The 56,295-nt window shown below is 66.0% G+C and carries 49 protein-coding genes and 2 pseudogenes (2 of these 51 only partly in view); 22 read left to right on the forward strand and 29 right to left on the reverse strand.

The genetic code is table 11. From position 1 onward, the window contains the following. The 6 genes in view from IV113_RS03735 to IV113_RS03760 are tightly spaced (at most 13 nt apart) and all read right to left on the reverse strand, a layout consistent with a single transcriptional unit that may run on beyond the window. On the reverse strand, positions 1 to 246 hold the 5' portion of the coding sequence (locus tag IV113_RS03735) for an enoyl-CoA hydratase-related protein (RefSeq protein ID WP_291080926.1). 555 nt of this gene lie to the left of the window's left edge; only the first 246 of its 801 coding nucleotides appear in the window; the start codon lies at positions 244 to 246; its stop codon lies beyond the left edge, outside the window. 4 nt (positions 247 to 250) lie between these two features. Next, on the reverse strand, positions 251 to 1,273 hold the full coding sequence (locus tag IV113_RS03740; RefSeq protein ID WP_291080928.1) for a branched-chain amino acid ABC transporter permease: 1,023 nt from the start codon (positions 1,271 to 1,273) through the stop codon (positions 251 to 253). Positions 1,274 to 1,280: 7 nt separating this feature from the next. After that, positions 1,281 to 2,153 carry a branched-chain amino acid ABC transporter permease gene (locus IV113_RS03745; protein WP_291080930.1) on the reverse strand — a complete coding sequence of 291 codons (873 nt, stop codon included), beginning with the start codon at positions 2,151 to 2,153 and terminating at the stop codon, positions 1,281 to 1,283. Positions 2,154 to 2,165: 12 nt separating this feature from the next. Beyond that, positions 2,166 to 2,885, reverse strand: coding sequence for an ABC transporter ATP-binding protein (locus IV113_RS03750; RefSeq protein WP_291080932.1), 720 nt, complete (start codon positions 2,883 to 2,885; stop codon positions 2,166 to 2,168). Then, positions 2,882 to 3,706 carry an ABC transporter ATP-binding protein gene (locus IV113_RS03755; RefSeq protein ID WP_291080934.1) on the reverse strand — a complete coding sequence of 275 codons (825 nt, stop codon included), beginning with the start codon at positions 3,704 to 3,706 and terminating at the stop codon, positions 2,882 to 2,884. The genes IV113_RS03750 and IV113_RS03755 overlap by 4 nt, the downstream gene beginning before the upstream one ends. A gap of 13 nt (positions 3,707 to 3,719) precedes the next feature. Next, complete coding sequence (locus IV113_RS03760) at positions 3,720 to 4,898, reverse strand: acetyl-CoA C-acetyltransferase (RefSeq protein ID WP_291080936.1); 1,179 nt, start codon at positions 4,896 to 4,898, stop codon at positions 3,720 to 3,722. A gap of 142 nt (positions 4,899 to 5,040) precedes the next feature. Between IV113_RS03760 and IV113_RS03765 the strand changes: the two genes are divergently transcribed. From IV113_RS03765 to IV113_RS03775, 3 genes are all read left to right on the forward strand, one after another. After that, on the forward strand, positions 5,041 to 5,817 hold the full coding sequence (locus IV113_RS03765; RefSeq protein ID WP_291080938.1) for an enoyl-CoA hydratase: 777 nt from the start codon (positions 5,041 to 5,043) through the stop codon (positions 5,815 to 5,817). 71 nt (positions 5,818 to 5,888) lie between these two features. Then, the gene (locus tag IV113_RS03770) at positions 5,889 to 7,184 is read left to right on the forward strand and encodes an NAD(P)-binding domain-containing protein (RefSeq protein ID WP_291080940.1); all 1,296 of its coding nucleotides are present in this window, start codon (positions 5,889 to 5,891) and stop codon (positions 7,182 to 7,184) included. A gap of 31 nt (positions 7,185 to 7,215) precedes the next feature. Continuing rightward, the gene (locus tag IV113_RS03775; protein WP_291080942.1) at positions 7,216 to 7,998 is read left to right on the forward strand and encodes a gamma-glutamylcyclotransferase; all 783 of its coding nucleotides are present in this window, start codon (positions 7,216 to 7,218) and stop codon (positions 7,996 to 7,998) included. Here IV113_RS03775 and IV113_RS03780 read toward each other — a convergent pair. Beyond that, the gene (locus IV113_RS03780; RefSeq protein WP_291080944.1) at positions 7,922 to 8,401 is read right to left on the reverse strand and encodes a hypothetical protein; all 480 of its coding nucleotides are present in this window, start codon (positions 8,399 to 8,401) and stop codon (positions 7,922 to 7,924) included. The two genes, IV113_RS03775 and IV113_RS03780, sit on opposite strands and share 77 nt — an antisense overlap. A 420-nt stretch (positions 8,402 to 8,821) precedes the next feature. Between IV113_RS03780 and IV113_RS03785 the strand changes: the two genes are divergently transcribed. Next, positions 8,822 to 9,097: a DUF4242 domain-containing protein gene (locus tag IV113_RS03785; protein WP_291080947.1), complete on the forward strand. Its 276-nt coding sequence runs from the start codon at positions 8,822 to 8,824 to the stop codon at positions 9,095 to 9,097. Positions 9,098 to 9,142: 45 nt separating this feature from the next. Beyond that, on the forward strand, positions 9,143 to 10,936 hold the full coding sequence (locus IV113_RS03790; protein WP_291080951.1) for a BTAD domain-containing putative transcriptional regulator: 1,794 nt from the start codon (positions 9,143 to 9,145) through the stop codon (positions 10,934 to 10,936). Positions 10,937 to 11,121: 185 nt separating this feature from the next. On the opposite strand, the gene IV113_RS03795 is transcribed toward IV113_RS03790, so the two are convergent. Then, complete coding sequence (locus IV113_RS03795; RefSeq protein ID WP_291080954.1) at positions 11,122 to 11,496, reverse strand: group 1 truncated hemoglobin; 375 nt, start codon at positions 11,494 to 11,496, stop codon at positions 11,122 to 11,124. 49 nt (positions 11,497 to 11,545) lie between these two features. Continuing rightward, entirely contained in the window at positions 11,546 to 11,752 is a 207-nt protein-coding gene (locus tag IV113_RS03800; RefSeq protein ID WP_291080956.1) for a hypothetical protein, read from the reverse strand. A gap of 132 nt (positions 11,753 to 11,884) precedes the next feature. Here IV113_RS03800 and IV113_RS03805 point away from each other — a divergent pair, with 132 nt between their 5' ends. Continuing rightward, positions 11,885 to 15,076 (forward strand): AAA family ATPase, encoded by a 3,192-nt coding sequence (locus IV113_RS03805; RefSeq protein WP_291080958.1) that lies wholly within the window; start codon positions 11,885 to 11,887, stop codon positions 15,074 to 15,076. Positions 15,077 to 15,118: 42 nt separating this feature from the next. Here the strand turns inward: IV113_RS03805 and IV113_RS03810 are convergent. The 3 genes and pseudogenes from IV113_RS03810 to IV113_RS03820 form a co-directional block, all read right to left on the reverse strand. Further along, positions 15,119 to 15,641: pseudogene (locus tag IV113_RS03810) on the reverse strand (methyl-accepting chemotaxis protein); the annotation flags it as partial. A gap of 145 nt (positions 15,642 to 15,786) precedes the next feature. After that, complete coding sequence (locus IV113_RS03815; protein ID WP_291080960.1) at positions 15,787 to 16,116, reverse strand: hypothetical protein; 330 nt, start codon at positions 16,114 to 16,116, stop codon at positions 15,787 to 15,789. Positions 16,117 to 16,126: 10 nt separating this feature from the next. Continuing rightward, positions 16,127 to 17,791: a hypothetical protein gene (locus IV113_RS03820; protein WP_291080962.1), complete on the reverse strand. Its 1,665-nt coding sequence runs from the start codon at positions 17,789 to 17,791 to the stop codon at positions 16,127 to 16,129. A gap of 724 nt (positions 17,792 to 18,515) precedes the next feature. On the opposite strand from IV113_RS03820, the gene IV113_RS03825 reads away from it, so the two are divergent. Both IV113_RS03825 and IV113_RS03830 read left to right on the forward strand, forming a co-directional pair. Continuing rightward, positions 18,516 to 19,970, forward strand: a complete 1,455-nt coding sequence (locus tag IV113_RS03825) for a M28 family metallopeptidase (RefSeq protein WP_291080964.1) — start codon at positions 18,516 to 18,518, stop codon at positions 19,968 to 19,970. A 451-nt stretch (positions 19,971 to 20,421) separates the two neighbouring features. Beyond that, entirely contained in the window at positions 20,422 to 20,841 is a 420-nt protein-coding gene (locus IV113_RS03830; protein WP_291080966.1) for a PaaI family thioesterase, read from the forward strand. An 11-nt stretch (positions 20,842 to 20,852) separates the two neighbouring features. On the opposite strand, the gene IV113_RS03835 is transcribed toward IV113_RS03830, so the two are convergent. From IV113_RS03835 to fadB, 3 genes are all read right to left on the reverse strand, one after another. Beyond that, entirely contained in the window at positions 20,853 to 21,221 is a 369-nt protein-coding gene (locus IV113_RS03835) for a hypothetical protein (protein WP_291080968.1), read from the reverse strand. A 95-nt stretch (positions 21,222 to 21,316) separates the two neighbouring features. Then, complete coding sequence (locus IV113_RS03840; protein ID WP_291080970.1) at positions 21,317 to 22,099, reverse strand: SDR family NAD(P)-dependent oxidoreductase; 783 nt, start codon at positions 22,097 to 22,099, stop codon at positions 21,317 to 21,319. Positions 22,100 to 22,140: 41 nt separating this feature from the next. Then, positions 22,141 to 24,297, reverse strand: a complete 2,157-nt coding sequence (fadB, locus tag IV113_RS03845; protein WP_291080971.1) for a fatty acid oxidation complex subunit alpha FadB — start codon at positions 24,295 to 24,297, stop codon at positions 22,141 to 22,143. A 261-nt stretch (positions 24,298 to 24,558) separates the two neighbouring features. Between fadB and IV113_RS03850 the strand changes: the two genes are divergently transcribed. Beyond that, the gene (locus tag IV113_RS03850; protein WP_291080973.1) at positions 24,559 to 27,276 is read left to right on the forward strand and encodes a LuxR C-terminal-related transcriptional regulator; all 2,718 of its coding nucleotides are present in this window, start codon (positions 24,559 to 24,561) and stop codon (positions 27,274 to 27,276) included. Positions 27,277 to 27,282: 6 nt separating this feature from the next. On the opposite strand, the gene IV113_RS03855 is transcribed toward IV113_RS03850, so the two are convergent. From IV113_RS03855 to IV113_RS03875, 5 genes are read right to left on the reverse strand one after another with little or no spacing between them, the layout of a single operon-like run. Then, positions 27,283 to 28,110 carry a crotonase/enoyl-CoA hydratase family protein gene (locus tag IV113_RS03855; protein WP_291080975.1) on the reverse strand — a complete coding sequence of 276 codons (828 nt, stop codon included), beginning with the start codon at positions 28,108 to 28,110 and terminating at the stop codon, positions 27,283 to 27,285. Further along, positions 28,103 to 29,002 (reverse strand): SDR family oxidoreductase, encoded by a 900-nt coding sequence (locus IV113_RS03860; protein WP_291080977.1) that lies wholly within the window; start codon positions 29,000 to 29,002, stop codon positions 28,103 to 28,105. The genes IV113_RS03855 and IV113_RS03860 overlap by 8 nt, the downstream gene beginning before the upstream one ends. A gap of 25 nt (positions 29,003 to 29,027) precedes the next feature. Then, positions 29,028 to 29,825 (reverse strand): enoyl-CoA hydratase-related protein, encoded by a 798-nt coding sequence (locus IV113_RS03865; protein ID WP_291080979.1) that lies wholly within the window; start codon positions 29,823 to 29,825, stop codon positions 29,028 to 29,030. A gap of 20 nt (positions 29,826 to 29,845) precedes the next feature. Beyond that, positions 29,846 to 30,994: an acyl-CoA dehydrogenase family protein gene (locus IV113_RS03870; protein WP_291080981.1), complete on the reverse strand. Its 1,149-nt coding sequence runs from the start codon at positions 30,992 to 30,994 to the stop codon at positions 29,846 to 29,848. Positions 30,995 to 31,021: 27 nt separating this feature from the next. After that, positions 31,022 to 32,119, reverse strand: coding sequence for a CaiB/BaiF CoA-transferase family protein (locus tag IV113_RS03875; protein ID WP_291080983.1), 1,098 nt, complete (start codon positions 32,117 to 32,119; stop codon positions 31,022 to 31,024). Positions 32,120 to 32,290: 171 nt separating this feature from the next. Between IV113_RS03875 and mutS the strand changes: the two genes are divergently transcribed. From mutS to IV113_RS03895, 4 genes are all read left to right on the forward strand, one after another. After that, positions 32,291 to 34,939 carry a DNA mismatch repair protein MutS gene (gene mutS / locus IV113_RS03880; RefSeq protein ID WP_291080985.1) on the forward strand — a complete coding sequence of 883 codons (2,649 nt, stop codon included), beginning with the start codon at positions 32,291 to 32,293 and terminating at the stop codon, positions 34,937 to 34,939. Beyond that, entirely contained in the window at positions 34,936 to 35,763 is an 828-nt protein-coding gene (locus tag IV113_RS03885) for a proteasome-type protease (protein WP_291080987.1), read from the forward strand. Before mutS ends, IV113_RS03885 begins: the two co-directional genes overlap by 4 nt. A 108-nt stretch (positions 35,764 to 35,871) precedes the next feature. Further along, the gene (locus IV113_RS03890) at positions 35,872 to 36,726 is read left to right on the forward strand and encodes an alpha/beta hydrolase (protein ID WP_291080990.1); all 855 of its coding nucleotides are present in this window, start codon (positions 35,872 to 35,874) and stop codon (positions 36,724 to 36,726) included. 180 nt (positions 36,727 to 36,906) lie between these two features. Further along, the gene (locus IV113_RS03895) at positions 36,907 to 38,748 is read left to right on the forward strand and encodes a PAS domain S-box protein (RefSeq protein ID WP_291080992.1); all 1,842 of its coding nucleotides are present in this window, start codon (positions 36,907 to 36,909) and stop codon (positions 38,746 to 38,748) included. 39 nt (positions 38,749 to 38,787) lie between these two features. Here the strand turns inward: IV113_RS03895 and IV113_RS03900 are convergent, their stop codons facing one another. The 4 genes from IV113_RS03900 to IV113_RS03915 form a co-directional block, all read right to left on the reverse strand. After that, a complete protein-coding gene (locus IV113_RS03900; RefSeq protein ID WP_291080993.1) occupies positions 38,788 to 39,618 on the reverse strand; it encodes an undecaprenyl-diphosphate phosphatase in 831 nt (276 codons plus the stop codon). Between the two features lie 92 nt (positions 39,619 to 39,710). Next, the gene (locus tag IV113_RS03905) at positions 39,711 to 40,943 is read right to left on the reverse strand and encodes an ABC transporter permease (protein WP_291080995.1); all 1,233 of its coding nucleotides are present in this window, start codon (positions 40,941 to 40,943) and stop codon (positions 39,711 to 39,713) included. Further along, the gene (locus IV113_RS03910) at positions 40,940 to 41,665 is read right to left on the reverse strand and encodes an ABC transporter ATP-binding protein (RefSeq protein ID WP_363318575.1); all 726 of its coding nucleotides are present in this window, start codon (positions 41,663 to 41,665) and stop codon (positions 40,940 to 40,942) included. The genes IV113_RS03905 and IV113_RS03910 overlap by 4 nt, the downstream gene beginning before the upstream one ends. Positions 41,666 to 41,667: 2 nt before the next feature. Further along, positions 41,668 to 43,098: an efflux RND transporter periplasmic adaptor subunit gene (locus tag IV113_RS03915; RefSeq protein WP_291080997.1), complete on the reverse strand. Its 1,431-nt coding sequence runs from the start codon at positions 43,096 to 43,098 to the stop codon at positions 41,668 to 41,670. Positions 43,099 to 43,304: 206 nt separating this feature from the next. On the opposite strand from IV113_RS03915, the gene IV113_RS03920 reads away from it, so the two are divergent. The 5 genes from IV113_RS03920 to IV113_RS03940 are packed head-to-tail and all read left to right on the forward strand — an operon-like array spanning position 43,305 to position 47,062. Beyond that, positions 43,305 to 43,808, forward strand: a complete 504-nt coding sequence (locus IV113_RS03920) for a DUF2306 domain-containing protein (RefSeq protein ID WP_363318576.1) — start codon at positions 43,305 to 43,307, stop codon at positions 43,806 to 43,808. Positions 43,809 to 43,834: 26 nt separating this feature from the next. Further along, positions 43,835 to 44,881 (forward strand): dienelactone hydrolase, encoded by a 1,047-nt coding sequence (locus IV113_RS03925; protein ID WP_291080999.1) that lies wholly within the window; start codon positions 43,835 to 43,837, stop codon positions 44,879 to 44,881. Between the two features lie 32 nt (positions 44,882 to 44,913). Continuing rightward, entirely contained in the window at positions 44,914 to 45,210 is a 297-nt protein-coding gene (locus IV113_RS03930) for a 2TM domain-containing protein (protein ID WP_291081183.1), read from the forward strand. Positions 45,211 to 45,263: 53 nt separating this feature from the next. Next, on the forward strand, positions 45,264 to 46,271 hold the full coding sequence (locus IV113_RS03935; RefSeq protein ID WP_291081185.1) for a histidine kinase: 1,008 nt from the start codon (positions 45,264 to 45,266) through the stop codon (positions 46,269 to 46,271). Beyond that, positions 46,268 to 47,062: a LytTR family DNA-binding domain-containing protein gene (locus IV113_RS03940; RefSeq protein WP_291081001.1), complete on the forward strand. Its 795-nt coding sequence runs from the start codon at positions 46,268 to 46,270 to the stop codon at positions 47,060 to 47,062. Before IV113_RS03935 ends, IV113_RS03940 begins: the two co-directional genes overlap by 4 nt. A 6-nt stretch (positions 47,063 to 47,068) precedes the next feature. Here the strand turns inward: IV113_RS03940 and IV113_RS03945 are convergent, their stop codons facing one another. Further along, positions 47,069 to 47,521: a hypothetical protein gene (locus tag IV113_RS03945; protein WP_291081003.1), complete on the reverse strand. Its 453-nt coding sequence runs from the start codon at positions 47,519 to 47,521 to the stop codon at positions 47,069 to 47,071. Between the two features lie 124 nt (positions 47,522 to 47,645). On the opposite strand from IV113_RS03945, the gene IV113_RS03950 reads away from it, so the two are divergent. After that, complete coding sequence (locus IV113_RS03950) at positions 47,646 to 48,266, forward strand: DUF924 family protein (protein WP_291081005.1); 621 nt, start codon at positions 47,646 to 47,648, stop codon at positions 48,264 to 48,266. A gap of 119 nt (positions 48,267 to 48,385) precedes the next feature. Here IV113_RS03950 and IV113_RS03955 read toward each other — a convergent pair whose 3' ends face one another. Beyond that, positions 48,386 to 49,624, reverse strand: a complete 1,239-nt coding sequence (locus tag IV113_RS03955; protein WP_291081007.1) for a DUF2157 domain-containing protein — start codon at positions 49,622 to 49,624, stop codon at positions 48,386 to 48,388. 145 nt (positions 49,625 to 49,769) lie between these two features. Here IV113_RS03955 and IV113_RS03960 point away from each other — a divergent pair, with 145 nt between their 5' ends. Further along, a complete protein-coding gene (locus IV113_RS03960; protein WP_291081009.1) occupies positions 49,770 to 51,611 on the forward strand; it encodes a glutamine--tRNA ligase/YqeY domain fusion protein in 1,842 nt (613 codons plus the stop codon). 57 nt (positions 51,612 to 51,668) lie between these two features. Here IV113_RS03960 and IV113_RS26195 read toward each other — a convergent pair. The 3 genes and pseudogenes from IV113_RS26195 to IV113_RS03970 all read right to left on the reverse strand — a co-directional run bounded on the left by IV113_RS26195 (position 51,669) and on the right by IV113_RS03970 (position 55,570). Further along, positions 51,669 to 52,252: pseudogene (locus IV113_RS26195) on the reverse strand (RloB family protein). Then, complete coding sequence (locus IV113_RS03965) at positions 52,249 to 53,619, reverse strand: ATP-binding protein (RefSeq protein WP_291081011.1); 1,371 nt, start codon at positions 53,617 to 53,619, stop codon at positions 52,249 to 52,251. The pseudogene IV113_RS26195 and the gene IV113_RS03965 overlap by 4 nt, the downstream one beginning before the upstream one ends. A gap of 130 nt (positions 53,620 to 53,749) precedes the next feature. Further along, on the reverse strand, positions 53,750 to 55,570 hold the full coding sequence (locus tag IV113_RS03970; protein ID WP_291081013.1) for a 3'-5' exonuclease: 1,821 nt from the start codon (positions 55,568 to 55,570) through the stop codon (positions 53,750 to 53,752). 132 nt (positions 55,571 to 55,702) lie between these two features. Here IV113_RS03970 and IV113_RS03975 point away from each other — a divergent pair, with 132 nt between their 5' ends. Both IV113_RS03975 and IV113_RS03980 read left to right on the forward strand, forming a co-directional pair. Then, entirely contained in the window at positions 55,703 to 56,110 is a 408-nt protein-coding gene (locus tag IV113_RS03975) for a phage holin family protein (protein ID WP_291081015.1), read from the forward strand. 38 nt (positions 56,111 to 56,148) lie between these two features. After that, positions 56,149 to 56,295, forward strand: the start of a protein-coding gene (locus IV113_RS03980) for a hypothetical protein (protein WP_291081017.1). The gene runs 561 nt beyond the window's last position; only the first 147 of its 708 coding nucleotides appear in the window; the start codon lies at positions 56,149 to 56,151; its stop codon lies beyond the right edge, outside the window.

The raw sequence follows: 56,295 nt of genomic DNA on the forward strand, positions 1-56,295 counted from the left end.
CTGCGCACCCAGGCTGCCGTTGTCCGGTGTTGACATCGAGCCCAGGTCGGCGCCCACGCAGAAGGCCTTGCCGGTGCCGGTGAGCAGCAGCGCGCGCACCGTGCGGTCTTCACGCAGTTCGGCCAGCGCGTCGCGCAGCGCCTGCTGCAGCGGCATGGTGATCGGGTTCATGCGCGCCGGGATGTTCAGGCGCAGCAAGACCACGGCGCCATGGCGCTCGCTCACCAGGATGGGTTCTTCGCTCATGGCGTCATGGCGTTGGGCGGCGCTTCCAGCGTGCGCTTGCGCTGCGCAGCAGGCCAACCACGCCACCGGGCATGACAAACATGATGGCGATCAGCACCACGCCGTAGGCCGCCCAGGGCGCGGCCTTGGACACGCTCTCGGCCAGGCTGGGCACGAACATGATGAACAGCGCGCCGAAGAGCGCGCCCCAGAGCGTGCCGAGGCCGCCCACCACCACGCCGACCAGCAGCGAGATCGAGAGGAACAGCGTGAACGAGTCGGGCGAGACGAATTGCACCGCGATCGCCGACAGCGCGCCGCCCACGCCGGTGAAGGCGGCCGAGATGCCGAACGTCATGGACTTGTAGTGCGGGTTGTCCACGCCCATGGCCTCGGCGGCCAGCGCGTGGTCGCGGATCGCGCGCATCGCCCGGCCGCTGCCGCTGGAGAGCAGGTTGTGCCCGATCACGAACATCACCACCGTAACCAGCAGCGAGAACAGGAACAGCCACTGGTCCTGCGTGAGCGGCAGGCCGAAAGGCGCGTCGGGCTTCATGAGCACGATGCCGCCGACGCCACCGGTCCACTGCTCCAGGTGCTTGTATTTCAGCAGCTGCGGCATGGCCACGCCGAGCGCGAAGGTGGCGAGCGCGAGGTAGAGCCCTTCGAGCTTGAGCGCCGGCCGGCCGAACAGGTAGCCGATGAAGAGGCAGGCCAAGCCGGCCACCGGCACCGCGGCCCAGTACGGCAGGCCGCCGTGCTCCATGGCGATGGCGGCGGCGTAGGCGCCCAGCGCGAAGAAGGCGCCGTGGCCGAGCGAGATCTGGCCGTTGTAGCCGGTGAGGATGTTCAGGCCCAGCAGCGCGATGGCGTAGCACAGCACCATGGTGCCCTGGAACAGCTGGTAGCCCTTGAGCACCCAGGTGAGGCCGGCGGCCAGCAGCACGAGCAGCAAGACCCAGGGCCAGGTGCTGCGCGCAGGCGTGGCGCGGGAGGTCGCGGGCGCGGGGCGCGCCGCAGCGAGAGTGGCGGATGAGGTGGTGGACATGGGGGATTCAGACCCGGGTGACGATGGTCTTGCCGAGCAGACCGGAGGGTTTGACGATGAGCACGCCGATGATCAGCGCGAGTGCCACCGAGAGCTTGAGCTCGGTGCCCACCACGTAGGTGCCGATCAGGTTTTCCAGCACGCCGACGATGAAGCCGCCGAGCACCGCGCCGATCGGGTTGTCGATGCCGCCGATGAGGGCGCCAGCAAAGGCGTAGAGCAGCACGCCGGTCATCATGTGCGGGTCGAGGAAGACCACCGGCGCGACCATCATGCCGGCCACCGCGCCGATGGCGCCCGCCAGGCCCCAGCCCAGCATGAGCATGCGACCGACGTTGATGCCCACCAGCCGCGACGAGGCCGCGTTCTGCGCGGCCGCGCGCATGGCGAGGCCCAGCGGCGTGTAGCGCAGGAACATGAACAGCAGCGCCACCATGCCCAGCGCCACCACGATGGCGCCCACCTCGTGCGCCGACATCAGGCTGCCGCCATACCAGGCGTCGGCCGGGAACGGGCTCGGAAAGGGCTTGATGGTGTAGCCGAACAGGAAGCCAGCGAGGCTGTGGAAGATCACCAGCAGGCCGATGAAGACCACCACCACCGAGAGCACCGGCGCGTCGTGCATGGGCCGGATCACCGCGAACTCGATCGCCGCCGCGAGCACGAAGGACAGCACCACCGTGGTGGCGAAGGCGGCCCAGTACGGGAAGCCGGCCTGGATCAGCGTCCAGGCGATGAAGGTGGAGAACATCGCCATCTCGCCCTGGGCGAAATTGATGTGGTGCGTGGCCTGGTAGATCATCACGAGCGCGAGCGCCACGCTGGCGTAGATGCCGCCGGTGGCCAGGCCGGCGAGCAACTGGTGCAGGAATTCATTCATGGGGAAAAAGTCCTATTCACCGAGGTAGGCGCGGCGCACCGCGTCGTTCTGGCGCATGTCGGCCGACGGGCCGCTGAGCACCACGCGCCCCGTTTCCAGCAGGTAGGCCGTGTCGGCCAGCTCGAGCGCGAGCTTGGCGTTCTGCTCCACCAGCAGGATGGAGACCTTCTCTTCCTGGTTGATGCGCCGCATGATCGCGAAGATGTCCTTCACGATCAGCGGCGCGAGACCAAACGAGGGTTCGTCGAGCAGCAGCAGGCGCGGGCGGCCCATGAGCGCGCGGCCGATCGCCAGCATCTGCTGCTCGCCGCCCGAGAGCGTGCCGGCCTGCTGCGTGGCGCGCTCGCGCAGGCGCGGAAAGTAGCCGTAGATGCGCTCCATGTCGTCGGCCACACCGCTGCGCGTGCGGCGCGAGTAGGCACCGAGCTGCAGGTTTTCTTCGGTGCTCAGGCCCATGAAGGTGCCACGCCCGTCGGGCACATGGCCCACGCCGAGCTGGGCGATCTGTTCGGTCGAGCGGCCGTCGATGCGCTCGCCCGCCAGCGTCACCGAGCCGCTGGCCTGCACCATGAAGCGACAGAGCGCGCGCAGGGTGGTGGTCTTGCCGGCGCCGTTGGCGCCCAGCAGCGCGGTGACCTGGCCCTCGGCCACGTCGAGGTCCATGCCCTGCAGCACCTGGGTGGCGCCGTAGCGGGCGTGCAGGCCGCGCACTTCCAGCAGGTTGTTGCTCATGCCGTGGCGCCCTCTTCTTCGTCGGCGCCCAGGTAGGCGCGGATCACCTCGGGGTGGGCGCGCACCTCGGCCGGTGTGCCCTGCGCGATCTTCTTGCCGAAGTTCAGCGCCACCACGCGGTCGGAAATCTTCATCACCAGGCCCATGTGGTGCTCCACCAGCAACACCGTCACGCCCAGGCGGTCGCGGATGTCGCGGATGAGTGCGCCCAAGCCTTCCAGCTCTTCGTGGTTCAGGCCGCAGGCGGGTTCGTCGAGCAGCAGCAGCTGCGGCTCGCAGGCCAGCGCGCGCGCCAGCTCCACCCGCTTCTGCGTGCCGAACGGCAGGTCGGCCACCACACGCTCGGCCACGTCGCCAAGCTGCAGGAAGTGAATCAGCGATTCGGCGCGCGCCTGCGCCTCGGCCTCGATGCGCGCCGCACCCGGCAGCCGGAAGGCGTTGCGCAGCATGCCCGCGTGGTGCTTGCTGTGGCAGCCCACGCGCACGTTGTCGCGCACCGTCATCGTGCGAAACAGCGCCAGGTTCTGAAACGTGCGGCCGATGCCGATGCCCGCCATGCGGTGGCGCGGCAGGCGCGAGATGGTCTGGCCGTCAAACGCAATGCTGCCGGCGTTGCACTCGTACAGGCGCGAGAGGCAGTTGAACAGCGTGCTCTTGCCCGCGCCGTTGGGGCCGATCAGCGCGCAGATCTCGCCCCGGCGGATGTCGAACGACACCCCGTCGAGCGCCACGATGCCGCCGAAGCGCACCGTGACCCCCTGCACCTGCAGCAGGGGGGTGGCGTTTGTCGTGTCTCCGGAATCTCTTTTATGGGGGGTCATGGCAAGGCGGGCGTCACAAGCGTTCGATGACGGTGACGTTGGCCATGCCGCCGCCCTCGCACATGGTCTGCAGGCCGTAGCGCTTGCCGCGCGCGCCCAGCGCGTGCACCAGCGTCGTCATGAGCTTGGTGCCCGAGCCACCCAGCGGGTGGCCCAGCGCGATCGCGCCGCCGTTCACGTTCAGGCGGTCGGCGTCCGCGCCCAGCGCCTTGAGCCAGGCCAGCGGCACCGAGGCAAAAGCCTCGTTGACTTCGTAGAGGTCGATGTCGGCGATGTTCATGCCGGCTTTCTTCAGCGCGCGCTCGGTCGCGGGGATGGGTGCTTCCAGCATGATCACCGGGTCGTGGCCGATCACCGTCATGTGGTGGATGCGCGCCAGCGGCTTCACGCCCAGCGCCTTCAGGCCGCGCTCGTTGACCACCATCACGCCGGTGGCGCCGTCGCAGATCTGGCTGGCGTTGGCCGCGCTGATCACGCCACCCTCTTGCAGCAGCTTCACGCCCTGGATCGATTCCAGCGTGGCCTCGTAGCGGATGCCTTCGTCCTTCGTGTGCATGTCGGCGGTGTCCACGCCATTCGCGTCGCGCACCGGCAGCGGCAGAATCTCGGCGTCGAACGCGCCGGCCTGCGTGGCGGCGATGGCGCGCTGGTGGCTCAGCAGGGCGAAGCGGTCGAGGTCTTCGCGCACGAAGCCGTATTTGCTCGCCATCATCTCGGCGCCCACGAACTGGCTGAACACCACGTCGTTGTAGCGGCGGTTGATGGAAGGGCTCTGGTAGAAGCCCATGCCGGCCTTCTGCGCCAGCGACGAAGGGCTGAACATGGGCACGCGCGTCATGGACTCGACGCCCGCGGCAATCACCACGTCCATGCTGCCCGACATGACGGCCTGCGCCGCGAAGTGCACCGCCTGCTGCGAAGAGCCGCACTGGCGATCCAGCGAGGTACCGGGCACCGAGTCGGGCAGCGACGAGGCCATCACCGCGTTGCGCGCCACGTTGGTCGACTGCTCGCCCACCTGGCTCACGCAGCCCATGATCACGTCTTCCACCAGGGCCGGGTCGGCGCCGGTGCGGGCCACCAGCTCATCGAGCACGCGGGCGGCCATTTCCACGGGGTGCCAGCCGGCGAGGCGGCCGCCTCGGCGCCCCCCTGCGGTGCGGACGGCGGCGACGATATAGGCTTCAGACATGGGGATGCATCTCACGGGTTGATGGGGGTTGCGGCCATTCTGGGCGCCCCCCCCGGCAGGGGCGTCGTCGGAACGGACGATTTTTGAAACGCCCTGGGCGGCGCACACTGCGCGCACCCGTTTTCAAGAGGACGCCCCCGCCATGACCGACACCGCCACCCTGCTCGTCAGCCACCCCCTGCCCGGCTGCGCACTGCTCACGCTCAACCGCCCGCAGGCGCTCAACGCGCTCTCGGCCGCGCTGCGTGGTGCGCTGGTGCAGGCGCTGCACACCCTGGACGCCGACGACACCGTGCGCGCGGTGGTGCTCACCGGCGCCGGCAAGGCCTTCTGCGCCGGGCTGGACCTGCGCGAGCTCGGCAGCGAAGGCGTGCCCACGCTAGGAGGAGCCAACGACCCGGTGCGCGCGCTCACCGCGTTCGGCAAACCGGTGATCGCCGCCGTGAACGGCGCGGCCGTGACTGGCGGCTTTGAACTGGCCCTGGCCTGCGACATGCTGCTGGCCTCCACCGAAGCGCGCTTTGCAGACACGCACGCGCGCATCGGCGTCATCCCCGGCTGGGGCCTGTCACAAAAGTTGAGCCGCCTGATCGGCCTACCCCGCGCCAAGGAACTGGCCTTCAGCGGCAACTTCGTCAACGCCGACACCGCCGAGCGCTGGGGCCTGGTGAACCGCGTGCTCAGCCCCGACGCCCTGCTGCCCGCCGCCCTCGCCCTGGCCGCCGACATGGCCAGCGCCGAGCCCGGCATGCTGTGCGCCTACAAGCGGCTGATCGATGAGGGGTTTGACCTGCCCATGGGTGAGGCGATGGCGCTGGAGGCGCGGCGGTCCAGCGAATGGGCGGTGGCGCAGACGCCGGAGGCGCTGGCCCGGCGGCGCGACGCGGTGCAGCAGCGCGGGCGCGCGCAGACGGGCTGAGCGGGCTGCGTGTGGACACGCGCGGCCCGCATGGGCCATGATGCGGCCACACCCTCGCGCAGGAGCCCCCCATGGAAAGCACCGGCAAGCGATTCGACGTGGCCATCGTGGGCGGCGGCCTGGCCGGTGTCGTGGCCCTGGCCTACGCGCGCCGGGCCGGCCTGGCGGCCACCGTGCTGGAGCGCCAGGGCCGCGTGGGCGGGCTGTGGCGGGATCTCCCGGCGTGGCAGGACATCCAGATCAGCCCCGCCGACTGGCAGCTGGGCGAGCTGCCGCTGCAGGGCGCCACCCAGCCCCACATACTGGCCAACATCGAAGCCTGGGTCGACCACTTCGGCCTGGCCGGCGGCATCCAGCTGAACACGCCCGTGCAGTCCGCCCGCGAGGACGCAGCGGGCTGGGAACTGTCCACGCCCAGGGGCCTGGTGCACGCGCGGCACCTCGTGGCGGCCACCGGCGCGCACAACACGCCGGTGATTCCCGCGTTCCCGCGCACCGACAGCACGGTGCAGGAGTTCCACTCGAGCGCCCTGCGCGACCCGGGCGTGCTCGCGGGCCGCAGCGTGCTGGTGGTGGGCGGGGGTGCCTCCGCCTTCGACCTGCTGGACCTGTGTTTTCAGCAGGGCGCGCGGCGCGTGGTCTGGGCCTTTCGGGGCACGCGCTGGTTTGTGCCCACGCACAAGCCCAAGCACATTGCCGGCAGCGTGCGCGGCTTTGCCCGCCTGCAGGCCAGCGGCATGACGGCCGAACAGCAAAGCGCCACCATTGGCGCCGACATGCGCGCCCGCTATGAAAAGTTCGGCATCACCGACATCATGCCCACGCAGGCCTTCGACGTGCTGCGCGACCAGCTCATTCCCGGGCGCCCCGGCATGCTCGAACACTATGTGGAGATCGAACGGCACCGCGCCAGCGTGGAAGGCATTGCGGGCGACACGGTGGCGCTGTCGGACGGACAGCGTGTGAAAGCCGATGTGCTGCTCTGGGGCACCGGCTACGGCATCGACCTGTCGTACTTCGCGTCAGAAAAAATCGCCTCGATCCGCACGCTGGACGAGCTGGCCGCGCGCTGCGGCTGCATCTTTCGCAGCCTGGACGCCAGCAACCTGTATTTCCCCGGCGTCGGCCTGGACGGCATTGGCTCGGCCACCTGGTCGTACTCGCTGCTGTGCCGCACGATCATGTCGCACATACAGGGCACGGCGCGGCTGGACGAGGTGGCGATGGGCCACAAGCTCAACCACTTCGACATCGTCAGCCACCTGGCCCCGCGCGACCCGGCCAGCTACCCGCCCGACACCTGGCACGCGCACTACCGCAGCATCGCGCTCAACACCCCGGACGGGCAGCCCTACCCCATACCCTGAGGCGGTGCCTCGCATCGGAAGGAAAAACCCCATGAACCCCGAGCCGATTGCGCCGCCATCGCGTGTCGTGAAGTCACCGCGCCTGACACCGGAGCTGGTGGCGCTGATCGCGCGCAAGGTCGAGGACGAAGGACCGGCGCCCGGTGTCGTCGTCCACAACGACAGCGACTACGAGGCGTCGCTCCAGTCCTTGCTCGACAGGGGCGCCTGGGCTGGCGAGGACGTGTGGGTGTTTGCCTACGGCTCGCTGCTCTGGAATCCGGCCTTCGACGTGGCCGAACAGCGGGCCGCGGTGCTGCCGGGCTGGCACCGCGCGTTCTGCATCCGCCTCACGCGATTTCGGGGCAGCCCGGCCCAACCGGGGCTGATGATGTCGCTGGTGCCGGGCGGAAGCTGCCGCGGCGCGCTGCTCCGCATTCCAGGCCATGAAGCCATGGCCAGCCTGCGCAAGTTGTGGCGGCGCGAGATGACGGTGAAGCCGCCGAACACACCGCCGCGGTGGGTGGTCGCGCAGGCCGACGGCGTTGCCGTGCGCGCCATCACGTTTGCCGCCGATCGCAAGGGGCCCAACTTCGTCGCGGGCCTGACGAGCAACGAGATCGCGACCGTGCTGTGTTCGGCCGTCGGTCATTGGGGATCGGGTGCCGAATACCTCATGCAGACGGTGGATCAGATGGAGCGCTTGGGCATCCGGGACGCGAACCTGTGGCGCCTGCAGCGCGTGGTGGCCCGCCAGCTCAGCGCGCTTGGCGAAAGCCGCGCAGCGCCGCCCAGCCCAGCACCACGAACACCAGCAGCACCAGCCCCTGCGTGACGGCAAACGGCGGCTCGGCCTGGGTGGGCGCGAGCTGCGCCAGCGGCGGCGTCTTCACGAAGAGCTGCACCACCAGCACGAACACGTTGAGGTACACCGCCACCACCGCCGTCACCACATAGGTGCTGCGCCATGTGCCCGCCAGCTGCTTCACGTAGCGCGCGAGCAGGCAGACCGCCAGCACCACCAGCGAGATGGCACCCACCGCGTGCGCAGGCGTGACCTTGTCGGCCGGGAAGAAGAAGCCGGTGGCGCTGGTGAGGATGGTGGTGAGCAGGAAGAACGCCGTCCAGCCATCGAGCCGGGCGCCACCCATGAGGCCCCCGATGACCACGAGCCCGGCGACGATGCCGAGCACGCTGATGAGGACATGGATGAGGGTGAACATCGGGAGGTCGAACATCTTGGTGGTCCTTTCGGGTGGATGGTGGACGCGAATGCCGAAGGCACTCTAGCACCGGTGCTTGCAATAACCACGCCTGATTTGTGGGGTGCCGGATTGTTAGGTCCTGTCCAAACTGACCACCGCCGGCAAGGCGAGCACCGAGCCTGGCATGCTGCTCGCAGCTATGACTGGCCTGCGGATACAGCGTGGTGGCTGTCCCTTCAGACTGCGAGCAGTCGGTCACACCGGCCAGTGCGCGTGATGTCAACCAGTGGACACCGGTCTTTCAGAGATCGGGGCTGTGACTGGCTGCTGTAGGTCGCTCACCAGTCCCCAGATCGTGGCTGGCCCATTGCTTTTGGCCGCATGCTCAAACGCCCGCTCAAACGATCGACAGTCAAGCTGGAGACTCCTTCAACCCTCCAGGAGTTAACGACCATGCCCAAGTTTGTCATTGAACGCGTTATCCCCAATGTCGGCGCCACCAGCGCCGCTGATCTGCAGGCGATATCTCAGAAGTCTTGCGGTGTACTCAACGAGCTTGGTCCTGATGTGCAATGGGTTCACAGCTACGTGACCGGCGACAAAATCTACTGCGTGTACAACGCCACCAGCGAAGAGCTGATTCGAGAGCACGCTCGCCGCGGGGGATTCCCCGCAGACTGCGTGGCCCGCGTTGTCACGATGATCGATCCGACCACAGCCGAGGCCTGAGATCGTCGGCCCGTGGCCGAGTGGTGCCACACTCACACCATGGCCATGTTCATCCAGCTCTTGGGCGTGCCCCAGTTCATAGGGCGGGATGGCACGACCGTGGTGTTGCGCGGGCACAAGGCCTGGGGACTGCTGGCCTACTTGGTGACCCATGAGGGCGTAGCGAGCCGGCAGCATTTGGCGCGGCTGTTGTTCGAGGATGCTGAAAATCCGCTCGCGGCACTTCGGTGGAATCTCACCGAACTTCGTCGGGGTCTGGGCCCGGACTGCCTGCGCGGCGGGTCAGTCGTCTTGCGCCGAGATCCGGACCTGATCATCGACATTGATGTGCTGCGGCGCGGGAGCGCGGCCGAGGGCGTCCTATTGCCCGGCCTTGGTCGCGAGTTGCTTGAAGGGATGAGCTTCGCCAGCAGTCCATCGTTCGAGGTCTGGCTGGAGGCTGAACGACGACGCATGCATGCCACTGCTCAGGCCGTGTTGCACGAGGCAGCCCTGGCCCGCCTGACGGATGGCTCTATCGCCGAGGCGCTTGACCTGGCCAGTCGACTCCTGGCGCTGGATCCGCTCGAAGAAAATTCTCAGGTGCTGTTGGTGCGCTGCCTCTCGAGCGCTGGCGATGGCATCGGCGCTGCGCGCCAGGCGGCGGCGTGCAGGGAGCTTTTCCAGCGAGAGCTGGGTGTGTCGCCCGGGCCGGCCTTGAGCGATGCCTTGCGCACCAACACCTCGGCCGTGGTTGCCCGTCCGGCCACAGGGCGGGCGGGTGCTCTTGCCCTGCTGGAAGCTGGCGAAGCGGCCATCAGCGCCGGCGCGCTGGATGCGGGCTTGCAGTGCCTGCGCAGGTCGATTGCTGACGCCGACGCCACAGGTGATCCCACCTTGCGGGCGCAGGCGCGCGTGGCACTTGGCAGCGCGCTGGTTCACGCCGCGCGCGGCCGTGACGCCGAGGGAGCAACAGCCCTGCACGAAGCCATCACGATCGGGGAAGCCGCTGCGCCACAACAGGTCGCGGCGGCTTGTCGCGAGTTGGGCTACGTGGAATTTCTTCTCGGTCGCTACGACCGTGCACTGAACTGGGTGGCCCGGGCCAGTCCGCTGGTGCGAGATGAAGTCGCTGAACAGGCCCGCCTGGCCACGCTAAAGGGATCGATATTGAGCGATACGGCGCACTACGGGGCCGCACTGGAGCAACTCCTTCAGGCGCAGGCTTGGGCCCTGGACTCCGCCGACAGCAAGCTGAGCATTTACGCCGAATCCATGATCGGCCGAATCCTGGTTCTGACGGGGCGTTACGACGAGGCAGCTATCGTGCTGGACCGGTGTATCGACCAAGCACGCAGAATGTGGACGGCCTTTCTGCCGTGGCCACAGTCCTTTCGCGCCGAGGCGGATCTGCTGCTGGGGCATATCGACGAAGCGGCGGATCGATTCGAAAACGCCTTCGCATTGGGCTGCCAACTGGCCGATCCCTGCTGGGAAGGCATCGCGGGGCGTGGTCTGGGTCTGATCGCCGGCGCGCGTGGAGATGTTCAGGGGGGTCTCGCCATCTTGCTGGATACGCTTCAGCGCTGCATGCGGCTGCCCGATGCCTATGTCTGGGGCGGTGGCTATGTGATGGATGGGCTGTGCTCTATGGCTCTCGCACATGGCGATGACCGGGGACCGGAGTGGGTGCGCCAGCTGACGGTCATTTCCGCCCGTGCAGGCATGCGTGAGTTGGTGGCCCGCTCTCACTGGTACCGCGGGAGGCTGGGCGAGCCCGGCGCAATCGACGGAGCCAGGCAGTTGGCCACCGAAATCGGGAATCCGGTATTGCACTCTCTCGTCTTGAGGGATTTTTAAGCCAAGCAGCACCCTTCGTGTGACCCTTTGTCAGTTAGGCTTCGCATATCGGCGCTTCATGGTCGAGCAAGCCCGCATCGCACCATCTGATGTGCGCCCGAGACTGCACCAATCCAGATCTCAACTGTCCGGGAAACTGCGAAAAGTCGGTTCCTTCAAAGAGGTTTACCCGAACAGGTTTAGGTTCAAACGCGAATGACGTCACTTTTGAGCGACCACAGGATGGCCAGCACTTCGGTGCGTGTGGACGGCTCGACACCGCACTTCTCCAAAGCGTCCATGGCGTCATCGATCACCGTGATGAACTCCTGCTCACTCACGTTCATGCCACGGTGTGTTGCCAGCATGTCTTGGCCGCTGTAGGACTCAGGTCCGCCCGCGCCGGCACAAAAGAATTCCACCACGCGCTGCTCAACGCGTTCGAGGTCCTTGATGTTTTCGTAGCGGGTCTTTACCAGCGGGTTGCTCAGGTGGTTCTTGATCAGCTCGCGGGTGATGCGGGCAATGCCGTCGTGGCTGCCCAGGCGTTCATACAGGGTGGTTGCAGAAACGGTTTGCATGGTGGTTCTCCTGGTTGTGGTGTTTGCTGAGATTTCGCTGGCGCATTTTTCACTGCCGACCGGCCGGCATCCACGAGGCGTACTCGATGAGCGCAGGATCGACGGCATCCACCGACAGGCTGCGGCGCAGCCGGGCTAGGGTTTGGGCCAGTGACTGCTCAAGCACGGTCAGCAGTTCATGTGTCAATGGGGTCGGGAGGTCGAGCCGGGCCTGTCCATGGGTGGACAGGGGAACCTGAATGTGTTCGGTGTTCATGGGTTGCTCCTGGGTGGTCAAGCCGGGCGGGATTGCGCGACTGGAGCCCATCATTCCCATGGATCGTTCCTGAAACGTTCCTGGCGCGTGGGGCACTTGTCGAGCCCGTCGAGACGGCCCACACTGCCAGCCATGAACACCGCCAACCCGCGCCCAACCCACGCCGCCGGTCGACTTTCGATTGGTCTGCTGGGCCGCTTCACAGTCGTCGCAGAGGGCGTTGAGTTGCCGGCCGAGCGCTGGCCCAGCCTGCGGGCTTCGCACCTTGTCCAACTGCTCAGCCTCCAACCTGGACGGCGCGCCACGAAGGACCTGATCATCGACGCGTTGTGGCCGCAGCTGGAGCCTGAAGCGGGCGCGGCCAATCTGCGCAAGTCGGTGTTTCACGCGCGCCAGGCGCTGGGTCGGCATGACGCCATCACCATCGCGGGAGGCGAGCTGGTGTTGTGGCCTCATGGTGTTGCCGAGGTTGATGTTGATGCCTTCGAAGCACTGGCAGATGCAGCGCTTCGCCAGGCCGATCCAGCCGCGTGCGCAAGCGCCGCGCAGCTCTACACGGGCGATGTGCTGCCAGGGTCGCGCTACGAACCGTGGACCGAAGCCACCCGGGAGCGGCTTCGTGCCCGGCTGCTCGCGCTGCTGCGCGCCAGCGCCCAGTGGGAACGGCTTGCCACGCTGGAGCCCACAGACGAGGCTGCGCACCGTGAACTGATGCAACAGGCGCTGGACAAAGGCAACCGCGCCTCAGCCCTGCATTGGTATGCCCACCTGCGTGAGGCGCTGCAGCATGAACTGGGCGTGACGCCCGATGCGCGGACGCGCGCCCTTTATGACCGGTGCATTGCGGGTCTGCAGGCTGACGGGCCCGCGTTTGTGGGCCGCAGCGTCGAACTGGCCCAGATCGTTGCCTGGTTGCAGGTGCCGACCGATCAGCGACTCGGAGGCATCGGGCTGAGGGGACCTGCCGGCATCGGAAAGAGTGCACTGAGCAGGGAGGTCGAGGCCGAAGCGCGCCAGCGAGGCTGGCAGGTGCTGCGTGTGGACGCCACCGAAAGCGGCCGTCCTTACAGTCTGGTCATCTCGATGGCCGAGCGCCTGATTCTGCAAGACCGAAGCGTGCTCGACCGGATGGGTGCACCGGCGCATGCGGTGCTGGCACAACTCACCCCTTTGGCCGCGCCCGCTCAAAAGCTCTCCGGCCCGCTCAGCAGGCACCAGGTGGTGGGCGCCGTGCGACGTCTGCTGGTGTGTGGCTACGCTGGAGGCGATTTGCTGGTGCAGGTGGATGACGCTCACCTGGCTGAAGACTCCGACGCCGAGGTGCTGATCCAGCTGGCGATGGCCGGTGCCCCGCTGTGTTTGTTGATGACGGTCCGGCCCATGGCTCAAGACGCTGCACTGGCGCGCGGGCTGGCTCGGCTGCAGCGTGTCGGGGTGTTGCAGATGATGGACTTGCACCCCTTGGGTCATGACGAGGTGTGTCGGCTCGTGCAGCGCGTGATGGCTCCGCCCGCAAACCAGAAGCTGGTGGAACACATTGCCGACAAAGCGGAGGGCAACCCCTTTGTCGCCATCGAGCTCGCGCGCTGCGTCGCCTCGGGCGGTCTGCAACGGCTGCCCGCGAGCACGTCGGACGCGATCACGGAGCGCCTGTGCGATGCACCGCCTTCTTCCCTGGCGCTGCTCAACTGGCTGGCGCTGGCCGGCGATGAATTCGATGTCGACACCGTCACCGCGTTGGCCACGCAGGCTCAGGTTCAGGCCTTCTCAGCACTGGACGGTGCACTGGAGGCGGGCGTTCTGGTGGTGTCCCACGGGCGTTATCTGTTCCGGCACGCGCTGGTCCGTGAGGCTTTGCTGGCGCAGATCGCACCGCATCGACGCGTCAAGATGCACCGGTTGATTGCCCAGGCGCTCGTCGAGTGCGAGGGCTCGCCAGGACGCATTGCCGCACATTGGCAAGCCGGTGGTCTGCCCCGTGAAGCGGTGGTCTGGTGGTTGGCGGCAGCGCGCGAGTCCATGCGCCTGGCGGCGTTTGGTGACGCGTTGCGTCAGCTCGAGCCGCTGCTGGCTGTGGACGGCGAGCATGCAGAGGCACTGCGGCTGCGTGCTGAGGCGCTCGATGCCCAAGGCGACCCCGCCGCCTTGTTTGCGTACCGCCTCGCGGCCAACGCGGCGGGGGAGCCGGGCAGTCACGACTTGCGAGCCAAGGCCGCGCTGGCACAGGTGAAGCAGGGCGATCCCAAAGGTGCGCTGCTCGCGCTGGAAGGCGTTCACCCCACGTCGGTGGAGGGTCGCCTGTGCGAAGCGCTGGCCTGGAGTGGCGCGGCTGCGCTGGGCGCGGCCGATCCGGCGATGGGCACCGCGAAGGCAGCCATTGCACGGCAGCTCGCGCTGCAAACAGGGGACACCAGTTCACTGGTGATTGCCTCCTGGGCGCAGGCGGCGGCGGCGCACGCACGCGGTGATCTGCACCGCAGCGTGTGGGCCGACCTGCAGGAGACCAGTCATGTGCCCCACTTGGCGGTGCGGGTGTTCGACGGCCACCTGTGCATCACCCAGCGTTTTTTGTACGGCGCTCGACCGTATCCCGAGGTGATCGCCTTCGCTGAGGCACTCTGCACCGAAGCGCGCCGGATCGGTGCGGCGCGCGGCCTGGCCTTTGGAACGACGCTGCGCGGCGAGGCGGAGTGGCTGGCCGGGGATTTGAGCGCTGCCCGGATGCACCTGCGTGAAGGGGCCCGCCTGCACCGGGCCATCAGCGGGCCGGTGGGGGAGGCGCTGTCGCTGCAGCGGCTGGCCGAGGTGTCTTTGCACGAAGGTCGCCGCGATGAAGCCCGTGCCTTGATCGATGAAGCACTCGATGTTGCAAGGCAGACCGACATCGGTTTTCATCTGCTGGACCGCATCTACGGCACCCGAATCAGTCTGCATGCCGATGACCCTGCTGCGGCGTTGCACGTGATGGAGGATGCCAGCGAATCGGTTCGTGGACCCTTGGAGACGTGTCCAGGTTGCCGAATTACCTTCGCGATCCCGGCTGCCATCGCGGCCGCGCGCGCTGACGAGATTGATCTGGCGCACAAACACGAAGAGCAATGCGCCTACCTGGCCAACGTGGTCATGCGCCTGCCCGCTTGGTACGCAGCCCACCAGGAAGTGTGCGGACATATCGGTGTCGCCGAAGGACGTCATCGAGATGAGACGGCTTCGCGCTTTGGCGCAGCAGCCTTGCGTTTTCGGGAAGCGGGTCAACCGCTGGACGCCGAACGATGTGAAGCGCTGGCTGCGAAGCGAGTGTCAAGACGTCGTGATCGCAGCTGATCTTTGTAGAAGCTGAGCGTGCACAAACGGCGGCCTACAACGTCAGCATTGCCGCACCAACTGGACATACAGCCAACGAGATTCCGCTTGCACCAGCTGTTGGGCCTGCTGCTGCAGACTGGACGCAGCGGCAGCACTTTCTTCGACCAGTGCAGCGTTTTGCTGTGTGGCCTGGTCCATCTGGCTTACAGCCTCACTCACCTGGCCCACACCGGCGCTCTGCTCGCTGCTGGCACTGCTGATCTCGCTCACGATATCGCTCACACGCTGAATGGAGGTCACCAGCCCGGGCGGCTTCTACCGCTGCGTTCAGGGCCAGGATGTTGGTATGGAAGGCAATGCCGTCGATCACGCCGATGATGTCGCTGATCTTCCTGCTGCTGTCGTTGATGCCCTTCATGGTGAGAACAACCTGGTTCACCACTTCGCCACCTTGCATGGCCACCGTGCTGGCGCTTGCCGCGAGCTGGTTGGCCTGACGGGCGTTGTCCGCATTCTGGCTGGCGGTAGAACCCATTTGCTCCATGGACGCCGAGGTTTCTTCCAGTGCGGAGGCTTGCTGCTCGGGGCCCAGAGGTAGGCCCGGTGCGTCTTTCCGTTGCCCGGCTTGAGCATGGAAATTATTCAATGTGATGTCAAGGGTGGGGGCGAAACGTTCGGGATACAGTTTCGATTTCACGCCACTGGTAACACTTCGGCGTGCACGCGTTCTACGGCTTGAACGTTTGTACACAGACCCTGGGCGCGCCCAAGGTCGATGCAGGCGCTGAGGGGTCGATGGTCACAACTGCGAGCACTTGGCGGCCTTGCAGGGCGCTGGCTTTGCCCTTAGTGCAGTCCAGGATCCACTTCTTTCCCTGGCCATCCACCAGCACCGGTTGCTGGAACTGGGTAGTACCCTCGATGCCAATGCGTCCAGAAAGCTCGAACGAGTGAGATTTGGCCTGAGCTACACACCCAGAAAGAAGCCAGGCCAAGGCGAGCAAGGCGGTGGTGATCTTGACCTGGGAGATATCGCTGGTCATTTTGGTCTGAATCATTTCCAGATTACTAATTGTTGATCGTGATTGTGAGCGCGGTGCCCGCTGGCACGATCACGTTTTCAGTAAAGGTGCCGACAGTGCCCGAACGTTTCCAAGAAACACTGGCCCGTGACCTCACTGAGGCAGGGGAGCTGCTTGAAAAGCGACTGATGCCGGCATACGTGACGAGGTCAATGCCGGGGAGGTCAAACCCACTGGGACCCATTACTACGCGTGGGTAGCCGAACCCCGCCGGCAGGTCACTGCTGGGCGTGCCTGCGAAGGTCACTTGTGCCCATGATCTCAGTTCTTGCCCAAGGCTTGACGCGGGGCGGAAAGCTTTGATTGCTTGGTCCAATGCCGTAACCGAGTCGGTGTGGGTGCTGTTGAGCAGCGCCTTGTAGAAATCCACGCCCAATTGACGAACGAGGTAACCACCAAATACGCCATTGACGTCGTAACTGAAACAGATGCCGATCGTCGATTGAAAATTCGTCAGGCTGCAATTTCCACTGCGTGTGGAAAGGTAGTCGCTCAGTTGCTGATCGCGCACGGGATTGAAGCCTGGTGTGAGGCGGTTTGCCGTGATGTCCTCAGCGACCATTGCCGTGGTTTCTTCCAGCCACAACGCGAATGCCGCTGGGGTCGCCCTGGTAGCTGCGCGGCGGAAGAAATTGGTCATATGTGTCGCTTCATGCACCAACACAGTCTTTGATGCGGTCAGGTCCGGATTGAGGTACGCCGCTTCCGAGTCAATGAACATCATCACCGCTTCGTTTGAAGCGGGAAACACGGCAGACAGGAAGTTGTTTCCGGAGAAGTAGTAACCCTGGACGCCGCTGGGGCTGGAGTTTGGGGTCAGGTTGGCGATGACGATATCTATTCGCTGGTTGTCTGCTATCAGTTCATCCGGGTACAGAGTGGCGCCCCAGGGTTCTCCGCCCAGGGATCGGATGGAGTTGTGAATTCCGAGAGGGTTGACGTATGCCGACATGAGTTCACTGACCATTGGATCGGTAATGCGACTTGGTCCACGCTCGCTGTTCTCAACCCAAAAGTTCACTGTGCGGCCATCTTGGGCAAGGCGCTGCTCGACCAGGGTGGTGTCTCGCCCGTTGTCGGTGGAGTTGCAGACGCTGAAGTCGGTGTTCAGGCAGTCGATCCATCGACGGGTGTCGCCGGTGGTGGCTTTAAGGATTGTTTTGACAGCAAGCCCACCCTTTGACTGAGCGACGTTCTTGTTCAAGTAGCCTCTAAAGCCCGCAGCGTTGAAATCTGACATCGCTTCATCGCTTTTGGCACTTGAACTTGTGGTCGCGCTCTTGACGCTGGAGGAAACGGAGAGGACCGCTCCGCCCGTCCGATAGTTTCCCGACACGGGCAAGGCGATGTCGGCGTCGGTGGGGTTGGTGATTGTCATGAAGACATCTTGCCCAGCAAGCCCCGAGATGGCCACTTTGGCGACTGATTCGCTGCCACTCACGTTGACGTACTTCCAGACGCCCGCACTTGAGCCTGGCGTGAAGATGTTGGGACTGGTTGCTCCGCAGTTTGTGCAATCTACTTCGATCGAGAAAACGCTTTGCGTGGAAGCAGATTCAATCCCCCCACCCCCGCCGCAGGCGGTCAATGCGGCGACAAAGATCAGGGATGCCCAAAGTGGTGGGTGGAGTGCGCCGCTGAGTATTTTCATGGGGATGGGGTATGGGTGAAGAGGTTGCAGCCTACGTCAGATCGCAGGCTTCATGGGAGCGCCAGTCCCGGCGGCGAACGAATGGCCGCCGAGGTTTGTGAGTGTGGCGCCCAGAAAAAGGCATGACCATTTCCCGGTTGAAAAACTAACTAAGGATTCTCATGGCTGCAGAGGCAACCTGCAACCGTCTTGCCTTTGCATTTACCCAATTGGTGGAATGCCACATACTGGCCCTTGTCAGCCAGGCGGGGCACGATCTGGCTGGGCGGCAGGTCCTTGAACTCCTCACTGCTTGGCACAGCCAAAGCCGCCAAGCGTTCCGCATCGCTGAGCTGCTGCCATCTAACCAGCACTTGCGCTGCTGAAGAAGCAAGGTGTCAAGTTCGAATTTCTCTCGCCCTACAGCCCAGAGATCTACCGCATCGAAGTCATTTGACTTTAGGGGGGGGGGGTGAACGGTTACTCTTTTTGAATGGCACTTGCGGATGGCCGGAGCGAGGAGTACGCTGCTGCTTCCTCGTGGTTGACGTGTTGACCGGGATAGCCAGGCAACAGCCGGTGGCGAGGTTCTACAAGACCTACATCCCAGGAGACAAACATGAAGCCGATTGGCGCACAGGGCAAACACTTCAAACACTTGAGTCGAGGACGTCTGGCGGCGACAGCGGTCGCTGCCTTGCTGGTGGTGGCTTGCGGCGGCGGCGGGGGTGACGACCCCGCGGACATGGCCACGGCCCAGCGTTATTCGGCAAGTTGTAGTGACCGGGTCAACAACACCTTTGACAAACTGCTCGAGTGCGTCACGCTCAAGGGCGTGCGCAGCCACCAGGCGGCACTTCAGGCAATCGCCGACGCGAACGGCGGCGTGCGCGCCGCTGGCACGCCTGGCTATGACCAGAGCGTGGCCTACATCGCGGAGAAGATGACGGCCGCTGGGTACACCGTGACGCTGAACGCTTTTCCGTTTACCTACGTCGCTCTGCCGCTGCTGCAGCAGCTTGCACCGGTGAACGCCACCTACGAGTCCGGCGCTTTCACCGGCACTGGGTTCGGCGACGTGACCGGTAGCGTCTTCGCCGTCGACATCAACCTCGCGCCTCCCCGCGCCAGCACCAGCGGCTGCGAGGCAGCGGACTTCGCCGGCTTCTTGGCCGGCAGCATCGCGCTCGTACAACGCGGCACCTGCGCATTCGCGCTGAAAGCCCAGAACGCGCAGGCTGCGGGCGCCACGGCGGTCATCATTTTCAACCAGGGAAACACACCCGATCGCGAGCCGCTGATCGTGGGTACGCTGGGGGTTGATTCGGGAGTAACGATTCCGGTCGTTGGCGCGTCGTTCGCTGACGGAACTGCGCTCGCGCAGGCGGGCGCGACGGCGCGCGTGCGCGTCGACGCACCACAGCAGGTGATGCAGTACAACGTGATCGCCGAATCGCGCGATGGAGATCCGAACAACATCGTGATGGCAGGGGCGCACCTCGACTCAGTGTTGCGCGGCCCTGGCATCAACGACAACGGCTCAGGCAGCGCTGCGATCCTCGAAACAGCGATCCAGATGGCCAAGGTCAAGCCACGCAACAAGCTTCGCTTCGCATGGTGGGGCGCTGAGGAAGCGGGGCTGGTGGGCTCCACCGCCTACGTTGCTGGGCTGACAGCAGATGAGAAGGCGAAGATCGCGCTTTACCTCAACTTCGACATGGTCGGCTCGCCGAACCACGTGTTTTTCATCTACGACGGTGACGACTCCGACGCCGAAGGCGCAGGCCCCGGCCCGGGTGGGTCTGCCGAGATCGAAAAGACGTTCGAAGCGTTCTTCAAACAGCGTGGCGTGCCGTTCAAAGGCACCGACTTCAGCGGGCGCTCCGACTACGGCCCGTTCATCGCCAACCTCATCCCGGCGGGCGGCCTGTTCACCGGCGCCGAGGGCATCAAGACGCCTGAGGAGGCTGGCTTGTGGGGCGGCACGGCGGGCGACCAGTACGACCCGTGCTACCACCTGGCCTGCGACACCTACAACAACAACAACGACACCGCGCTTGACGTCAACAGCGATGCAGTCGCGTACGCGGTGCTTCAGTTCGGGATGAATACCGAGACCATCAATGGGCAGCGCGGCAAGGGCAACTTCAAGATGCCGCCGGTTGAGGAAAACGACCATCACGGGAACTCGACGCGCTGAGTCCCACCTGTCGACACATGAACGCCCCGGCCCCACCGGGGCGTTTTTCCTTGTGGGCACCCCAGTCTGTCGGGAAGCGGCGGCGCGCATTCGCCCTGCTGGGACAGCGCCAGTCCACCGAACGCGGTGGAACGACAGGTATGGAAGGGCCTGCTACCGTTCAAGCGCAGCTTGCCGCAATGACCGGAAGGCAAGGTCCTGACAATTTGGTACCTCGACGACGAATGTCCGAGATCAGTGCGGCTGTCATTCACTTATGAGGGATGAGCGCCCGCAAATGGCCGATTCCTGAAGTCCAGCGTTCGAGCCCGCGAGCTGCTACCCACCAACGTGGGTTCGTCAGCCATTTGCCGCGGAACGCAATCTAAAAAAGGCAGCTGTCGCGCTACGGACAGGACTGAGAGTCTTCATGTTCTATTTTCCAGACAGCACATCTGTTTGGAGTTGAGGCATGAACAAGGATCCGACCACGCTTGTACGGCGCATCAATGACTCGGCCGAGTTCAACCGATGGTGCGGCTTTGAAGTTGTGTCCTGCGAACCTGGTGCGGTGGAGTTGGCAATGCCTTGGCGCAAGGAGGTTGGTCAGTATTCCGGCTTCCTCCATGCAGGGGTTGTGGGCGCGCTCATTGACACCGCCTGCGGGTTTGCGGCGGCGACTCTGGTTGGTCCGCGCTTGCTGGCTGCCCACTTCTCAGTCAATTGTCTGCGCCCAGCGTCCGGACAGCGTTTTGTTGCGAGAGCCCGTGTCGTCAAACCAGGCAAGCAGCAGGTGTTTACCTGTTGTGAGCTGTTCGCCATCGAGAACGGGGTCGAGAAGCTGGTCGCAGTTGGAGAGACGCTGTTGACAGTCTTGCCGACTGAAGCCTGAATCCTCACACGTCAGTGGCGGCAACGCCTCCAAAACCTGCCCTTCAAAAACTGAAAAAGTCTGGACTTGGATGACTGCAAGGTGGCAAAGGCTTGTAGTTTGCTGGCGAGCGCAGATGGCAGCAATCGCTGCATTGAAGTCACTTGGCCCAAAGGCTTGAGCAGCCGCTCTCCGACGCCGATGACTGTCAGCGTCGCCAGCCAGAGGCTGACGAACGCGAGCCCGAACCCGGCTATCACGGTGGCCAGAATCGTCTTGGCCAGCGGCGTCTTGTACGAAGGGAACTGGAACTCATAGAGCTCAGGCCGGGGGTACAGATCGGTGCGGCCAAGCGCACCTCCGCAGGTGGGGCATTGGTACCGATACAGCGGCAGCTTCATGGAGTGAATGCGAGGGCCAGGACGGCCGAAGCTTAGCCGGTCGCTGCGAATGGCCCCCTGACACCGGGATCGCTCAAACGATCACGGAACCCTCGTCACCTAGGCGCCATCCGTATCGCCCCATCCAGCCGCACACTCTCCCCGTTGAAATAGCCATTCGTCACCATGGTCTCGACGATGTGGGCGTATTCGTCGGGTTCGCCCAGGCGCTTGGGGAAGGGCACGGACGCGGCGAGCGCGGCCTTCACGTTGTCGGGAGCGCCTTGCAGCAGCGGCGTGTTGAAGATGCCGGGCAGGATGGTGTTGACGCGGATGCCTTCGCCCATGAGGTCGCGGGCGATGGGCAGCGTCATGCCGACGATGGCGGCCTTGCTCGCGGCGTAGCTGGCCTGGCCCATCTGGCCGTCTTGTGCGGCCACCGATGCGGTGTTGACGATGGCGCCGCGCTCGCCGTCTTGCAGCGGCTCCAGCGTGAGCATGCCGGCGGCAGACTTGGCGATGCAGCGGAAGGTGCCCACCAGATTGATCTGGATGATGCGGTCGAAGTTGGCGGTGGGAAAGTGCTTGATCTCGCCGGTGGCCTTGTCGCGGCTCGCGGTCTTCACCGCGTTGCCGGTGCCGGCGCAGTTCACCAGAATGCGTTCCTGCCCGTGGGCGGCGCGGGCCTTGGCGAAGCCGGCATCCACCTGCTCTTCGTTGGTCACGTCCACCGAGCAGAAGATGCCACCGAGTTCTTTGGCCAGGGCTTCGCCCTGTGCGGCGTTGAGGTCGAACAGCGCGACCTTCACGCCCTGCGCGGCGAGGCGGCGCGCGGTGGCCGCGCCCAGGCCGGAGGCGCCGCCGGTGACGACGGCGGAGACGCTTGAATTGAGTTGCATGGCAAAGACTCCAGAGAAGAAGAAAAAATGGGAAAAGGGGTTCAGGCAGCGTGGAAGCGCTCGCCGCTCGCGGCCATGGCGCGCATGCGGGCCGTGGGCTGCAGGGCCGCGCCCAGCGTGCGGGCCAGGCGGTCGCAGCGGGCCACCACCTCGGCCAGGCCCAGCCAGTCGGCGTACTTGAGCGGGCCACCCGCATAGGCCGGGAAACCCAGGCCGAGTTGCAGCGCCATGTCAAGCTCGGCGGGTGTGCCGACCACGCCCTCTTCCAGCGCGTGCGCGGCCTCCAAGATCATGGGCAGCATCATGCGGTCGACGATCTCGGCATCGGTGAAGTTGCGCGGCCCGTTGGGCTGCAGGCGCGCCAGCAGCGCGGGCGTGTCGGGCGCGGGCGAGCGGCGCGGCTTGCCTTGGGCATCCGTCTCGTAGCGATAGAAACCGATGCCGTTCTTCTGGCCATAGCGGCCAACGCTTGCCATGAGGCGCAGCGCGTCGCGCTCGATGCGCGGCATGCGCTCGGGGTAGCCGACCGAGATCACGTCGCTCACGTGGCTGCCGGTGTCCATGCCGACCACGTCTTCCAGATACGCCGGGCCCATGGGCCAGCCAAAGGCTTCCATGGTGCGGTCCACCTGGACGAAGTCGGCGCCGTCGGCCACCAGCAGCAGAAAGCCGCGCATGTAGGCGGTGAGCACGCGGTTCACCAGAAAGCCCGGGCAGTCGCGCACGACGATGGGCGTCTTGCCCATGGCCACGGCGTAGCCCACTGCTGTGGACACCGCCGCTTCGCTGGTGCGGCTGCCGCGGATCACCTCCACCAGCGGCATCATGTGCACGGGGTTGAAGAAGTGCATGCCCACAAAGTTCTCGGGGCGCTTGAGCGGCAGCGCAATGTCGTCGATGCGCAGGCTCGATGTGTTGGACGCGATCACGGTGGTGGGTGCCACCTGGTCTTCCAGCTCGGCCAGCACCTTCTGCTTCACGGCCAGGTTTTCCACAATGGCTTCGATCACGCAGTCCACCGAGTCCAACCCCGTGGTGTTGAGCTGCGGCGTGATGGACGCGAGCACGCCGTTGGCGCGCTCCTGCTTGAGTTTGCCGTTCTTCACCTGCCGCGCGAGCTGCTTGGCGGCCTCGCCCATGCCCAGGTCCAGCGCGGGCTGGGCGATGTCTTTCATGCGCACTGGCACACCGCGCAACGCGCTGGTGTAGGCAATGCCGCCGCCCATGATGCCCGCGCCCAGCACGGCCGCGCTGCGCACCGGCGTGCCGGTTGTGGCGTGGCGCTTGAACACCTTCTTGATCGCCTGGTCGTTCAGAAACGCCTGCACCAGCGCACCCGCGGCCTGCGTGCGCGCCACCTGGCCAAACACTTTCGCTTCGAGCGCGAGCGCGCCCGCTCGGTCGTGGACGGCGGCCTCGGACATCATCTGGATGGCACTGTGCGCGGCGGGCTGCTGGCGTGCGGTCAGCGGCGCCACCTTGGCGAGCGCGGCTTCAAACACCGGTGCGCGCTCGGCGGCCGAAAGCGTCACCGGCTCGCGCTTGCGCTGCTGCTGCGCGGCCCAGTCCACCTCGCCGGCCATGGCGCGGCGCAGCAGGGCCAGCGCGGCGTCGCGCAAGGCCTCGGGCGCCGCCACCTCGTTCACCACGCCCACGGCCAGCGCCGTGTCGGCCGATTGCGGCTGGCCGCCGCCCACCCAGTCGCAGGCCACGGCGGGGCCGGCCAGGCGCGAGAGCCGCACCGTGCCACCGAAGCCGGGGAACAGGCCAAGCTTGACCTCGGGCACACCGATCTTGGCCGCGCTGGACATCACGCGCAGGCTGCCGGCCATGGTGAGCTCCAGCCCCCCGCCGAGCGCGAAGCCGTTGATGGCGACCACGCTGGGCACGGGCAGGTCTTCGAAACCGTTGAGGATGGCGTTGCTCTGCAGCACGTCGGCGCTGATGGCCTCTGCCGGCAGTTGAAACTTGTGGCCGAACTCGGTGATGTCGGCGCCGACGATGAACACATCCTTCGCACTGGTCACCAGCACGCCTTTCAGCGCAGGCTGCGCGGCCAGCAGCTGCGTGGCCTGGCCGAACTCGGTGATGGTGCGCGCGTCGAGCTTGTTGATCGCATCGCCCTGGCGGTCGAAACACAGCTCGAACACACCGGGCTCACTGAGCGCACGCACCCACACACTTTGACCTTGAAACACTGGCTGCCTCCCATGCACCGGCACCGCGCCGAGCGTGAACGCAGTCTAGGCAGCGCCCCTGGTGCGCACATCGTCCGAAGCGACGAAAACCAGGCCTCCATTCCGGCTGACAAGCAGGTGACAGCCGCGGCGGTCGATGCGTTGAGTGTGCGGAGCAGAATGGCTCATCGAATCGTCCAAACAGACGGGTTGCGCCAGCGCCTTTGCTGGCACAGTCCGGCGTGCGCCGGTCGCCCCTGCTGCTGCTGCCGCCACCCACCCATGCCCTCTCCCGACGCCGCCACCGACCGCCCCGCCACCACGCCCGCCACCCCACCCGGTGCGCGCTCGCGTGGCGCCGTGACGCTGGAGACCAAGTTCCAAGCGCCCGCACCAGTGGCCTCGCAGGTGGCGCGCGAGGGCCTGTGCGACGCGATCGCCCAGGGTGCAGGCCAGCTGGTGCTGGTGCGCGCGCCGGCCGGCTTTGGCAAGACCACGGCCATGGTGCAGGCACGCGAGCGCTTGGAGCGCGAGGGCGTGGCCACCGTGTGGCTCACGCTGGACCGCGCCGACAACGACGCCTCGCGCTTCCTGAGCGGGCTCGACGAAGCGGTGGCACGCTTGGGTCTGCTGGACCCGCAGGACACCGGCGGGCGCGACGCGGTGCAGGCGCTGGCGCAGGCCGAGGCGCCGTTCGCCCTCTTCCTCGACGAGTTCGAGACCGTGCACGAAGCCGCCGTGCTGGGCCTGGTGCGCGAGATCGCCGAACACCTGCCGCGCCGGGGCCGTCTCATCATTGGCTCGCGCAGCCTGCCGCCGCTGGGCCTGGCGCGGCTGCGCGTGCGCGGCCAGCTGATCGAGATCGACGCCGAGCGCCTGCGCTTCTCGCTGCAGGACGCAGACACCTTCTTCGCCCAGCGCCGCGCCCACGTGCTCAACGCCGACCAGCTGTTTCGCCTGCACCAGAAAACCGAGGGATGGATCGCCGCGCTGTGGCTGGCCTCGATGGCACTGGACCGCAGCGGCGACGCGGCCGATTTCGTGGAACGCTTCTCGGGCTCGGACCGCGCCGTGGCCGACTACCTGGCCGAAGAGGTGCTCGCGCGCCAGCCCGCGCCGATCCGCCAGTTTCTGCTGCGCACCAGCCTGCTGCGCCAGCTCGACGCCTCGGTGTGCGCCGCGCTCAACCCCTGGACCGACTGCGCGACCCTGCTCGAACAGCTCGACGCCGACCACCTCTTTCTCACGCCGGTGGCGGGCGAGCAGCGCACCTGGCGCTACCACAGCCTGTTCGCCGACTACCTGCGCGCCCAGCTCGAACGCGAGCGGCCCGACGAGGTGGCGCGCCTGCACCTGGCGGCCTCGGGCTGGTACGAGTCGCGGGAGCGGCCGGTGCCGGCGATCGATCACGCCATCGAGGGCGGCGATTTCCCGCACGCCATGGAGCTGCTCGACGCGAACGCCGAAGCCTTCCTGGAGCAGGGCCGCATGCGCCTGCTGGCGCGCTGGTTCACCACCCTGCCCCCAGCCCAGCTGCGCCTGCACCCGGGGCTGCAGATGATCGCGGTGTGGGCGACCTGCTTCACGCGCGGGCCGTGGGAAGCCATGGACATGCTGGAGCGCAGCGGCGCCGACGCCAGCGACGACCCGCACCTGCGCGCGCACGCAGCCGGCCTGCGCCCGATGCTGCTGGCCATGCAGGACCGCAACGAAGAGGCGCTGGCCAACGGCCGCGAATCGCTGCGACGCCTGCCCACCGGCAACCACTTCGCCGACAGCACCCTGCTCAACGCGATGGCGCACATCACCGCGGTGGCGGGCCAGCCGCGCGAGGCGCAGCAGCTGCTCGACGCGGCGCGGCGCGAACAGGGCGGCAGCACCTTCAACCGCATGTACAACGAATCCACCGAGGGCCTGCTCGATCTGCAGCAGGGCCGGCTGCGCCAGGCCACGGCGCGTTTCCGCCTCGCGGTGGACGCCACGCACGCGGTGAACTACCACCACACCCACGGCAACGCCTGGGCCGGCGTGTTCTACACCAGCGTGGTCTACGAGGCCAACCAGATCGCGCAGGCCGACCACCTGCTCAACGTGTACCTGCCGCTGGCGCGCGACGTGGGCCTGCCCGACCACATGATCGTGAGCCACGCGATGCGCTCGCGAATTGCCTTCATCAACGGCGACGTGGACGCGGCCTCGCTCGCGCTGACCGAGCTGGAGTACCTGGGCAACCAGCGCAAGCTGCCGCGTGTGGTGGCCGCGGCCAAGCTCGAACGCGCGCGCCTGCTGCTGCTGCAGGGCCACGGCGCGGCGGCGCACGACGAACTGGTGCGCGCCGACGACCCCACGCTGTGGGACCGCGAGCAGCACCAGCGCCTGCTGGCGCACGACATCGAATACATGGCGCTGGCGCGCCTGCGCTGGGACATCGTCTGCGGCGACGCGCTCGCCTGCCTGCCGCGGCTGGACGCGCAGATCCAGGCCGCGACCAAGGGCATGCGGCACCGCCGCCTGCTCGCGCTGCGCCTGCTGCGCGCGCTCGCCCTGCAGCGCACCGGCGACACACCGGGCGCGGTGGCGCAGGTGGGCGGCGCGCTGCAGTTCGCCTGCCAGGAGGGCTTCATGCGGCTGGTGCTCGACGAGGGCCCGGCCATCGGCGCGCTGGTGCAGCGCTACCAGGCCCTGCACGACAGCGGCCAGGCGCGCGACCCGCTGATGGGCGACTACCTGCAGCGCCTGCTGCAGGCCTTCGGCCCCCTGCCCTCGGACGCCGAGCCCACGGGCGATCTGCCCGGTGGCGCGCTGGAGCCGCTCACGCGCAAGGAAATCCGCGTGCTGGAACTGCTGGTGGAAGGCTATTCGAACAGCGCGATGGCCGAGAAGCTCTACGTGTCGGACAGCACGGTGCGCACCCACCTGCGCAACATCAACATGAAGCTGGGCGCGCACAGCCGCACGCAGGCGGTGGCCATCGCGCGCCGCCTCGGGCTCGTGACCTGAAGGCGCTCAGGCCGGTGGGCTGAACACCGGCGGGCGTTTGGCCAGCGCGGCGGCCACGGCCTCGCGCTGGTTGGGGCTGCCGATGAGCGCCTGCTGCTCGACGGATTCGGCGCGCAGCAGGCTTGCCGCATCGGCGTCCGGGGAGGCCTTCAGCAGGCGCTTGGCCGCGCGCACCGCATCGGGGTTGCGCTGCGCCACATCCCGCGCGAACTCGCGCGCTCGCGCCAGCGGGTCGGCCGCCAGCAAAGTGGCCAGGCCGATGCGGCAGGCTTCTTCGCCACCGAGCACGCGTGCGCTGTAGATCAGCTCGCGGGCCACGTCGGCGCGCACCAGTTCGCGCAGCAGCGCCATGCCGGCCATGTCGGGCACCAGGCCCCATTGCATCTCCAGCACGGAGAGGCGCGCATCGGGTGCGACGCAGCGGATGTCCGCCCCCAGTGCGAGCTGCAGGCCGCCGCCAAAGGCCACGCCGTGCACCGCGGCCACCACCGGCACCGTGAGTTCGTGCCATTGCCAGGCCACCTGCTGCGCGCGGTTGGCCAGGCCGTGCGTGCGCGTGACCAGATCGGCCAGGTCGTCGCCCACGCTCTGGCCCTGGGCCATGCGGCCGAAGCTGGCCATGTCGAGCCCGGCGCAGAAGGCGCGGCCTTCGCCGTGCAGCACCACGGCGCGCAGGTCGCTGGCCTGGCGCAGGTGTTCACCGGCGAGCAGCAGACCGTCGAACATGGCGGCGTCGAGCGCGTTCATCTTGTCGGCACGGCTGAGGCAGACCTCGGCCACGCCGTCGCTGCCCAGGCGCACCGCCACGCGGTCAGCAAAACGCTGCTCAGACATCGCGCTGCTGCTTGTCGGCGGCGTTGCGGCGCTGGATGTTCGTGCGCGCGCGCTGCCAGTCGTCGTCGGTCCAGCTGGCCAGGCTGGCGAAGTTGCCGCCCGTGGCCTGGTATTGGCCACCGTCGATGGCGATGGTCTGGCCGGTGAGGTACTCGGAGCCCGGTCCCATGAGGAAAACCGCGAGGTTGGCGAGCTCGGGCATCTGGCCGTTGCGCCCCATCGGATTGCCTTCGACCTTGTGCTCGCCACCGCCGGGGTTCAGGCGCGCGCTCATGCCTTCGGTGGGGAACAGACCCGGCGCAATGGCGTTGAAGCGGATGCCGCGCCCGCCCCATTCCACCGCGAGCGACTGCGTCATGGCGTGCAGGCCGGCCTTGGACATGGCCGAGGGCACGGTGTAGGGCGAGCCGTTCCAGACCCAGGTGGTGAGGATGGAGACCACCGAGGCCTTGCGGCCCTCGGCCAGCCAGCGCTTGCCGCATTCCAGCGTGGTGTAGAAGCTGCCGCGAAAGACGATGTTGGCGATCGCATCGAAGGCGCGCGCCGACAGGTCTTCGGTGCGGCTGACGAAGTTGCCCGCCGCGTTGTTGATCAGGCCGGTGAGCGCGCCGCCGTCGGCCCAGATGGCGTCGAGCATGCCGAGGATGGCCGCGTCGTCGCGGATGTCGCACACCAGCGGCACCACGCGCCCGCCGCTCTGGGGGTGCGCGGCCATCAGCTCTTCTGCGGTCTGCTCGACCACCGGGCCGCGCCGCCCGCAGATGTAGACCGTGGCGCCGAGCATGAGCAGGGCTTCGCTCATGACGCGGCCCAGGCCGCTGCCACCACCGGTGACGAGGATGCGGCCACCTTTCAGCAGGCCGGGTTTGTAGATCAGGTCGTCGAGTGTCATGGCTTGTCTCCGTGGTGGTTGTCGTTCAGGTGTTGCGGTAGATCGGTGCGCGTTTTTCGAGGAAGGCTGCCATGCCCTCGCGGAAGTCGCCGCTCTGGGTGCACAGCACCTGCTGGCGGTCTTCCATCGCGATCACTGCCTCCAGGCCGCCGGCGTCGATCGCGTGGCCCAGGCCTTCCTTGGTCAGGCGCAGGCCCAGCGGCGTGGTGCGCAGCATGTCGTCGGCGAGCGCCTGCGCCTCGGCCTGCAACTCGGCCAGCGGCGCGACCTGGCTGAACAGGCCCAGGCTGAGCGCGCGCTGCGCGTTCATGAAGCGGCCGGTGAGCAGGTATTCGGCGGCCACCGAGCTGCCCACCATGCGCGGCAGGAAGTAGCTCACGCCCATGTCGCAGCCGGTGAGGCCGATGCGGATGAAGCTGGCGTTCATGCGCGCATCGGGCGTGGCCAGGCGCACGTCGCAGGCCAGCGCGAGCGCGAAGCCGCCACCGCTGGCCGCACCCTGAATCACGCCGATGACGGGCTGCGGGCAGCGCCGCATGGCGATCATGATGTCGCGGATGCTGTGCTGCACGGCCATCATGGCCTCGGCGCCTATGTCTTCACCGGGCTCCTGCTCTTTCAGATCAAGCCCGGCGCAGAACTGCGCACCAGCGGCCTGGAGGATCACCACGCGCACATCAAGGCGGCGCTGCAGGCCCTGGAAGTACTCGCGCAGCGCGGTGGCCAGCGCTGGGTTGAGGGCGTTGAGCCGGTGCGGGCGGTTGAGCGTGACGCGCGCAATGCCGCCCGCCTCTTCGATCTGCAGGATGTTGTCTTCCGACATGGAGACTCCTTCGGGTGAATTCAGAGCGCGCGCGAGATCACTTCCTTCATGATCTCGCTGGTACCGCCGTAGATGCGCTGGATGCGAGCGTCGGTGTACATGCGCGCGATCAGGTATTCGTTCATGTAACCGTAGCCGCCAAACAACTGCACGCAGGCGTCCACCACGCGGCCCTGCGCCTCGGAGCCCCAGAGCTTGGCCATGGACGCGGTGGCGGTGTCGAGCCGGCCGGCCACCAGGTCTTCCACGCAGCGGTCCACGAAGGCGCGGCCCACGGTGATCTCGGTGGCGATCTCGGCCAGCTTGAAACGGGTGTTCTGGAAGTCGGCCACGGTCTGGCCGAAGGCCTTGCGCTCGCGCACGTAGTCCAGCGTGGCGTGGTAGGCGCCTTCCATGGCGGCGAGCGCGGTCACGCCGATGATCAGGCGCTCGTAAGGCAGGTCGGCCATGAGCTGGAAGAAGCCCTGCCCTTCGCGCCCGCCAAGCAGTTGCTCGGGGCCGACGGCCACGTCGTCGAAGAACAGCTCGGAGGTGTCCTGCGCCTTCAGGCCCATCTTGTCGAGCACCCGACCCACGCGGTAGCCGGGGCAGTCGGCGGTCTCGACGATGAAGATCGATGTGCCGCGTGCGCCCTGCGTGGGGTCGGTCTTCACCACCACCAGCACCAGGCCGGCGAGGAAGCCGTTGGAGATGAAGGTCTTCGAGCCGTTGATGACGTAGCCGTCGCCCTTGCGCTCGGCGCGCGCACGGATACCCTGCAGGTCGGAGCCTGTGCCGGGTTCGGTCATGGCGATCGCGCCCACGCACTCGCCGCTGATCATGCGCGGCAGGTAGCGCTGGCGCTGCTCGTCGGTGCCGTGGTTGAGCAGGTAGTGCGCCACGATGGTGTGTACCGAGGCGTTCATGCCGGTGAGGCTGCGGCGCGCCATCTCTTCGTAGAACACCGCCTCGTGGCGGAAGTCGCCACCCGCGCCGCCCCATTGTTCGGGGATGTCGGTGCACAGCAAGCCGGTCTGGCCGGCCTTGCGCCAGAGCTCGTGGCCCACGTGGCCACGGTGGCGCGCGGCCTCGTCGGCGGGTTGCATTTCTTCCTCGATGAAGCGCACCACGGTGTCGCGGTACTGGTCGAGGTCGGGGTCGCTCCAGGAGCGGCGGAATTGCAGGGCCATGGTGTTCCTGTTCGGTGGATGTGGGGCTCAGGCAGGGGCCAACACGGGCTGGCCCCAGCGCTGCAAGACGGCGTCGGCTGTGGCGGTGCTGCTGCTCACAGGTGCGCCCGGTGGCGTGCGCGCAAAGCGCGGCGCGGGCGCGGGCTGCAGCACACCCTCGAGCTCGCAGAAGGTCTGGCGCGCCTGGTTGTGCGGGTGCAGCGGCGCTTCGTCCCAGTCGAGCACCGGGGCGAAGCAGGCGTCGCTGCCTTCCAGCAGCTGGCACCACTCGTCGCGCGTGCGGGTGCGGAAGACCTCGGCCAGGCGCAGCTTGAGCAAGGGCCAGGCATCGCGGTCCATCTGGGCGTCAAAAGCGGGGTCGTCGGCGATGCCGCAGCGCTCGCGCAGCAGCGCGTAGAACTGCGGCTCGATCGCGCCCACGGCCACAAATCGGCCATCGGCGCAGGCGTAGGTGTCGTAGAAGAAGGCGCCACCGTCGAGCAGGTTCTCGCCGCGCTGGTTGTTCCACTGCCCGGCCGCCTTCATGCCGTACATCATGGCCGACATGAGGGCCGCTCCATCGGTCATGGCGGCGTCGACCACCTGGCCGCGGCCCGAGCGCGCCGCTTCGAACAAGGCGCTGAGCACGCCCAAGGCGAGCAGCATGGCGCCGCCGCCGAAATCGCCCACGTAGTTGAGCGGTGGCACGGGTGCCGAGCCCGAGCGGCCGATGGCGTGCAGCGCGCCGCTGATGGCGATGTAGTTGATGTCGTGCCCCGCCGCGTGCGACAGCGGGCCCTGCTGACCCCAGCCGGTCATGCGCCCGTAGACCAGCCGGGGCTGGCGCGCCAGGCACACGTCCGGCCCCAGGCCAAGGCGCTCCATCACGCCGGGGCGGTAGCCTTCGATCAGCGCGTCGGCGTGCTCCACCAGCGCGAGCACCTGCTGCACCGAGGCCGGGTCGCGCAGGTCGAGGTGCAGCACGGTGCGACCGCGCGCGAGCACGTCGTTCGGATCGTGCGCCGTGCCGGGGCGCGCCACCCGGACGACCTCGGCGCCCAGGTCCGCCAACACCATGGCACAGAAGGGGCCCGGTCCGATGCCCGCCATTTCAACGATCCTGAGTCCCGCAAGAGGTCCAGCCATGTTCGTGATCCCGAGTCGGCACCGACCAGTGCCCTATCGGACCATCTTGCCGGCCGGGGGACAGCTTGGCATCGTCCAAATGGACGAACTCGGGGGAGAGGGAGGGTGGGGATCGACAATCCCCTAAGATCATGACGTCACAAGCAAGTCCGAAACCGACGCAAGTCATTGATGAAAAACGATTTTTCCAAAGGCGCTGTGAGCGCCCAAGGGCTTGAGCAGCACACCCCCATGATGCAGCAGTACTTCGGCCTGAAGGCCGGGTATCCGAACACGCTGCTGTTCTACCGCATGGGTGATTTCTACGAGGTGTTCTTCGGCGACGCCGAGAAGGCCGCGCGCCTGCTCGACATCACCCTCACCCAGCGCGGCCAGTCGGGCGGCCAGCCGGTGGTGATGGCCGGCGTACCCTTTCATTCCGTCGACACGTATCTGGCACGCCTGATCAAGCTGGGCGAATCGGTGGCCATCTGCGAGCAGGTGGGCGACGTGGCCACGGCCAAAGGGCCGGTGGAACGCAAGGTGGTGCGCGTGGTCACGCCCGGCACCTTGACCGACAGCGAGCTGCTGTCCGACAAGACCGAGGCGGTGCTGATGGCCGTGCACCCCGGCGCGCGCACCGGCTGCGGCCTGGCCTGGATGTCGGTCACGCAGGGCATCGTGTTTCTCGCCCAGTGCGCCAGTGACGAACTCGCCGACTGGGTGGCGCGCGTCAACCCCGGTGAACTGCTCTACAGCGCCGACACGTCCACCGCGTTCGAGAAGACCGTGCAGGCCCTGGCCAGCCAGACCAACGGGCAACGCCTGGTCGCGGTGCTGCGCCCGGCCTGGGCGTTTGACGCGGGCCTGGGCCAGCGCAAGCTGCTGGAGCAGTTGCAGGCGGCGAGCCTCGCCGCCTGGGACGCGCAAGACCTGGGCGACGCCCACGCCGCCGCCTCCGCGCTGCTCAACTACGCCGAGCACACGCAGGGCCGCGCGCTCAGCCATGTGAAGAGCCTGCAGGTCGCGCGCAGCGGCGAGTTGATCGACCTGCCGCTGAACACCCGCCGCAACCTCGAACTCACGCTGACCCTGCGCGGCGAGACCAGTCCCACGCTGTTTTCCCTGCTCGATGTGTGCTGCACCGGCATGGGCAGCCGCGCGCTGCGCAGCTGGCTGCTGGAGCCCCGGCGCGACCGCGCGCAGGCGCGCGCCCGGCAGGCGGCCATCGGCACCCTGCGCGGCGGCCTGTGGCAAAGCCTGCGCGCCTCCCTCAAGGGCGCCAGCGACGTGGAGCGCATCACCGCTCGCACCGCCCTGCGTCAGGTGAAGCCACGCGAGCTGGTGGGTCTGGGCCAGACCTTGGAACGCGCAAAGCAACTGGCGAATCAGCTGGGGGCGCATGAGGCCGGGGGCCTGCTGCACGGCATCGGCCAGCACCTCACGCCCCCCGAGGGTTGCGCGGAGCTGCTGCGCGCCGCCCTGCTCGCGGAGCCGGCCGCCCTGATCCGGGACGGTGGCGTGATCGCCGACGGCTTCGATGCCGACCTGGACGAGCTGCGCGCGATCCAGAACAACTGCGACAGTTTCCTGATCGAGCTGGAGCAGCGCGAGCGCGCGCGCACCGGCATCACCAACCTGCGCGTGCAGTTCAACAAGGTGCACGGTTTCTACATCGAGGTCACGCAGGGCCAGGCGTCCAAGGTGCCCGACGACTACCGCCGCCGCCAGACGCTGAAGAACGCCGAGCGTTTCATCACACCCGAACTCAAGGCGTTTGAAGACAAGGCGCTGTCCGCGCAGGACCGGGCGCTGGCGCGCGAAAAGTGGCTGTACGACCACCTGCTCGACGAGTTGCAGGCCTGGATTGCCCCGCTCACGCAGCTGGCGCGCGCCATGGCCGCGCTCGATGCGCTGTGCGCGCTGGCCGAACGATCGCTCACGCTCAATTGGTGCGCGCCACAGTTCGTGCCCGAGCCTTGCATCGACATCCGCGGCGGGCGCCACCCGGTGGTGGAAGCGCGGCTCAACGAAACCAGCGGCGGCAGCTTCATCGCCAACGACACGGTGCTCGGACCCAAACAGCGCATGCAGGTCATCACCGGCCCCAACATGGGCGGCAAGAGCACCTACATGCGCCAGGTGGCCGTGATCGTGCTGCTCGCCAGCATGGGCAGCTTTGTGCCCGCGGTCTCCTGCCGGCTCGGCCCGATCGACGCCATCCACACCCGCATCGGCGCGGCCGACGACCTGGCCAACGCGCAGTCCACCTTCATGGTGGAGATGACCGAGGCCGCGCAGATCCTGCACGCCGCCACACCCGAGAGCCTGGTGCTGATGGACGAGATCGGCCGCGGCACCTCCACCTTCGACGGTCTGGCGCTGGCCGGCGGCATCGCCACCCACCTGCACGACAAGTCGCGCGCCTTCACGCTGTTTGCCACGCACTATTTCGAGCTCACCGAGTTCCCGGCCGGCCACCATGCGGCGGTGAACGTGCATGTGAGCGCGGTGGAAGCTGGCGGCAAGGCCGGCGGCATCGTGTTCCTGCACCAGATCGAGCCCGGTCCGGCCAGCCGCAGCTACGGCATCCAGGTGGCGCGGCTGGCCGGTGTTCCCGCCGGCGTGGTGCAGCACGCGCGGCACGCGCTGGCCGCGCTGGAGGCCCAGAGCGAGGAAAGCCGCAGCCAGGTCGACCTGTTTGCGCCACCACCTGCGACACTGGAGGCCGACGCCCACCCGCTGCAGACCGCACTGGAGCGCATCGACCCCGACACCCTGAGCCCGCGCGAAGCGCTGGAACAGCTCTACATCCTGAAAAAACTCATCGCTTCATCATGACTTACTGCGTCGCTGTCAAGCTCAACGCCGGCATGGTCTTCCTGTCCGACTCGCGCACCAACGCCGGCCTGGACCAGATCAGCACCTTCCGCAAAATGATCGTGTACGAAAAGCCGGGCGACCGCTTCATGTGCCTGCTCTCGGCGGGCAATCTGAGCGTCTCGCAGTCGGTGCGCGAGATCCTGCAGGTCGAGCAGCTGGAAGACGTGGACGGCGGCGAGCCGATCACGATCTGGAATGCCAGGAGCATGTTTGACGCGGCGCGCGTGCTGGGCGCCGCCGTGCGCCATGTGTACGAGCGCGACGGCGAGTCGTTGCAGCGCGCGGGCGTCGAATTCAACGTGTCGATGATCTTCGGTGGCCAGATCCAGGGCGAAGGCATGCGCCTGTTCCAGGTCTATTCGGCCGGCAACTTCATCGAAGCCACGTCCGAGACGCCGTTCTTCCAGGTCGGTGAGTCCAAGTACGGCAAGCCCGTGCTCGACCGCGTGATCGCCCCCGACACCCCGTTGGACGAGGCCGCCAAGTGCGTGCTGGTGTCCATGGACTCCACCCTCAAGTCCAACCTGTCGGTGGGCCTGCCGCTGGACCTGGTGGTGTACGAGGCCAACCAGTTGCAGTCCGACAAGATCACCTGCATCGACAACGACAACCCTTACTTCCGCATGCTGCACAACACCTGGGGCCAGAAGCTGCGCGAGGTGTTCGACAGCATCGAAGACCCGACCTGGGACGACGCCCACACCGATGTGCCGCTGCTGAGCACTGGTGCGCGCAACCAGCCGCTGAGGAAAATCAGCAATGCCAGGGAAAAGCTGATCTGAACAAGTTGCCCCCACGCTCCACCGCTGCGCGGGTCGCTGCCCCCCAAGGGGGCTGGCCCGCCTTGGGGCGGCCCGGCGGCGGTCCCTCTGTATGGCTGCGCTGAATCCATGTCACTGATCATCTTTTCGCACGCCAACAGCTTCCCCGCCAGCACCTACCGCGTCCTCTTCAAGTCCCTGCGCGCCCGCGGCCATGCGGTGCGGGCGATCGACAAGTTTGGACACGATCCGAAGTACCCCGTCACCAGCAACTGGCCGCACCTGGTGCAGCAGCTCGCCGACTTCGCCGCGCCCGAGATCGAGGCGCACGGCGGCGGCGCCTGGCTGGTGGGGCATTCGCTGGGTGGTTTCCTGAGCCTGATGTGCGCCGCGCGCCACCCCCAGCTGGGCGGACACGCGGTGCGGGGTGTGTTGCTGATCGACTCGCCCGTGCTCGGTGGCTGGCGCGCCCGCACGCTGGAGCTGATCAAACGCACCCAGCTGGTGGGATCGGTTTCTCCCGGCAAGGTGAGCCGCCGCCGGCGCCACACCTGGCCCGATGCCGACGCCGCGCTGGCTCATTTCGCCAGCAAAAAGGCCTTTGCTGCCTGGGAGCCGCAGGTGCTGCAGGATTACATCGCGCACGGCACACACGTTGAGACCGATGCGCACGGAGCACAGCACCGCACGCTGGACTTCACCCGCGAAGTGGAAACCGCGATCTACAACACCCTGCCCCACAACCTGGACCGGTTGCTGCGCCGCCACCCGCTGACCTGCCCGGTCGGCTTCATCGGCGGGACACGCTCGCTGGAGATGAAACAGGTCGGCATGGCCATGACCCACCGGCTGGTCGGCCGTGACCACCCCGAGCGCATGGCCATGATCGAAGGCAGCCACCTGTTCCCGATGGAGCAGCCGCTGGACACAGCCGCCGCCATCGACCAGGTTTTGGTCGCGCTGTCGGCTCCAACACGCCGCTGACGCCACCCAAGGGCCGATCCCAAGCATCTTGGGCCTTGAGCTCCGGTATAACTGCAAGGCACACAAATATTCCAATACATCAATATTGCAGCCGTGCTCCTGACACCTCTCTCACGCGAGAACTCGCTGCTGCGGCGGATCTGGTGGCGGTGCGTCAACTGGCAACCTGAACAACACAGCATGGCCACACGCCTGGTGGTGGCCCTGCTGATCACCGCCTTTGCGGCCTGGATCCGCGTGGCGCTGGCCCCGGCCGAATCGGGCGGTCGCTTCATCACCCTGGGCCTGGCGGCTGCGTTGTCCGCCCTGTACGGCGGCTTTCGGGTGGGCATGTTCAGCACCTTCGTGGGCATGCTGATCATCAACTACCTGCTGGTCAAACCCTATTTCAGCTTCGCGTTCGACGACCCGGTGGAGGCCTTCTGGCTCAACCTGTGGCACCTGATCACACAGCTGGTCGTGGTGGGTGCCATCGCTTTCATGCAGCAGCAAAACCAGCGCCTGCGGCAGGCCACCACCGAGATTCAACTCGGGGCCAAACAGCTGGAAGACACCTTCGAACACAGCTCCACCGGCATGGCGCACAGCCACATTGACGGGCGCTGGATGCGTGTCAACCAGACCTACTGCGACCTCATCGGCTACACCAAGGCGGAGCTCCAGTTGCTGAGCTACCGGGACTTCACCCACCCCGACGACCTGCAGCTCGACCAGGAACTGCTGGCGCGAACGCTCGAAGGCGAGCTCTCCAGCTACAACATCGAGAAGCGCTACATCCACAAGCTGGGCCACGCGGTCTGGGTGCACCTCACGCTGTCGCTGGTGCGCAAGTCCGATGGGCAACCCGACTACCTGATTGCCGTGGTGCAGGACATCACGGCATCCAAGGCCACCGAACTGGCCTTGCGCACCAGCGAACAACTGCTGCGCCAGGCGAATCAGATCGCGGGTGTGGCCAGCTGGCAGGCCGACGTGGCCACCCGCCGGTTCAGCACCTTGTCTGGATCGCACGAGGTGCTCGATCTGCCGTTTGCCGAGTTTGTGGACGACGAACTGCTGGCCCTCACGCACCCCGACGACCGCGCCATGGTCCTGAAGCAATGGGCACTGGCGGTCAAAGGCCTGGCGGACTACGACATCGAGTACCGCCTGATCATCCGCGGGGAACACCGGTGGTTCTCGGTGCGGGCCGAGTTCGATCGCGATGCGCAAGGCCGCGCGGTGCGCGCCCTGGGCGTCACCCAGGACATCACCGAGCGCAAGCACCACGACATGCAGATCCAGCAGCTCAACGCCTCGCTGGAGCAACGCATCGAAGAGCGCACGCGCGCGCTGAAAGCGGCCTACGACGAACTGGAGAGCTACTCCTACGCGGTGGCCCATGACCTGCGCTCACCGCTGCGCATCATCAACGGCTTCGCGCAGGCGCTGCGCGAGGACAACCCGGCATGGACCGGTGAGAGCCTGTCCCACCTGGAAAGGATCATGGGCGCGAGCAAGAAGATGGGCGAGCTCATCGACGGCCTGCTCACGCTCTCGCAGTTCTCGCGCGGCGACCTGCAGCGCAAGCCGGTCAACCTGAGCACCATCGCCACCCGCTTGCTGGAGGAATTTGCGAGCACCGATCCGCAACGCCAGGTACGCTGGGAGGTGGCACCCGGTCTCAACGCCATGGCCGACCCGCCTCTGGTGGAGGCACTCCTGCAGAACCTGCTGCACAACGCCTGGAAGTACACCGCGCAGACGCCCCAGGCCCACATCCGGGTCTACGCGCACATGGAAAAAGGTCAGACGCGTTTTTGCGTGAGCGACAACGGCGCGGGTTTCGACATGGCGCGGGCGAGCAAGCTGTTCCAGCCGTTCCAGCGCCTGCACATGCCGCACGAATTCGCGGGCCTGGGCATCGGGCTGGCCACGTCGCTGCGCATCGTGCAGCGCCACGGTGGCAGCATGGCCGCCACCGGTGAACCCGGCAAAGGCGCCACCTTCTGTTTCAGCCTCTACGCGCCTTTGGCCGTGTAGTCAACAAGCCCGCACCGCTGGCCGCGTGGTCAACGCGCCTCAGGCCACCCAGTCGACCCAGCCCATGGCCGCGGTCAGCAGGATCAGCACACCGAAGGCGATGCGGTACCAGGCGAACGGCGCAAAGGTGTGGCTGGCCACGAAGCGCAGCAACCAGCGCACACACACCCAGGCCGAGAGCCACGAGAAGAACAGCCCGACCGCGAACAGCGGGATGTCGGCCGTGCTCAGCAGGTCCCGGCTCTTGTAGAGGTCGTAGGCGGCAGCGCCAAAGAGCACGGGAATGGCCAGGAAGAAGCTGAACTCGGTGGCGGCCTTGCGGCTGAAGCCCAGCAGCATGCCGCCGATGATGGTGGCGCCCGAGCGGCTCACGCCGGGTACCAGTGCCGCGCACTGCACCAGGCCGACCTTGAGCGCATCGGTCCAGCGCACGTCGTCCACCGACTCGATGCGTGGCGCCACCCCCCGCGCCTGGCGGCGCTCGGCCCACAGGATCACCACCCCGCCCACGATGAAGCCCATGGCCACCACCAGCGGATTGAACAGCACGCTCTTGATGACGCCGATGAACAGGAAACCGAGCAAGGCGGCGGGGAAGAAGCCCACCAGCACGTTGAGCGTGAAACGCTGCGCCGCTTGCTCACGCGGCAAGCCCACCAGCGTCTCCCACAACTTGCCGGCGTAAAGCGAGACGATGGCCATCATCGCGCCGGTCTGGATCACCACTTCAAAGAGCTTGATCTTCTCGCCCGGCATGTTCAGCAGCGAGGCTGCCAGGATGAGGTGGCCGGTGGAGGACACCGGGATGAACTCGGTGAGGCCTTCCACCACGCCCATGATGGCGGCCTTGATCAACAACACAAAATCCATGGCAAAGGGTTCTCAGGTGGTGCGCGGGCCCACCGAGGGCCCGACGAGCAGGCCGGTATCGTACCTGCTGGCCGAGCATGCGCCGGGCGCGCTCACTCGTGGCGCAGGGCCTCGATCGGCAGCAGTTCCGAGGCCCGCTTGGCCGGGTAGAACCCGAAGAACACGCCCACCAGTGCCGAAAAGCCCGCCGCCAGCACGATCGAGTCGAGCGTCATGCTCACCTGCCAGCCCGCGAACTGAGCAGTAGCCCAGGTGGCGATGGCCCCCAGCAGCACGCCGACGGCCCCACCAATCAGGCTCAGCGTGACGGCTTCGATCAGGAACTGCGTGAGGATGTCGCGCCCACGCGCGCCCACCGCCATGCGCAGGCCGATCTCGCGGGTGCGCTCGGTCACGCTCACCAGCATGATGTTCATGATGCCGATGCCGCCCACGATCAAGCTCACGCCGGCCACGGCCGAGAGCAGCAGCGTCATGATGCGGCTCGATTCTTCCTGCGCCTGCAGGATCTCGGTGAGGTTGCGCACAGTGAAAGGGTCGTCGGCTCCTGGCTGCACGCGCTTGCGCTGGCGCAGCAGCTCCTTGATGCTCTCCTCGGCCACCTTCATGCTCTGGCCTTCGATCACCTTCACGTTGATCGAGCCCACACGCTTGAGGCGGCCACCACCACCGCCCTGGATGCGGTTGCGGTAGGTGGAGATGGGCACGATCACGGTGTCGTCCTGGTCCTGGCCCATCGAGTTCTGTCCCTTGCGCGCGAGCAGGCCCACCACCGTCACCGGCACGTTCTTGATGCGCATGGTCTGGTCCACCGGATCGAGGTCGCCGAAGAGTTCGCGCGCCACCGTCTGCCCGATGATGGCCACCTTGGCCGAGCCCTGGATTTCGGACGCCTCAAACTGCCGCCCGCTGGCCAGCGGCCAATCGCGCGCCACCAGGTAGTCGTTGTTGGTGCCAAACACCGTGCTCGCCCAGTTGGTGTTGCCGGCCACCAGTTGCGCGCTGGTGCGCGACGTGGGCGCGGCCACCTGCACTTCGGGTACCTCCAGCGCAATGGCCAATGCGTCGTCTTCCGTCAAGCCCTGCAAGGTCTGCGCACCCAGGCGCACGCCACCGGAGGTGACGCCGCCGGGGATCACCAGCATGATGTTGGAGCCCAGGCCCTTCATCTGTTCCTGCACGCGTTCGGTGGCGCCCGCGCCTATCGCGATCATGGTGATCACCGCGGCGACACCGATGATGATGCCCAGCATGGTGAGCATGGAGCGCAGGGCGTTCGATGCCAGGGCGCGCCAGGCGCTGCGCAGGGCGGCCATGAAATTCATGGTGCGACCTCCGGGGCCAAATGGCGCACGGGGGTCTGCCACACGTCTTCAACCATCAGGCCGTCGCGAAACACCAGCCGGCGCTTGGCCCAGGCCGCGATGTCGGCCTCGTGCGTGACCAGCACCACCGTGATGCCCTGCTCGTTGAGCTCGGTGAGCAGCCGCATGATGTCTTCGCTGGTGTGGGTGTCCAGCGCGCCGGTGGGCTCATCGGCCAGGATCAGCTGCGGCTGGTTGACCAGCGCACGCGCAATCGCCACGCGCTGCTGCTGCCCGCCCGAGAGCTCGGCCGGCGTGTGCCCGCTGCGCTCACCCAGGCCCACGCGCTGCAGCGCGGTCAGCGCGCGCTTCTGGCGTTCGGCCGACGGCACGCCGGCATACACCATGGGCAGCTCCACGTTTTCGCGGGCGCTGGTGCGCGGCAGCAGATTGAATTGCTGAAACACGAAGCCGATGCGCCGGTTGCGCACGCTGGCGAGATCGTCGGGGGCAAGCGATTCGACCGGCTCACCTGCCAGGCTGTAGTGACCGCTGGTGGGGCGGTCCAGGCAGCCCAGGATGTTCATCAAGGTCGACTTGCCCGAGCCCGACGCGCCCATGATGGCCACGAACTCACCCACCTCGACGCTGAGCGACACACCATCCAGCGCATGCACTGTCTGATCGCCCATGGTGTAGGTCTTGACCAGGTCGTGCGCTTCGATGAGGGTTTGAGTCGTCATGGTCAGAACGCCATGCGCGGGCCGGCCTGCCGGGCCGGGGTGGTGGCCGAGGCAGCAGCGCCGCCCGTCACTCCGGTCACCACGGTGGCGCCTTCAGCCAGTTCTGCCGCGTTCGGCGAATCGGGTCGCACCAGCAGCTCGGTGGCGGTGCCGTCGCTCACACCCAGGCGCACATCAAAGGCCTTGGGCTGGCCCTGGGGGTCAAGCAGGTAGATGCGTCCGCGCTGCGGTGCACCACGACCCGAACCCCCTGGACGGCCCTGCCCGGCCACACGTGGCGCACGATTGGCAGCACCGTTCGCGGCGCCATTCGCCGTGCCGTTGGCCGCCTGCGGCGCACCCGCGCTGGCGGGCGCATCGGCCGGGCCTGCGGGCACCGCTGCGGGCTCCACGCCCTCAATGCGCACGCGCAGCGCCGCGTTCGGCACCTTCAGCACAGACTCGCGCGACTCCGTGACCACGCGCACGTTGGCCGTCATGCCCGGCAGCAGGCGCCCGGACGTGTTGGCAAAGCCCACCACCGCCACATAGGTCACCACGTTGGACACGTTGGTGGCGGCCTTGCGCACCTGTCGCACCTGGCCTTCAAACGTCTGACCCGGGAAAGCGTCCACCGTGAAGCTGGCTTTCAGGCCCGGCTGGATGCGGCCCACGTCGGCCTCGTCGATGCTGGCGTCCACCTGCATGTCGGAGAGGTTCTGCGCGATCACGAAGAGTTCGGGCGCCTGCAGGCTGGCGGCCACGGTCTGTCCCTTTTCCACGGTGCGCTTGATCACGATGCCGTCCACCGGCGAGGTGATGCGTGTGCGCGAAAGGTCGATGCGCGCCTGCGCCTGCGCCGCTTCGCGCTGCGCCACGTTGGCCTGCGCGCCCTTGATCTGCGCCTCGCTCACGCCCACCAGCGCCTGCACCGCCTTGAGCGATTCCTGGGCCGAGGTGAGCACGGCGCGCGTGCGGTCGGCCTCGCTCTGGGCAATGAAGCCCTGCGCGACCAGGCTCACGTTGCGCTCGTGGGTGCGCTGCGCTTCAGCCAGATCGGACTGCGCGCGCGACACATTGGCCCGGCTCGACGCCGAATTGGCCACCGCGATCTGCACCGCTGCACGAGCGGCGTCCACGTCGGCCTGCGAGGAGCGCAAGCGGTACTCAAAGGTCTGTGGGTCGATCTCGGCGATGAGCTGGCCGGCCTTGACCTCGGTGTTGAAGTCCACATAGACGGCACGCACCTGGCCCGAGACCTGGGTACCGACCGACACCTGCGTGACCGGGTTGACCGTGCCGCTGGCCGAGACGCTGGCCTGCAGCGGCCCACGCTCGATCGTGGCGCTGCGGTACTGCACCGCCGACTGCGCGTTGCGCTGGTTCCACCACCAGGCGCCACCGGCCACCAGGGCCAGCACCACCGCACCCGAAATCCACGTCGTCTTTTTCATCGCCCCATTGTAGGAACGAGGGCTGATTTCTTCACCACCAGCGGGTATCGCCCGGGTTTCCCTTGGGTAAAGACGGCGACGAGCGCTGCGTTTCGCTCCCCGAAACCCGCATTTCGCACCACCCAGGCCCTGATCCGTCTCAAGCCGCTGTGCCTGGGGGTTGGCCATCGGCAGAGTCCGATCCACCCCACCCACCGGAGAGCACCATGCAACTCACCCCCCTCATCGCCATACACATGGCCGCCGCCCTCGCCGCGGTGGTGATCGGCCCGGTCGCGCTCTGGGCACGCCGCGGCCACGCCCACCAAGTCGCGGGCAGCCAACGCCCGCGCCTGCACCGCGCCGCCGGCTACGCCTGGGTCACCCTCATGCTGGTGACGGCGATCTCGGCCATCTTCATCAGCGACCCCGTGATGCCCAACATCGCCGGCTTCTCCGCCATCCACCTGTTGATTCCCGTGGTGCTGGGCATGCTGTTCCTCGCGTTCCGCTTCCTGCTGCGCGGCAACATCCGCGGCCACCGCCTGACCATGGTCTTGCTCTACATCGGCGGCTGCATCGGCGCCGGTGCATTTGCCCTGATGCCCGAGCGCTTCCTCGGCCAGTTGGTCTGGAACCAGTGGCTGGGCGTGATCCCCACCCACCACGCCTCACAGCCCACCGTGCCACCGGCGACCGAACACCTCGCCCTGCAACGCCAGCCTCGCTGAACCTGCTTGACCCGGAGACCGCCACCATGAACCCCCGCAAGACAACGCCCCTGCTCGCCGGCCTGCTGGCATCGTTGCTGAGCGCCACCGCCCACGCGGGCACCGGTCTGACCGAACTCCCGGGCCAGGGCAGTGATGGCCCCGTGACCGTGTACTACCCCACCGATGCCGACGACGTGCCCGTCTCGCGTGGACCGTTTCGCCTGCGGCTCGCGCCCGGCAGTGTGCCCGCCCGTGGCAACGGCCGCCTGGTCGTCATCTCGCACGGCTCGGGCGGTGCGCCCTGGGTCCATGCCGATCTGGCTCGCACGCTGGTCCAGGCCGGCTTCGTGGTGGCCATGCCCGAACACCAGGGGGACAACTACAAGAACACCCGCAACCCCGGCCCCGACAGCTGGAAGCTGCGGCCGGCCGAGGTGTCGCGCGCCATCGATACCGTCGCGCGCGACCCGCGCTTCGCCCCCCTGCTCGCGCTGGACAAGGTCGGCATGTACGGCATGTCGGCCGGCGGCCACACGGCGCTCAGCCTCGCGGGCGGTCGCTGGTCGCCAGCCCGCTTCAAGGCCCACTGCGAGGCCCACATCGCCGAGGACTTCCCGGCCTGCGTGGGCCTGTTCACGCGGCTCACCGGCGGCGTGCTCGACGGCGTGAAGAAGGCGGCAGCGGTGAACGTGATCGGCCAGCGCTTCGACGACGCGACCTGGCACACCCACCACGATCCGCGTGTGGCGGCGGTGGTGGCCGGTGTGCCCGCGTCGGCCGACTTCGACCCGGCTTCGCTCGCCACGCCGCGCGTCCCGCTGGGTCTGGTGACGGTCGGGCGCGACCGGTGGCTGACCCCGCGCTTTCACAGCGACCGCATCGCGCAGGCCTGCACACCGTGCGAGCGCATCGCCCACCTGCCAGACGCCGGCCATGGCGCGCTGCTGTCGCCGCCGGTCCCGCCGGAGGTGATGGGCGCCCTGGAGGCCGACCTGCTGGCCGACCCGCCGGGCTTCGACCGCGCCGTGCTGCCCGAGGTCGACCGCAGAATAGCCGCCTTTTTCCGCACCCACCTGAGCACCGCCCCATGAACACCCTCTCACCTAGAATGAAATCGACCACCATGAACACCCCCTTGTCTTCGCAAGAAATCGACAAACTCGCGCGCCGGCGCGCCGGCGCCAAACTCGGCTGGTACACGCACGCCGCGGTCTACGTGCTGGTCAACCTGGTGCTGCTGGGCCTGTCGGCCAACGGCTTTGGCACCCGCCCCTGGTCCGTGTTTCCGCTGCTGGGCTGGGGCCTGGGTCTGACGCTGCACGGGCTGTCCGTCTTTCTCATCGGCGCGGGTGGCGGCCTGCGCGAGCACCTGGTGCAGCAGGAACGCGAGCGCCTCCAGCGCCAACAAGGCAGGCCTTGAGAACCGCGCCCGCCATCAACTGGCTTGCCAAGCTGCGGCACTTCCTGCAAGTGATGGCCTTCGCCTTGATGGTCGCGACGCTGCAGTACGCCTTCATGCCCGAACGCCCCTACGGGCCGCCCCTGGTGTACTCACTGCTGATCGCCACCCTCACCTGGGCCGTGATCGACCTCGGGCGCGATCTGTTTCCCTCGGCCGCCGAAACCGGCTGGCCCAAGGGCTATGCGGGCCTGGCGCTGGTGCTGGCCGGCATCGTCATCGGCTACCTCGTGGGCACCACCCTTGCCGACGCGGTGTGTCGGTACTTCCAGTGGTACCCACCCGGCACGGGCCAGACCACGAGCGAGCTGCGCAGCTCCATCCTGATCACCGCGCTGGCCGGGGTCGTGGGCTCGTTCTACTTCTACGCCGTCAACAAGGGCGCCTACCTCCAGCGCAAGATGGCCGAGGCGCGTCATCAGGCCAACGAAGCGCGCCTGAAGCTGCTCGAATCGCAGCTCGAGCCGCACATGCTGTTCAACACCCTGGCCAACCTGCGCGCGCTGATCGGCACCGACCCCGCGCGCGCCACCGCCATGCTCGACCGGCTCAACGACTACCTGCGCGCCACCCTCACCGCCTCGCGCACCGACGCAGTGTCGGGCCGCCACACCCTGGCCGACGAATTCGCCCGCCTGCGCGACTACCTCGAGCTGATGGCCGTGCGCATGGGCCCGCGCCTGCGCTACACGCTGGAGCTGCCCGAAGCGCTGAGCGCGCAGCCGGTGCCACCGCTGCTGCTGCAACCGCTGGTGGAGAACTGCATACGCCACGGGCTGGAGCCCAGTCTGCAGGGCGGTGAAATTCGCGTGGTGGCGCGCCTGGGCGCCGCCGGGCTGGAGCTGGAGGTGAGCGACACCGGCGTCGGCTGCGCGCCATCGCCCACGCCGGGCTTCGGCATCGCACAGGTGCGTGAACGCCTGGCCACCGCCTACCCCGTTGGCCAGGCCCGCATGGACTGGCACAGCCAGCCCGATGGCGGCACGCGCGCCCTGCTCACCCTGCCTTTGCAAACCGCATGAACGCCACCGCCCTGATCGCTGAAGACGAACCACTGCTGGCCCAGGCCCTGCAAGCCGAGCTGGCGCAGGCCTGGCCCGCGCTGGCTGTGGTGAAGGTGGTGGGCGACGGTGAGACCGCCGTGGCGCAGGCGCTGGCCCTGCGGCCCGACGTGATGTTTCTCGACATCCGCATGCCCGGGCAAAGCGGGCTGGACGCCGCCGCCGAGCTGGCCGAAGAATGGCCCGACGACCAGGCGTTTCCCGCACTGGTGTTCGTCACCGCCTATGACGCCTACGCCGTGCAGGCCTTCGAAGCCCAGGCGGTGGACTACCTGCTCAAACCCGTGCAGCCCGAACGCCTGCGGCTCACCGTGCAGCGCGTGCAAGCCTTGCTGGCGCAGCGGCGGCCCGCCACTGGCCCGCTGGACGCCACGCTGGAGCAACTGCGCAGTCTCATGACCTTGCCCGGCGCCCAGGCGCCCGTGGCACGCCTGCAGGTGATCCCGGCCAGCGTGGGGCAAACCATCCGCATGGTGCAGCTCACCGAGGTGCTCGCGTTCGAGGCGGCAGACAAATATGTGCGCGTGTTGCTGGCGCAAGGTGAGGTGCTCATCCGCACGCCGCTGAAAGAACTGATGCCCCAGCTGGACCCAGCCCTCTTCTGGCAGATCCACCGGGGCACCGTGGTGCGGGCCGACGCCATCGAGAGCGTCACCCGCAATGAAGCTGGGCGCCTGGGCCTGCGACTGCGCGCCCGGCCGGAGGCTTTTGGAGTGAGTCGGCTTTACGCGGACCGGTTTCGCGCGATGTGAGGCCGCTCAGCGGTGATCGCGGTCACCGCGACGGTCGTGGCCGCGATGACCATGACCACGGTGGCCGTGGCCATGGCGGCGGTCATCCCAACGCGGGCTGTGGCCCCAGTTGGAGCGGTAATACGGGCGCGGTTGCACGTAGATGGGTTGCGGATACACCATCACCGGATGCGGATAAACCGCGATGGGGCGGTGGTAGATCGGGCGGCGTTCTTCGTAGACCGGGTAACGCTCTTCGTAAACCGGATAACGGCTGCCGTACACAGGCGGGTAGTTGGACACACCCACGGCCACGCCCGGCGAGTGCACGCCGATTGACCAGGAGATGTTGTCGCGCGCCTGCGCTGGCGTGGCGACGGTGGACATGGCCCAGGCGCTGGCGGCCAGGGCGGCCAGTGTGAGGCCCCGGGCCAACGCCGAGGTGCGGGCCCAGTGGGCTTTGAGAGACAAGGTTTTCATGGCGGGCTCCTGAATTCGCGTGGGGCTGATGTCAGGGTTTTGGTTACCCTGTGCCTGCATTACAGACAATCACCCGCTTCGCTGTACCGCATGCCCCGTCAAAGTCGTTGCCAGACGTAACCCCATGAACCCACATTCCACTCCCGCAGACGTCCTCGAAGTGCTCGATTTCTGGTTCGGCGACGGCTTGCAGCTCGACTGGCCCTCCGAAGACCGCAACGAACGCTGGTTTGGCGGCGGCCCGGCGCAAGACGACGCCATCCGCCAGCGCTTTGGCGAACGGGTGGACACCGCGCTGGACGGCGGCCTCACCGACTGGGAAGCCGAGCCCCGCGCGCGGCTCGCGCTCATCGTGCTGCTCGACCAGCTCTCGCGCAACGTGCACCGCGGCCAGCGCCGCGCCTTTGACGGTGATGCCCGCGCGCAGCGCCTGAGCCGCCTCTCGCTCGCCGAGGGCATGGACGCCACGCTCACGCCGGCGGGCTGCGTGTTTCTCTACATGCCGCTCATGCACGCCGAAAACCTGGAACTGCAAGAGGAATGCGTGGCGCGATTCCAGCGGCTGGTGGACGCCAGCCCGGAGCCCCTGCGCGAGAAGCTCTCCAGCAACCTGCGCTTTGCCGTGGTGCACCGCGACATCGTGGCGAAATATGGGCGTTTCCCCTACCGCAACGCGGTGCTGGGGCGCACCTGCACGCCGGAGGAAGACGAGTTCCTGAAAGACGGTCCGCGCTTCGGCCAGTAGGAACTCCACTCCGTTCGGGCTGAGCCTGTCGAAGCCCACGCCCACATGGTGGTGAACCCTTCGACAAGCTCAGGGCGAACGGGAAGAGCACTCAGGGCGAACGGGGAGTGGGCTCAGTCTCAACTGGAAACGGACGCTAGTGGCTTCAACGCCGCTGGCAGCCAGCCGGCCAGCCGCGCGTGGATCTGTGCCTCGCGCCGCTGCCACCAGATGCCCAGCGCCACCACGCCCAAGCCCAGCAGCGTGAGCGCAAACGGGAACAGCAGGCTGTCTTCAAACACGCGGTACGACAGATAGCCCAGATAGCTCGCCACACCAATGGCACCGAGCACGGTGAACACGCGCCGGCCGATGGCCGCGCCCAGGAACACCAGGCCCACGTTGATGAGCGCGTAGATGAACTTGTTCACCTCCGAATCGCTGTCTCGCAGGCTCAAGCCCGCCCAGAACATGATGGCGCCGAAGAGGTAAAGCCAGAACGCGAAGTCTTGCCGGTTCAGGGGGTGCGTGGAAGCGAGCGTGCGCAGATCGACCCACACCGCCATGGCGCAGGTGGCCAGGCCGAACACCAGCGACACGTCGCGCGTGAACTCCCAGTCGAAGCCTTGCTTTTGCATGAGCATGTGCGCCACGTCCATGCTGAGGTACCAGATGGTCACCGCCACCGGCATCACCATGAACGGCAAGCGGAAGCGCCGCAGCATGACCACAGCGGCCGCCAGCGTGGCCAGCTCCAGCGTGAGCCAGCGCCAGTCGATGAAGCGGTGGTAGTCGCGGTAACTGTCATGCGTGCCTTCGGGCCAGAAACCCAGCCCGCTCTGCAGCGCCCACACCGCCAGCGGCACCAGGCACACCGCCAGCGTGGCCAGCACACCGGCGGGTGTGCGCAGGCGCTGCACCATGAGGTTGCGCGCCACCAGCAGCGCGCCCGTCATGTACGCAGTGGCCAGCGCAAACACGCCCCAGGCACCAAACAGCTCCCAGCCCAGCGTCATGAACAGCGTCATGGCGCCGATGGCCAGCATGCCGCCGAAGTAATACAGCGTGTTGGTGAACGAGAAGCTCGGCCCCGGCGCCACGCGCGGCATGGGCGCCATGGGCACACCCGACGGCAAGGGCTGCGCGGCCGGCGGCGCCAGCTCGGCCGCCGTCAAGCGCTGGTCGCTCCCCGGTGACGCCCACGAGGCCCAGAGTGCATGGGCTTCGCTCGGCACGATGGCGCCGCGCTCCACCGCAGCTTCAATGTCGGCCCAGCCCAGGCGCACGCGCACCGATGGCAAAAACACGTCTTCGGCTTGGGTGATCTCCCAGGTGGAGGGCTCGTCTGTGGGGATGGTTTCAGGGTTTTCGTTGTGCATGTGTTGTGTGCCCCGGGGGGTTTCCTCGACTCCGCTGCAACGATAACGGAAAGCCGCGTGGGCGAGCTGTGCGGTGCGACCATTCAGCCCGCGCCAGAGACCGCTTGCACCGAGGAGAAACGCAACGCGCCCCTAGAATGCCTTGATGAGCTCCAACACCCCCCCCAGCAAGCCCAACAGCACCCCAGGCAACGCCCCCGCAGAGGGCGATCACAAGGTCAGCAACTTCCTGCGCCAGATCATCGAAAACGATCTGGACAAAGGCACCTACACCCAGCGCCGCTGGGCCGGCACCCCCGGTGACGCCGCGCACCACGCCGCCGGCCAGCCCGACCCGGCCAAGATCCGCACCCGCTTCCCGCCCGAGCCCAACGGCTACCTCCACATCGGCCACGCCAAGAGCATCTGCCTGAACTTCGGCCTGGCGCGCGACTACGGCGGCGTGTGCCACATGCGCTTTGACGACACCAACCCCGAGAAGGAAGACACCGAGTACGTCAACAGCATCATCGATGCCGTGCAGTGGCTCGGCTTCAACTGGGAAGCCAACGGCCAACAGCACCTGTTTCAGGCCAGCGACTACTTTGACTTCATGTACCGCGCGGCCGAGTACCTGGTGGAAGCCGGCTACGCGTATGTGGACGAGCAGACCAGCGAGCAGATGCGCGCCGCGCGCGGTGATTTCGGCAAGCCCGGCATTGACAGCCCGTTCAGAAGCCGCACGCCCGCGCAAAACCTGGCGCGGTTCAGAGAAATGCGCGATGGCCAGCACGAAGACGGCAGCATGGTGCTGCGCGCCAAGATCGACATGGCCTCGCCCAACATCAACCTGCGCGACCCCGCCATCTACCGCATCCGCCGCGCCACGCACCACAACACCGGCGACACCTGGTGCATCTACCCCATGTACACCTTTGCGCACCCCATTGAGGACGCACTGGAGCAGATCACCCACAGCATCTGCACGCTGGAGTTTGAAGACCAGCGCCCGTTTTACGACTGGCTGATGGACCGCCTGTGCGAAGGCGGCCTGCTGGCGCACCCCGCGCCCCACCAGTACGAATTTGCCCGGCTCAACCTCACCTACGTGATCACCAGCAAACGCAAGCTCGCGCAGCTGGTGTACGACCACAAGGTGAGCGGCTGGGACGACCCGCGCATGCCAACCATCGTCGGCCTGCGCCGCCGCGGCTACACGCCCGAAAGCATCCAGATGTTTGCCGAGCGCATCGGCGTGACCAAGAGCGACAGCTGGATCGACTACAGCACGCTGGAAGGCTGCCTGCGCGAAGACCTGGAAAACAAGGCCCACCGCGGCATGGCCGTGCTCGACCCCGTCAAGTTGGTACTCACCAACTGGGCCGAAGCCTTTGGCAGCGACGACTACACCGAAGACTGCACCCAGCCCGCCCTGCCCCACCACGCCGTGCCCGAGGGCCAGACCCCGCCGCCCGAGCGCGTGTTCAAGATCGGCAAAGCCGTGTGGATCGAACGCGAAGACTTTGAAGAAGTGCCGCCCAAAGGCTACAAGCGCCTGTTCCCCGGCAACGTGGTGCGCCTCAAAGGCGGCTACGTCATTGAATGCACCGGCTGCGAAAAAGATGCGAGCGGCACCGTGACCGCCGTGCACGCCAAGGTGATCCCCGGCACCAAGAGCGGCACCCCCGGCGCCGACAGCGTGAAAGCCAAAGCCGCCATCACCTGGGTGAGCGTGGCCGACGGCGTGCCCGCCGAAGTGCGCCTGTACGACCGCCTGTTCAGCGACCCCCAGCCCGACGCGGGTGGCAAAGACTTCATCGAAGCGCTGAACCCGAACAGCCTGAAGGTGGTGACGGCTTACGTGGAGCCTTCACTGGCTGCGGCGAAACCGGATGAGAAGTTTCAGTTTGAGCGGTTTGGGTACTTTGTGGCGGATCGGGTGGATCATGCGCCGGGGAAGCCGGTTTTCAATCGGGTTACGGGATTGAAGGATTCTTGGGCGAGATAAATCCTGAACAATCAATTATTGATGCGTATCAATAAGATTGCAGCCACTTTGCCGAAATCAACTCGCTTCGATTGCTAGTTTATTCAGCCGCTCAACAAGCTCGTGCACAGTGGTGTAAGGTTTGCATACTCCAGGAGTCGCTGCGGGTCCATGAATGGCTTTGAGTTTTTTAGCGTGCTTAATTGCATCAGCCTGTCTATCGAGAAGCAGTTGGTACATGTTTTCAGCATTTTTTTGTATGTACCCAGTTTTTTTCTGAGCAACTGCGCATATCGCGTTCGATCTATCCCCGTATCTAAATATTGGAAATGCAACAAATACCATAACTCAAAGCATTCATTCGAGAATGCGATATGAAATTTATTCTGTTTCGCCAACTGGAAAGCGTTTGCAACATGTGCAGCAGTAAAAGAATCCTTGTCGAAAACACACCAAACTTCACGGTAGCTGCCCTCTCCATTTAGTCGTATCGCGTCGTTTACGAGAGAGACCGTGTTGCACCCTGTTCCGCGTACATCACATACACGGCTAGCCACTCTAAATGATCGAAAATAGTTGGGTTCGGTTTGCTCGCCCTCACAAACTATCAGGATCTTTCGGATTGGCTGCCTAGTCCCGACAACTCTAGGTTTTAGATTCATATCTCACGTTGCTTCAAACGGTTTTTACGAGCGCGTTTGGGAGCAGCAGATAGCTCTTCGCGCAAATAAGGCACTCCGCCATATGCTCCCTCTAAATAATTCTTTTCAAAGCTCGCATCATTGCGAACTTTAAACTCAACGAGTGACCGCAACGAACTCCGACCAAGTCCATCGCGACCCGCAAACCAGATCTGGTCGCGCCGCAAGATATCCCCATTCAACAGATTTGTGTCGTGAGTAACCGCGATCAATTGCGCTCCATTTGGATTACCCTTGCTGGTGTTGAACATACGTAAAATTGCTTTTGTGACATTCGCGTGCAGTCGCGACTCAAATTCATCAATAAAAACAATGTGAGCGGATTTCAGCGTATCGACGAGAGGGCCAGCAAGCGCCACCAATTTCTTTGTTCCTTCCGATTCGTGCATTTTCAAATCAAAGGATACCTCACGAACAAATTCTCCTTCGGCGTCATACATTTTGTGAATAGAAATAATTTTTCTACTAGGGACACTCTGCACGCCTTTCAAGAGGGATTCTAGAACTGCAGCTTGTGCTTGTGCTGCCGGCTCTGAAGCCTCAGCATTTTCAACAGAAACCTCTACGCCTTGAAATTTAATTCCGGGGATTTCTTCACCCGCCTCAAAACGATCAATACCCAGATCAAACGCCTTGAGAAGATTTTTTATATCCTCACCATATTCTGGGCTATCCAGTCGACCAGCAGTCCACGCCAAAGGCATGACGTCATTTACTCCTGATATGATTTTTAGTCGCGTGAACCATTCTGTCACCTCTGTGGAGAGAGGGCCATCGAAGTTAGCGCAAACGGACAGAAATAATGCGTTAGAGCGGGTTCTTGCCTCCAACCCACGACCCTCTTTAAATGCTTTACCAACTTTTATAGAGTCTACGTCTCGATCAAACAATTCAACTGTTACCCCCCCCTTCTTCAGCGCTCGTCGACTTAGGCATTCCTTTTGAATTCGCTCCCGCGTCACAGATACTCCATATTGAAATAGATAGCTTCCTTGAATAAAAATGACCTCAAAGGAAGATGCTCCTGTTTCAGTATCTGGACTGAGCAAAAACGGCGTTACTTCTATCTCGGTTTTAGCCCTTGACTCCTTCGAAGAATCTAGCACCAAGCGCTTCAAAAACTTCAAAGATTTGACTAGGTTTGTCTTACCGCTGTTGTTAGCGCCGTAAATTACGGCGCATTTCAGTACGTCAAGGTCTGACATCACGGACAGCACTGCGCCTTCATCAAGCGTGCGATCCTGAGATTTCCGCTTGGTAGCGAGCATAGAAAGAGTTACTTCATCCTTGAAGGATAGAAAGTTCTTCACTGAATATTGGAGCAGCATGGCCCGGAGCCTCATAAAAGCAGAAGGTGGAGCCGCATCATAGGATCAGAATGCCAAATTTTGAGGAAAAACCGCGAATTTGGCCGTCAGCAGTACTTTCCAGTGAGAGAGTTCCAGCCCCAGTCCTTACTCAAGTCATGAAGCGCGCGCCAAACCGTCCGGCTCCCCCTATTCCCACGATGAGCCGGTGCGTGGCCCTTGTAACCCCCACATAAAACAGCTTGGCTTCTTCGCGCTCGTCTTCGCCCTTCGCGGGCATGTTGCCCGCACCCACCAGCGCCACCACCGGGAACTCCAGCCCTTTGCTGGCGTGCATGGTCAGCACCTTGATGGTGTCGGCGGCCGGGTCGAAGCTGCCCGCGCCTTTGCGCACCTGGTGCGGCAGGCCCCGCTGGCGCAGCACGCCGGCGCATTCGTCCATCTCGCTGTAGTGCCGGCAAATGATGGCCATGTCGCCCCAGGCGTGGCCTTCCTGGTGGGCAGAGCCCAATAGCTCGGCCACCCGCGTGGCTTCGGCCCGCAGGCTGGGTAGGCGAATGATGAGCGGCGCTTCGCCGTCGCGTCCGCAGCTCACGGGCTTGAGCATGGGGATGCCGTCTTCGTCCTTGTCTTCGGCCGTCAGCAGATCGGCGGCCACGAGGCTGGCGGTTTGCAGGATCTGCCGCGTGTTGCGGTAGTTGATCTTGAGGATGGTGGTGCGCCCCTGCGCCTGAATGCCCACGCTCTTGAAGCTGAACTGCTTGCTGCGGCTGCGCTCGTAAATGCTCTGCGCGTCGTCGTACAGCACCAGCAGGCTGTTGGTGCTCGGGTCCACCATCTGCGTGATGAGCTTGAGCCACTCGGGTGCGAAGTCGTGGCCTTCGTCAATGAGCACGGCTTGGTATTGCCCGCTGGGGATCTGCTGACGGTCCACCCCGTTGATCACGCGCTGCACCATGTCGGCCATCTTTACGCCCACGGGCATGCGCGGGTCGGGCAGGGTCTGGCCAAAGGCCACCAGCTGGTCGCGACACCACTTGTGGAAGTGCACCGCGTGCACGCGGTCGGCAATGCCTTTGGCGGTCATTACGCGGGCGAGTTGCTTGGCCAGCGGCTCGTTGTAGCAAAGCATGAGGATGGGCTTGCTGGCAGCGGTGTGCGCCTTGGCCAGGTGTTCGGCGCGGTAGCCCAGCAGCATGGTCTTGCCCGAGCCGGCCACACCGTGAATCACCCGGTGCCCGTCGCCCAGGCTGCGGGCCAGCTGTTCTTGCTGGATGTCCATCACCCGCATGACGCTGGGCATGTCGGCGGCTTCGTCGCTGTCGTCAAACAAGGCGCCTTGCACCTGCACGCGCACCTCGGGAAACATGATCCAGCGCACGCGGTCGAGCTGTGGCAACGACATGACGTTACCGAACGCGTGCGGGAACATGTTCCACAGGCGTTGCTGAAACTGCTCCGGGTCGGTGGACTCGGTCATCTCGTCGGAGCAGATGACGTAGTGCGGCTCAATGGCCTCGCCAAGGCCAGCCATCTCGAACTGCCTGCGCGTGATGCGGGTGAACACCACGCCATGGCCCCAGGGGAAAGCGAGCTTGCCTTGGTGGGCGCCGCTGGGCTGCACCAGTTGCGCGTCGCGCTCCAGCGCGTTGACGACTTGAATGGCGCAATGCCGCGCCTGCGCCAGCGGGTTGATGACCACCTTCACATGCCCGTCAGGGATGATTTCCCAGGCTTGGCGCGTGGCGTTCTTGATGGTCTCCAGCTTCCAGTCTTTGGTCTCCAGAATCAGCAGCCCCCGACGCGGATGCAGGATCACAAAGTCCGGGTGCGATTGTTTGGGACCGACGGGCACGTCGTACCAGAGCAGGTAGTCGTCTTCGAGCTTTTGCTCCAGCCGCTCGGCGAGACGTTTCTCGCCTTGTGTCATGCGCGACAGGCAACTGCCGAGTGCAGGTATGAGTGTGGCCATCTAGTTGTAAGTAATTGCGTCCCTGGGCACATGATGCACGCAATCCGGTTGCCGAGGCTTGAAGCCCGTCAACCGTGCCACCTAAACTACACCGGCACCTTTTCCCATACCTTCGCTCAAGACACCTCTCACATGCTCGCCAACCTGATCCCCTTCCTCCTCCACTGGGCCATCACCGCCTTCTCCCTGTGGCTGGCGAGCCATCTGTTCAAGGGCATCCGGTTCGGCAGCACCTCGGCGCTGGTGGTCTCGGCCCTGCTGCTGGGTCTGGCCAATGCGGTGGTGAGGCCACTGCTGGTGGTGCTCACGCTGCCCTTGACGCTGCTGAGCTTTGGCCTGTTCCTGCTGGTGATCAACGCGCTGATGCTGTTGCTCGTCGCCAAGCTGGTGGACGGTTTCAAGGTCGACGGGTTCTGGACGGCGTTCTGGGCCAGCCTGTTCATCTCGCTCCTCAGCCTGGTGCTCGGCGCCTACGTGTTGGGCGGCACGCCCGAGTTCACCATCGAGACCAGCCCGGCGCCGGGGCGGGTGTGGCTTTGAGCCCCATATCAACCAAGACGAGTTCACACATGCCATTCATGCGCGTTTTCACGGTCCTGCTCGCGGCACTGCTGCTGAGCGCATGCGCCGCACCCAAACTGACAGCGGAACAGGCCAGCAGCATCAAGAAGATCGGCATTGTTTCCCTGCTGCCCCAAGAGGTGAAGTACCGCAAGATCGGCATC

It is taken from the genome of Hydrogenophaga sp. (genome assembly GCF_018780385.1).
Classification (GTDB): domain Bacteria; phylum Pseudomonadota; class Gammaproteobacteria; order Burkholderiales; family Burkholderiaceae_C; genus Hydrogenophaga.

What these genes read in the sequence shown, in the direction of transcription:
- IV113_RS03740 (WP_291080928.1), bottom strand. Translation starts at nt 1,273, where the DNA reads ATGTCCACCACCTCATCCGCCACTCTCGCTGCGGCGCGCCCCGCGCCC.
- IV113_RS03745 (WP_291080930.1), bottom strand. Translation starts at nt 2,153, where the DNA reads ATGAATGAATTCCTGCACCAGTTGCTCGCCGGCCTGGCCACCGGCGGC.
- IV113_RS03750 (WP_291080932.1), bottom strand. Translation starts at nt 2,885, where the DNA reads ATGAGCAACAACCTGCTGGAAGTGCGCGGCCTGCACGCCCGCTACGGC.
- IV113_RS03755 (WP_291080934.1), bottom strand. Translation starts at nt 3,706, where the DNA reads ATGACCCCCCATAAAAGAGATTCCGGAGACACGACAAACGCCACCCCC.
- IV113_RS03760 (WP_291080936.1), bottom strand. Translation starts at nt 4,898, where the DNA reads ATGTCTGAAGCCTATATCGTCGCCGCCGTCCGCACCGCAGGGGGGCGC.
- IV113_RS03765 (WP_291080938.1), top strand. Translation starts at nt 5,041, where the DNA reads ATGACCGACACCGCCACCCTGCTCGTCAGCCACCCCCTGCCCGGCTGC.
- IV113_RS03770 (WP_291080940.1), top strand. Translation starts at nt 5,889, where the DNA reads ATGGAAAGCACCGGCAAGCGATTCGACGTGGCCATCGTGGGCGGCGGC.
- IV113_RS03775 (WP_291080942.1), top strand. Translation starts at nt 7,216, where the DNA reads ATGAACCCCGAGCCGATTGCGCCGCCATCGCGTGTCGTGAAGTCACCG.
- IV113_RS03780 (WP_291080944.1), bottom strand. Translation starts at nt 8,401, where the DNA reads ATGTTCGACCTCCCGATGTTCACCCTCATCCATGTCCTCATCAGCGTG.
- IV113_RS03785 (WP_291080947.1), top strand. Translation starts at nt 8,822, where the DNA reads ATGCCCAAGTTTGTCATTGAACGCGTTATCCCCAATGTCGGCGCCACC.
- IV113_RS03790 (WP_291080951.1), top strand. Translation starts at nt 9,143, where the DNA reads ATGTTCATCCAGCTCTTGGGCGTGCCCCAGTTCATAGGGCGGGATGGC.
- IV113_RS03795 (WP_291080954.1), bottom strand. Translation starts at nt 11,496, where the DNA reads ATGCAAACCGTTTCTGCAACCACCCTGTATGAACGCCTGGGCAGCCAC.
- IV113_RS03800 (WP_291080956.1), bottom strand. Translation starts at nt 11,752, where the DNA reads ATGAACACCGAACACATTCAGGTTCCCCTGTCCACCCATGGACAGGCC.
- IV113_RS03805 (WP_291080958.1), top strand. Translation starts at nt 11,885, where the DNA reads ATGAACACCGCCAACCCGCGCCCAACCCACGCCGCCGGTCGACTTTCG.
- IV113_RS03815 (WP_291080960.1), bottom strand. Translation starts at nt 16,116, where the DNA reads ATGATTCAGACCAAAATGACCAGCGATATCTCCCAGGTCAAGATCACC.
- IV113_RS03820 (WP_291080962.1), bottom strand. Translation starts at nt 17,791, where the DNA reads ATGAAAATACTCAGCGGCGCACTCCACCCACCACTTTGGGCATCCCTG.
- IV113_RS03825 (WP_291080964.1), top strand. Translation starts at nt 18,516, where the DNA reads ATGGCCACGGCCCAGCGTTATTCGGCAAGTTGTAGTGACCGGGTCAAC.
- IV113_RS03830 (WP_291080966.1), top strand. Translation starts at nt 20,422, where the DNA reads ATGAACAAGGATCCGACCACGCTTGTACGGCGCATCAATGACTCGGCC.
- IV113_RS03835 (WP_291080968.1), bottom strand. Translation starts at nt 21,221, where the DNA reads ATGAAGCTGCCGCTGTATCGGTACCAATGCCCCACCTGCGGAGGTGCG.
- IV113_RS03840 (WP_291080970.1), bottom strand. Translation starts at nt 22,099, where the DNA reads ATGCAACTCAATTCAAGCGTCTCCGCCGTCGTCACCGGCGGCGCCTCC.
- IV113_RS03850 (WP_291080973.1), top strand. Translation starts at nt 24,559, where the DNA reads ATGCCCTCTCCCGACGCCGCCACCGACCGCCCCGCCACCACGCCCGCC.
- IV113_RS03855 (WP_291080975.1), bottom strand. Translation starts at nt 28,110, where the DNA reads ATGTCTGAGCAGCGTTTTGCTGACCGCGTGGCGGTGCGCCTGGGCAGC.
- IV113_RS03860 (WP_291080977.1), bottom strand. Translation starts at nt 29,002, where the DNA reads ATGACACTCGACGACCTGATCTACAAACCCGGCCTGCTGAAAGGTGGC.
- IV113_RS03865 (WP_291080979.1), bottom strand. Translation starts at nt 29,825, where the DNA reads ATGTCGGAAGACAACATCCTGCAGATCGAAGAGGCGGGCGGCATTGCG.
- IV113_RS03870 (WP_291080981.1), bottom strand. Translation starts at nt 30,994, where the DNA reads ATGGCCCTGCAATTCCGCCGCTCCTGGAGCGACCCCGACCTCGACCAG.
- IV113_RS03875 (WP_291080983.1), bottom strand. Translation starts at nt 32,119, where the DNA reads ATGGCTGGACCTCTTGCGGGACTCAGGATCGTTGAAATGGCGGGCATC.
- mutS (WP_291080985.1), top strand. Translation starts at nt 32,291, where the DNA reads ATGAAAAACGATTTTTCCAAAGGCGCTGTGAGCGCCCAAGGGCTTGAG.
- IV113_RS03885 (WP_291080987.1), top strand. Translation starts at nt 34,936, where the DNA reads ATGACTTACTGCGTCGCTGTCAAGCTCAACGCCGGCATGGTCTTCCTG.
- IV113_RS03890 (WP_291080990.1), top strand. Translation starts at nt 35,872, where the DNA reads ATGTCACTGATCATCTTTTCGCACGCCAACAGCTTCCCCGCCAGCACC.
- IV113_RS03895 (WP_291080992.1), top strand. Translation starts at nt 36,907, where the DNA reads ATGGCCACACGCCTGGTGGTGGCCCTGCTGATCACCGCCTTTGCGGCC.
- IV113_RS03900 (WP_291080993.1), bottom strand. Translation starts at nt 39,618, where the DNA reads ATGGATTTTGTGTTGTTGATCAAGGCCGCCATCATGGGCGTGGTGGAA.
- IV113_RS03905 (WP_291080995.1), bottom strand. Translation starts at nt 40,943, where the DNA reads ATGAATTTCATGGCCGCCCTGCGCAGCGCCTGGCGCGCCCTGGCATCG.
- IV113_RS03910 (WP_363318575.1), bottom strand. Translation starts at nt 41,665, where the DNA reads ATGACGACTCAAACCCTCATCGAAGCGCACGACCTGGTCAAGACCTAC.
- IV113_RS03915 (WP_291080997.1), bottom strand. Translation starts at nt 43,098, where the DNA reads ATGAAAAAGACGACGTGGATTTCGGGTGCGGTGGTGCTGGCCCTGGTG.
- IV113_RS03920 (WP_363318576.1), top strand. Translation starts at nt 43,305, where the DNA reads ATGCAACTCACCCCCCTCATCGCCATACACATGGCCGCCGCCCTCGCC.
- IV113_RS03925 (WP_291080999.1), top strand. Translation starts at nt 43,835, where the DNA reads ATGAACCCCCGCAAGACAACGCCCCTGCTCGCCGGCCTGCTGGCATCG.
- IV113_RS03930 (WP_291081183.1), top strand. Translation starts at nt 44,914, where the DNA reads ATGAACACCCCCTTGTCTTCGCAAGAAATCGACAAACTCGCGCGCCGG.
- IV113_RS03935 (WP_291081185.1), top strand. Translation starts at nt 45,264, where the DNA reads ATGGCCTTCGCCTTGATGGTCGCGACGCTGCAGTACGCCTTCATGCCC.
- IV113_RS03940 (WP_291081001.1), top strand. Translation starts at nt 46,268, where the DNA reads ATGAACGCCACCGCCCTGATCGCTGAAGACGAACCACTGCTGGCCCAG.
- IV113_RS03945 (WP_291081003.1), bottom strand. Translation starts at nt 47,521, where the DNA reads ATGAAAACCTTGTCTCTCAAAGCCCACTGGGCCCGCACCTCGGCGTTG.
- IV113_RS03950 (WP_291081005.1), top strand. Translation starts at nt 47,646, where the DNA reads ATGAACCCACATTCCACTCCCGCAGACGTCCTCGAAGTGCTCGATTTC.
- IV113_RS03955 (WP_291081007.1), bottom strand. Translation starts at nt 49,624, where the DNA reads ATGCACAACGAAAACCCTGAAACCATCCCCACAGACGAGCCCTCCACC.
- IV113_RS03960 (WP_291081009.1), top strand. Translation starts at nt 49,770, where the DNA reads ATGAGCTCCAACACCCCCCCCAGCAAGCCCAACAGCACCCCAGGCAAC.
- IV113_RS03965 (WP_291081011.1), bottom strand. Translation starts at nt 53,619, where the DNA reads ATGCTGCTCCAATATTCAGTGAAGAACTTTCTATCCTTCAAGGATGAA.
- IV113_RS03970 (WP_291081013.1), bottom strand. Translation starts at nt 55,570, where the DNA reads ATGGCCACACTCATACCTGCACTCGGCAGTTGCCTGTCGCGCATGACA.
- IV113_RS03975 (WP_291081015.1), top strand. Translation starts at nt 55,703, where the DNA reads ATGCTCGCCAACCTGATCCCCTTCCTCCTCCACTGGGCCATCACCGCC.